The following is a 57671-nucleotide window of genomic DNA, read 5'->3' as shown; positions in this document are numbered from 1 at the left end:
TCCGTGACATTGAGAAAAGATACAAGATCAAAATACCCCAAAACCGGGTTTACTATTCGCCTCATGGACTGGAAGACTGGGCTGCAGGCATGCCGCCCTCGGACCGGAATGATGAAGCTTTCCGTCTGCTTTTCGTCGGACGACTGGAATCCCGAAAAGGTATAGACGTTCTCCTGAAAATTGCGCCTGAAATACTACATGATTTCCCTAAGGCGATCTTGGACATCGTTGGTGACGATACTATCCTTCGGCCAGACATGATGACGTATAAAGAGGAATTTCTTGCCCTTGAGCTTCCGGTGGATATCAGGGACAGGGTTATTTTCCATGGGCGCGTTGAAGAAGATGAACTGAAAAAATTTTATCGGGATTGTGACGTATTCATAGCGCCCTCGCGGTATGAATCCTTTGGTCTAGTTTTTCTTGAAGCGATGATGTTCGGCAAACCTGTCATCGGTTGCGATGCAGGTGGCGGACCTGAAGTTATAACAGACGGTGTAAGCGGTTTCCTGATAAAGCCAGGAGATTCGGAAGGCTTACGATCTACGCTGGAATATCTCCTACGCAACCCTGACGCCTGCAAAAAAATGGGAACACAAGCACGTAAAGATTATGTGGATCGTTTCACTGATCAGGTTATGGTAAGTGACCTGATTAAAATTCTGGACAATTATGTCCCAATATCTTCACCTGATAAATAGTCAATGCATCCATAATATTATTCCATCAGAGCCTTAATCAATGAGTAAGAAATTTCTGTTTCTGGCATCGGAAGTGCGGAGTGGAAGCACGTTCTTTGCGAAACTTATTTCTTACTCATTCCATAAATCTTATGGAGAGGAATTCTGGGATCTATCACGGGAGTTATTGAGCACTCTCAAAGACTCCTCTACACATGACGAGATGCTTTCGATAACAAGAAATCTATATCTAAACAAATCTGGATATAGATCATGCAAGATTATGTGCGCACAGTCATCAATCATCAGTCGCGAAGCACGTAAAGACCAAGAAATTAAGGACATTTTCTTCGGAGACAATACATACTGGATTGTCTTCCGCAGAAAAAACAAGATAAAGCAGGCCATAAGTCTTGCTATGGCACGAAAGAGCAATATCTACCATTCATACGATGCGGATATGAAAGTCTCAAAAGCAGACACCGTATCCATGGAGGATATTGATCGTGCCCTGAAAGCAAATAGCCATATCCGATGAATATCTGAAGTGTTTTCCAAAAATTTGATATTGTTTGGAAACAAACCATTGATAAAAAAACAAGAAAAGTTTTTGGGTGCCGCCTTTTTTCAAAAGGTGGCGTCTTCTGAAGCTTCTTAGAAAAAGATTCACCAAAAACCTTGATAATTTCAGAATGTTATTGATCCTGACTTTTCAAACAGTCTCTTTGAAAATCATATTGAAATTTTTCATGAGGATGCCCTTAAGGCACAAAAAAAATCTGTGACCGACGTAATTACCAAACTTGATATACCGTTTGATATCTCCAGACTACAGATCGAAGAACCAAAATTGAAACCATATGAAAGCCTCAAGAAGACCGAGCTTGAAAACAGATTTATAGAGTGGTTTTCCATAAATTATCATTCCACTCAATGATATTATCCTCCTGAATTCCGACATCCGAATATTCAGATGCCTGTATGGACATTCATAAAATAGCTGATGTAGCCTGCCAGATAGAAACATCTGTAGTTTCACAACCACATCAAGTCTCAAGACAAAATAGCATGTCCTGAGACTCAAAGTATTATCCCGCACCTTCCATAAAACATGAGGCGCTACGACGGAATATTCATCCCCCAACATTTCACATCTGGAAATGAATATTGTTTCAGAAATGACGGGGGATGATGTTTTGTCCCATAATCCTGATGGGAAGCGGATCACCCTTATTAAGTCTGACCGTCATCCTGCCTCCATCCATCCATCTCTCATCAACCGTCATGGACCATGTCGAGATCCGCGAACCGCGTGAACTCACCTTCGAAGAACAGATGCACCGTGCCTGTCGGGCCATGACGCTGTTTTTCAAGGATCAGTTCCGCGCGGTTATGGGCAAGGTCCATCTTGCGCTGCCATTCCTCAAGCGCAGTCTGGTACTTATCCTGTGAGTCGAAGGACGTTTCCTTAGGCTGACGCTGCTGCAGGTAATACTGATCGCGATAGACAAACATGACGGCATCGGCGTCCTGCTCGATGGAGCCGGATTCACGCAGGTCCGACAGCATCGGCCGCTTGTCCTCACGGCTTTCAACCTGACGCGACAACTGTGACAGGGCAATGACCGGCACCGACAGTTCCTTTGCCAGCGCCTTGAGCCCCTGCGTAATCATGGAGATTTCCAACACACGGCTTTCCGGGCGCGTACCGACTGACGGCCGCATCAGTTGCAGATAGTCAACCACCACCAGGCTCAGCCCCTTGGTACGCGCCAGGCGGCGACAGCGTGTACGCATGGCCGACAGAGAAATGGCTGGCGTATCGTCGATATGCAGCGGCAATTGCGACAATTCGCGGCTGACCTGCACGAAACGATCGAACTCTTTCTGTCCGATCTCGCCGCGGCGGATGCGCTCGCCCGACACGCTGGCCTGTTCGGACAGGATACGGGTAGCAAGCTGTTCGGCTGACATTTCAAGCGAGAAAATCGCAACCGAGCCTTTGGGCTGTGTACCCGGCGGACCTTCCTGCGCCTCGCGCATCAGGGCACGCGCGGCGCTGAATGCGATCTTGGTCGCCAGCGCCGTCTTGCCCATGGCGGGACGTCCGGCCAGGATCAGCAGGTCCGACGGATGCAGGCCACCCGTCTTCTTGTCGAGGTCACGCAGGCCCGTGGTCAGACCCACGACATCACCTGCCCGGCTGAAAGCCTGCTGCGCTACGTCAAGTGCTTCGGCCAGAGCTTTGTCAAAGGCAAGGAACCCACCATCCTGCCCCTTTTCTGTGGCCAGGCGGAACAGTGCTTCTTCCCCTGCCGCAATCTGGTCCACACCGGTCATGCCGGTAGTGGAACCGAATGCGGTATTGACGACATCCTCGCCAATATCGATCAACTGACGGCGCACCCACGCGTCATGGATGGCACGACCATAATCGGCGGCATTGATGATGCCGACCATCGCGCCCGCCAGCTTCAGCAGATAGCCTGTCCCCCCAACAGCGCCCAGCGCGTCGGAATTCTCGAACTCCGCGCGCAGCGTCACCGGGTCGGCCAGCAACCCGGCCTCAATCCGCCGGGAAATGGTGTCATAGACAACACCATTCACTTCATTGGCAAAATGGGCACCTGTCAGGAAGTCGGAGACACGGTCATAAGCGCGGTTATTCGTCAGGATGGCACCAAGCAACGCCTGTTCTGCCTGGAGGTTGGCAGGAGGCGTACGCTGGGAAATCCCGATCAGGGAACCTGATGCAGGGGACTCGTCGGGGGTGGGATTGATCGTATTCACGGGGTCCATTCTATCCGACATCGCGGCAAAGCAGGAGGGGGACGGACGGGCAAAATGACCTCAGACCCCGAAACCCGCAACAAGGTCCGCCAGCCCGAACTGCCGATGGCGTTCCAGCCGGGCCGCCATCAGGATGGCACGCGCCTGCGCGATAGCGGTATCCAGATCGGCATTGACGATCACATGGTCGAACTCGTTCCAGTGCGAAATTTCGTCCCGGGCCGCCTGCATGCGACGTTCGATCTCCTCCTTCTCGTCAGAACCGCGGCCATGCAACCTGCGCTCCAGCTCCTTGATGGAAGGTGGCAGCACGAACAGGCCGATCACGTCATCGGGCAACGCCTTGCGGATCTGGCGATGCCCCTGCCAGTCGATGTCGAACACCATGTCGCGTCCCTCCGCCAGGGCCTGCTCCACTGGCGCACGCGGCGTGCCATAGCCCCGGCCGAACACTGTCGCCCATTCCAGAAGTTCACCCGCTTCGGCCATTTGCGTGAAACGTTCCATGGTGCGAAAGTGATAATGGACGCCATCCGTCTCCCCCGGACGGGGCTGGCGGGTGGTGACGGACACGGAATGCAGCAATTGGGGTTCTGATGCACGCAACGCATTGGCGATGGTAGATTTCCCCGCCCCCGATGGGGCGGAAATGACAAGGCAGACCCCACGACGCGACACCGGGGGACAGGATGAAGGCACAGGCGCGCGCGTCGTGGTCATTGGCTTGAATCCTTGCTTGGTGGTCCATGGTCTGCCCCGGCGGGGCGCCGGGTTTTCGATGTTTTATCAGGCGAAGAGTATTCTGCGAATATGAAACCCACCCCCATGCGACGCGGGACAGGCTGTCCGCCGGTCGGTCACCCCCCTGATCATTCCAGTTCCATAATGGGCGTTGCATGAACCTGTGCCGAATCTTCATCCTGCGCCCGGTGGCCACGACACTGGTTTCGCTTGCGCTGCTGCTGGCGGGGGTGTTCGCCTATCGCATCCTGCCGGTGGGCGACCTGCCCAACATCTCTGTGCCCATCATCTATGTGGAGGCGACCCAACCCGGTGCTTCTCCGCAACAGATGGCAAGTTCGGTCACAACGCCGCTGGAACGCAGATTGGGGCAGATCGCAGGCATCAGTACGATCGAATCGGATTCCAGCCAGGATTCCGCCTTCATCTTGCTGACATTCAATGATTCAGTGAACATCGACTCTGCTGCCAATGACGTGGAGGCCGCACTTCAGGCCGCACGCGGCGACATGCCCGCCACCTTGCGCACCCCACCCGAATACTGGAAGGCGAACCCGTCGGATAACCCGATCATCATCCTTGCACTGACATCGGATACGCAACCGGTCTCCCACCTGTATGATATCGCCAAGACGCGCCTGCAGCCACTGCTGTCACAGATCCAGGGGGTCGGCTGGATCGATATCGTCGGCAGTTCCGCCCCCGCCGTACGCGTGGACATCAATCCCTTTCCACTGTTCAAGTACGGGCTGGGGTTCGAGGATATCCGCTCTGCCCTGGCCTCGGCAAATGCCAACACGCCCAAGGGATTCATCCAGGAAGGGCCGATCCGTTACACGCTGGCCACCAATGACCAGGCGCGTGACGCGGCGCAATACCGCAACCTTGTCATTGGCTATCGCAACGGGCGGCCCGTGCGCCTGTCGGATGTGGCCAAGGTGCATGACGGGGTGGAAAATGACCACAAGGCAGGCTTTTTCAACGGCCATCCCGCCGTCATGGCCATTGTGCGGCCAAAGGCAGGGGCAAACGTCATCCATGTGATCGACCAGATCAAGGAACGCGTTCCCACCCTGCGTGCCGCCCTTCCGCAGGGTATCACGCTGACACCCGCGATGGACCGTTCGGTGACGATCCGCGCATCGCTGGCGGATACACAATGGACATTGGTGATTTCCGTGGCGCTCGTGGTGCTGGTGGTGCTGTTTTTCCTGCGCACGCCCCGCTCCACCCTGATCCCGGCGATCACGGTGCCCATCTCGCTCGCGGGGACGCTGGCGGTGATGTATCTGTTCGGCTTTTCGCTCGATATCCTGTCGCTGATGGCGCTGACGATCGCCACCGGGTTTGTGGTGGATGATGCGATTGTCGTGCTGGAAAACATCGCACGCCACATGGAAGCAGGCATGGGCCGTATGGAAGCCACCTTGCTGGGCTCGCGCGAGATCTCCTTTACGGTTCTGTCGATCACCATCTCGCTGGTCGCGGTGTTCCTGCCGCTGCTGCTGATGGGGGGCACGGCGGGGAAGATATTTTTCGAATTTTCCATGACCCTGGCAATCACGGTCATCGTCTCGCTATTCCTGTCACTCAGTCTGACGCCGATGATGTGCAGCCTGATGCTGGAGGTGAACCACGACGCACCCCTGCCTGCGACCGCACCATTATGGCAGCGCGCCATGCGGGCCTGTTCAGACGGGTTCGAAACCCTGTTCGCCATGGTGCTGCGGATCTATGGGCGCTCGCTTGAATGGGCATTGCGCCATCATGTGATCACGGCCCTGACGCTTCCGGCCAGTTTCCTCCTGATGATCGGCGTTCTGGTCATCATGCCCAAGGGAATCCTGCCCAAGGAAGATGTCGCCCTGGTCATGAGCTTCTTCCGCGCTGACCAGACCACGTCCTTTCCTGTCATGACCAGCAAGATCCGCCAGATCAGCCAGGCCATGATGGCAGACAAGGATACGCAGGACGTCCTTGCATTTTCCGGGGATTCAACCATCGAGGGGCAGGCCTTCGCACAGATGATCGACCGGACGCAACGTCGTGACGGCCCCGATGCCATGATCGCCCGTATCCATGACCGCCTGCATGATGTGACGGGACTGGACCTGTCGATGTTCTCCGCAGGCGACATCAGTGGCGGTGGCGGGCGGCAGAAGGAAGGGGCCTATCGCTATATCCTGACCAGCGACAATGCCGATGACATCTATACATGGGTGCCGCGCCTGACGGCGGCGCTGCATGATGATCCGGTGCTGAAGGATGTCACGACCGATGTCATGAACAATGGTGCCGCCGTGCATGCCAACATCGTACGCGACGCGGCCGCCCGTTACCTGATTACGCCACAACTGGTCAGCAACACGCTCTATGATGCATTCGGGCAGCGCTCGGCCTCCAACATCTCGACTTCGCTTACGACCTACCATGTCGTCATGCAGGTGGAAGACCGGTTCCGCACGACGCCGGACATCCTGTCCGCCTTTCGCCTGTCCACGGCGGGCGGTTCGGCAGGTGGCGGGACAGTGTCGAACACAGTGCGCGTCACGGACCCGAGCGGCACCGCCAGCAAGGAAACGCAGTTGAGCCAGCAGTCCTTCCGCAACTCCGTCGCCAACAGGCTTGCGGGGGGGAATGGGGCGTCGAACGGTTCCGCCGTGTCATCAAGCAGCGAAACGATGGTGCCCCTGTCGGTGGTCGCCAGGCTGGAACGCCATCCCACCGCGATCACGGTGTCGCACCGTGACGGATTCGTCTCCGCCGCGATTTCCTTCAACCTCGCCCCAGGAAAGGCACTTAGTGACGCCACGGACGAAATCCGCACGACCATGGTCAAGCTGCGTGTCCCGTCCTCCATCCAGGGTGGATTTTCAGGACAGGCGGCAGAGTTCCAGAAAGCCATCGTCAATGAAATTCTGGTGTTCATCGCGGCGTTGATGACCATGTATGTCACGCTGGGTATCCTGTATGAAAGCTACATCCACCCTCTGACGATCCTGTCCACCCTGCCCTCCGCCGCGGTGGGGGCGGTGCTGGCGCTGTGGCTGACGGGACAGGAATTCTCCCTGATCGCGATGATCGGCATGATCCTGCTGGTGGGGATCGTGAAGAAGAACGCCATCCTGATGGTGGATTTCGCCCTGCATGCCGAACGCGATGGCGGCATGCAGCCGGAAGCAGCCATCCGGGAAGCCTGCGTCAAACGCTTCCGCCCCATCGTCATGACAACGCTGGCGGCGGCCTTCGGGGCTGTCCCGCTGATCATCAGCGATGGCTACGGCATCGAACTGCGCCGCCCATTGGGGATTGCCGTGGTGGGGGGGCTGGCGATGAGCCAGCTACTCACACTCTACACCACGCCGGTCATCTATATCTATCTCGACCGGCTGCGGGCCTGGAGCAAGCGTATGGTCCTGCGGCTGCGCAGAAAAAATAATGCGATCAAGGCGTAAAAAATGAAAAAAGGGGCTTGCGGCCCCCAGGAGGTCAGGTTAAAAGCCGCCTCACAGCGCACCCGTAGCTCAACTGGATAGAGCACCAGACTACGAATCTGGGGGTTAGAGGTTCGAGTCCTTTCGGGTGCGCCACTTTCCTTAAAATGCAGCTTGCTTCATATGCCCATGGCATGGATGTGATGCTGACCGTTCGATTGCCGCACCAAGGCTGCGATGACACCGGGCGTCACCGGTTACGCAGCGCCCTGCGCCAGTCGGCCCGAACATGACACACGCCGCCAGATGCCCGCGCGATGCGTTTCGTCATGATGGCCCCCGTTTCCGCCCTTATTGTTTCCCCGTGATTTTGGCCTATGCTACAGCGGCATATCTCCACAGGCGGGTTTGAAGGAATAATGAGCTCTGCCGTTTCCCTGAATCGTAACGGCATCATCAATATGCACGGGGGAAAGCCCCGTCACGTTGGGGGCCTGTGATTCATGCATGACATCACAAACACTGCGCCCCCCACACCGCATAGCCAGCAACGCCATATAAGCGGTCATACATACAGGGAACCCACTGCGGTGCCCCCATGCTACAACGACCTGCTTCCTTTCCCCAATCCATGGACATGCGACGTGGAATGATTGAGAATTTTAAATTTGGCCGCCTGTGCATCATCGGGGACCTGCTGGTGGACAAATATGTCTTCGGCACGGTCAACCGTATTTCGCCCGAAGCCCCCGTGCCGGTCCTCCTTCATTCCCATCAGGTCGCGGTTCCCGGCGGCGCGGCCAATGTTGCCGCCAATGCGGCCGCACTGGGCTGTACGGTGGACCTGATCGGCGTGGTGGGACAGGATCGTACGGCCGATACACTGCGCGACATCATGGCGCCCTGGCCCGGCGTGAACCTGCGCCATTTCGTCACAGACCCCGCATGGACGACCATTACCAAGACACGCATCATCAGCGGCCGCCAGCAGATCGTCCGCATTGATGAAGAACATGTCGGCACCCTGTCCCCCACGACCCCCCAACATCTGATTGCCGCCACGCTTGATGCGCTGACGGAAGCCGACGCGCTGGTCTGTTCCGATTACGCCAAGGGCGTGCTGTCGGATGAAGTCCTGGATGCCGTGATCCGGGCAGGCCGCAAAAGGGGTATTCCCGTCATCGTGGACCCCAAGCGCCCCACCTTCGCGGCCTATCGCGGTGCAGACCTGATCACGCCCAACCGGTCGGAACTGACGCGCGCCACCGGCCTGCCGCTGGTGACGGAACAGCAGATAGAAAAGGCCGCACAGGCCGCATCACGACAGTTCGGCGGGGATGTCCTGCTCACCCGGTCCGAAGAGGGCATGACCCTGTGGCGGCGGGATCGCGAATGCCTGCATGTGACCGGTCGCCGTTCAGAGGTCAGCGATGTCTCCGGCGCAGGAGATACCGTCGTTGCAACCATCGCCAGCACCCTGTCCGCGGGGCAATCCATGGAAACGGCGGTCGTGATCGCGGCGGCAGCGGCGGCGGTTTCCGTCAGCAAGCTGGGCACGGCCACAGTCTCACGCGCGGAACTGAGCGCCGAACTGCATAGTGAAATGAATGATGCGGGCGCTTTGGTACCCGTCGAACAGGCCCGTCACATCGTCACCAACTGGCGCCGCCATGGGGCGCAGGTGGTCTTTACCAATGGCTGTTTTGACCTGATCCACCCCGGCCATATCGAATTGATCCGTGCGGCGGCAAAGGAAGGTGACAAGCTGATTGTCGCACTGAACACCGACAGTTCCATAAGACGTCTTAAGGGAGAAAGTCGCCCGATCCAGGACGAAATCGCACGCGCAACGGTCATGGGCGCCCTGCGTGATGTGGATCTGGTGATCCTGTTTGATGAGGACACTCCCCTTGACCTTATCCAGGAGTTGCGCCCCGACGTACTGGTCAAGGGTGCGGATTATACCGAAGATCAGGTGATCGGCGGTGATTTCGTCAAACAGCATGGCGGCCGTGTGGCACTGGTGAACATCGTACAGGGGCGCTCGACCTCATCGCTTGTCAAAAAGGCGCAGGGAGACGAGGCCACCACGCCCCAAAGCGCCACCGCGACATGAGCGTGGCCCTGCATTTGTGTAAACTGCCCAATAATAAATAAGATAAAGGGTATTGAATTGTCACACGATACGTGGCGCCGCTGGCTATCGGAAAGCGCACTTCCCCTATGGTCGGAAAACGGGTTCGATACTGATCGGTCCCTGTTCCATGAACGCCTGACCTTTGACCATCAGCCCATTGCCCTGCCGGAATTGCGCCTGATGGTACAGGCACGTCAGGTATCCACCTACTGCCGCGCGGAACTTGATGGTTTTGGCAACACGGCGGCCCGATCCCTGCGCTGCCTGCATGAAGTGAAGCGCCGTTACTGGCGCAGTGATGATGCGCCGGGATGGATATTCTCCCTCGGGCCGGATGGGCGTCCGGCGGACAGGCGGCGCGACCTGTATGCCCATGCCTTTATCCTGCTGGCCCATGGCTGGGCCTATCACGTATCGCAGGATCGTCAGTACCTTGCCGTCGCGCAGGAAACTTCGTTGGAAATCGACCGGATTTTCCTGATGGAACATGGCGGGTATCGCGATACCCTCCCCCCTGCCGACAGTATCCACCGGCAGAACCCGCATATGCACCTGCTGGAAGCCTATCTGGCGCTTTTTGATGTCTCGGGCGACAGTTTCTATCTGGACCACGCACGCCGCGTCGCCTCTCTGGCGCTGGATCATTTCATCCTGCCCGGCACCGGCATGCTGCTCGAATTCCTTGATAGGACATGGGCCCCCCTGCAGGCGACGGGACATAACCGGGTTGAGCCGGGACACCTGCTGGAATGGTCATGGCTCTTTTGCGAATTCGCCCGCCTTGCCCCCGATGACCCCAATATTGACCGGGTGCTGGATGCGAAAGACAGGCTGGCGGAAACCGCCATGGCATATGGGGTAAATACCCGCACCCTGGTGGTTTGTGACGCGATAACCGAAAATGGTACGCAACTTGAAACCTCCACCCGCATCTGGCCACAGACCGAATTCCTGCGCATCCTGGCCTTGCGCGCACGGGGGGGGGACACGCAGGCCGCTGGTTTCATTGAACGGCAGAGCGCATTTTTCTTCGAACATTATGCCCCGTCGCGCCTGCGGGGGGGATGGATTGACCGCCTTGATGTACATGGCGTGGCCCTGACCGACCATATGCCTGCCAGTTCGCTGTATCACATCTATGGGGGCGCCATGGAGCTCCTTGCATCACGCTGACAGACCCTCCTGGTCGGGGCAGTCTGCAGGGCAGCGACACAGGCACCTTGCCACAGGTGCCTGTGTGATCGCGGCATGTCTTGCAGCACCTGTTTTTCCAACCATTCCTTATCCAGACAGATATTTGCATTATGGTCGCATGAAGACCCGATCTGCGCCTACGCCAAGCAGGCTGTTTGAGCAGGGCGGAGCAGTAACCTTCTGGAATAATAAAGTTTTTTGGTAAATATTTTCAAAACGTCTTTAAATATCTTCATATTTCCAAAAACATAAGATAACGCATTAAATGTTCGTACTTTTTATCAATCGGCCGTTTTTGAACGGCCCCTAAAAAGTAACGATATATTATGAATTACGGGATAAAAAACATTCATATCCCCTGTGCTTTCCCTGCTTAGTTGAAAGCATATTTATCAGAAATATTTTAACAGTATATGCATACATGCAGGATTATACATGCGAATTCTCCTGACTGGTGGATGTGGCTTTATCGGATCGGCGGTTGTGCGCCACGTCATCCGACATACCACACATGAAATCATCAACGTGGACTGCATGACCTATGCCGCAAGCAGTGAAGCACTGGAGGATTCGGCCACGAACCCACGCTATCGCTTTGAACGGCACGACATTACCGATCCTGCCGCCATGGCATGCCTGTTTGCACATTACCAGCCGGATGCGGTCATGCACCTGGCCGCAGAAAGCCATGTAGACCGCTCCATCGACGGGCCGGACACCTTTGTCCGCACCAACGTGATGGGCACGTCGGTCCTGCTGGATGCGGCACGACACTACTGGCAGGCACTGGACCGGGCGGCGCAGGCACGCTTTCGCTTCCACCATATCTCCACCGACGAAGTATTCGGCGCACTTGGCGCGCAGGACGCGCCCTTTACGGAAACAACCCCGTATGACCCGCGCAGCCCCTATTCCGCCAGCAAGGCGGCATCGGACCATATGGTACGGGCATGGCATCACACCTATGGCCTGCCGACATTTGTAACGAACACGACAAATAATTATGGCATCTGGCATTTCCCGGAAAAGCTGATCCCCCTGATGATCATCAACGCCGTGGAGGGCAAACCCCTGCCGGTCTATGGCGCGGGACAGAACATCCGCGACTGGCTGTTTGTGGAGGACCATGCCGAGGCCCTGGTGCTGGCGGTGGAACAGGGGCGACCCGGCGAAACCTATGCCATCGGCGCACGGCAGGAACGTACCAACATGGAGGTGGTACAGGCCCTGTGCACCATCCTTGATGAACTCCATCCCGATCCGACAGGTCCACATGCACGCCTGATCCATCACGTACAGGACCGGCCGGGACATGATTTCCGTTATGCAATCGACCCATCCCATGCGGAAAACATGCTGGGATGGCGGGCACGGCACAGTTTCGAGCAGGGATTGCGTAAAACGATCCAATGGTACCTGGACAATGCCGCATGGTGGCGGGGTCTGCGCGCACAACGTTACGCGGGACAACGCCTGGGCCGCGCGCCCATCATGGAGGTGACATGACCATTTCCCAGCCAATGAAGGGCATCCTGCTGGCCGGTGGGTCGGGCACCCGGTTGCATCCCATGACACTGGCATCAAGCAAACAGATGCTGCCGGTTTATGACAAACCCATGATCTATTACCCGCTATCGACCCTGATGCTTGCGGGTATCCGTGACATCATGGTCATTTCCACGCCGCTGGACCTGCCACAGTTCCAACGCCTGCTGGGGGATGGATCACAATATGGCGTCTCCTTTTCCTATCGCGAGCAGCCCTCCCCCGATGGGATTGCCCAGGCCTTCGTGATTGCCGAAGACTGGATCAACAATGCGCCATGTGCCCTGATCCTTGGCGATAACCTGATCTTTGCCGATCACCTGTCGCAGATCCTGCAAAAATCCGCCCAACAGGAACATGGGGCCACGGTCTTTGCCTATCAGGTACGTGATCCTGAACGCTATGGCGTTGTATCCTTTGCCCCGGATGGAACAGCCGTTGATATCGTTGAAAAACCCCCCATCCCCCATTCCAACTGGGCCGTGACGGGGCTTTACTTCTATGATGCACGGGTCAGTGAATTTGCCCGCCGCCTCCGGCCCTCGCCACGCGGGGAACTGGAAATCACTGACCTGAACAAAATCTATCTGCAGGAACATTCGCTGCGGGTGGAGCCGCTGGGTCGCGGCTGTGCCTGGCTGGATGCGGGCATGCCCGACAGCCTGATGCAGGCCGGCACCTTTGTACAGACGATACAGTCACGTCAGGGAATGCTGGTCGGCTCCCCTGCGGAAGTCGCATTCAGGATGGGATACATCAATGCACAGCAACTCCGCCACTGGGCGGGGCGTATGATCAAGACCGAACTGGGGCGCACTTTGCATGCTATTGCCGATGGACAGCAGGGACTTTGCATCGCGCCCTGAAACCACGTCCTATATCTGCAATATCGTCGTAAAATCAAACTCCTGCCCATCAGGATTCGCCCCGATCCGAATGGTTGTGGGCGTCGGCATGGAATAAGGCGGGACAGGCAGGTTGTAAGGTGCGGGCGCGCCCTTGAATACACGCCCTGCAAGATCAAACATCGACCCATGGCAGGGACAGGCATAACCACCGGGCCAGTCATGCCCCCCCGTTCCCTCCGGCAGGGGACGATAGGCCGGGATGCAGCCCAGATGCGTACAGATCCCCACTACAACCCCATATTCAGGCACAAGGGAACGATGCCAGTTGGTGGCATAGGCGGGCTGCTGCCGGTCGGTGGAATGTTCATCGCGCAGGCGCCGCGCCATGTCGGGCTGCTGCATCCGCGCAAGTGCCTGGGGTGTACGATGGGTAATGAAGACGGGTCGCCCCTGCCATGTCACGACGATCTGCTGCCCCGCCTGCAGGTGCGAGATATCGACATTGACCGGCATATGCGCCGCCGCACTGTCACGCGGCGCCAGACTTTGCAGGAACGGCCACAGGCACGCACCCGCACCGGTGATGGCGGTCGCGGCTGTCACCATGCCCAGAAAGTCACGTCGCCCACCGCCTGACGCAGGCGTTGCGCTGTCGTCGGTATTGTCTGTCATGAGGATTTCATATCCGCAGATGGCGGCGACGGAAAGGGCATATCGCATTACCGGTGGGCGACAGGGGAAAGGCAAGGACTCTGCCCTTGACCCGCCAAAGATCACAGACCTTTGGAAACCATAACTTTTAACAGATCAGGGTGCAGGGATCGCAATCCCTGCCGGGTCCGGGCAGCGCCCGGATATCACACGCCTGGCAGAAGATGGAAACAAGGCAAAGGCTCCGCCCTTGACTCCGCCAGTTCTAAAAGATTATTTGAAAACAACTCATTGATAAAAAATAAGAAAAGTTTTTGGGTGCCGCCTTTTTTCAAAAAAGCGGCGTCTTCTGAAGCTTTTTAGAAAAAGCTTCACCAAAAACCTTTATAATTTCAGTATGTTATCGAGGATGACTTTTCAAACAGTCTTTAATAGATCACAGGAAACATAATTCCTGCCGCCTCAGGAAAGGAAGGACGGCAGCGGCCGCGTCTTCTCGAAACGTGGCGCGAATGGCAGCAGCACAAGGAAATAGCCAAAATAATACAACGTGGCGCATCGTCCCGCGATCATCCACGCACCTGCCGCATGATGCCGTCCGACCAGCCCCAGCACCACGAACGCCACCACCAACCCAAACAGGCCGATGCGGCACACCGGGCGAAACCGGGCAGAACGCACGGGTGAAGGGTCCAGCCACGGCACAGCGAACAGGACCAGCACCGCCCCGGCAGAGGCAAGCAGTCCCCCGAACTTCGACGGCACGGATTGCAGGATTCCATAGAAGGGAAGGAAGTACCACTCCGGCTCGATATCCGTGGGTGTATGCAATGGATTGGCCGGGCGATAATTGGCCGGTTCCGACAGAAGGTCCGGCCACAGGAAAGCCAGCGCGGCAAACACGATGCCAAACAGCATAAGGCCCACCATGTCCTTGCTGCTGTAATATGGGTGAAAGGGCACCGTATCGGAAGGTTGAGATGGCTCCACCCCCTGTGGATTATTCGAACCCGAAATATGCAACGCCGCCACATGCAGCCCCACGATCGCCACGATCGCAAACGCCATCACGAAATGCAGCACAAAGAATCGGTGGATAAACACATCCCCCAACGCGTCACTGCCTTCCATCACATGTTCCAGTCCGGGACCAATACCCGGAATGGCCCCGACCGCCTTGCCCACCACGTCCGCGCCCCAGTACGACATCTGCCCCCATGGCAGGACATACCCGGCAAAGGCCGTCACCATCGTCATGACCAGCAGCACAAGGCCCGTCAGCCACAGGATCTCGCGCGGGGCCTTGTATGACCCGTAATATAATCCCCGATACAGGTGTATATACAGCGCCCCCATGAACAGGCTGGCCCCCGTCATATGCAGCGCCCGCAACAGCCAGCCGGCGGGCACCTGACGTTCGATCACCTCGATCGACGCAAAGGCCCCAGCAGCGGCAGGGGTATAATTCATGGCAAGGAAGATGCCCGTCGCCAGCATCAGGACGAGAACAACACACAGGATCGCACCGAAATTCCACAACCCGTTCAGGTTGCGCGGCATGCGATAATCCACATATTCGGCCCGGAACCATCGGACCACATGCAGGCGACGGTCGATCCACGCAATGACGCCCGTCCCTGCTACGGACTGCTGGTCCGCCTCCTGCATGGTCTCTGGACCGCCCATCCCCTGCTCTCCCTTCCCATTGTGCAAATGGTGCTGCGGTCAGTCTTCTACCCGCTTTCAGGCACCTTTAACAGAAGGGATACCCTGCCTTGCACGACAGGGCGTAAAGATCGCTTGGGAACAACACATTGATAACAAACAAAAGTTTTTGGGTGCCGGTTTTTTCAAAAAAGCGGCGTCTTTCGAAGACGTTTGAAAAAAGCTTCACCAAAAACTTTTACAATTCATAATGTTACCCGAGATCAGAACAGCAGGATGGCACCGCCCGAGGCCGTGTTGTCGGTGGCGCGTGCCGGGCCATGTGCCTTGGATTCCGTATGGGCATATTCACCCACGATGTTAAGCCAGTCGGTCAGGCTGTAGAACAGGGCGCCCACTTCGGACTCGTTGCGCGCGACAAGACTGGGATCGTTTTCCCCCCGCGCTTCATAAAGGTTACTGACACCATAGCTTCCGACCAGCTTGATCTTCTTGGTGACGTTATACATCCCCTGCAGGTAGTAGCCTTCGGACGCACGCTTATGCCCGTTCGACGCCACACCGTCGAAGAACAGGCCCGTCGTGCCAAGCCCGCTACCGCGATAGTAGTATGCCACGCCCTGGAACGGGCCATAGGTCAGCTTGGTGCCGATTTCGCCCGCTTCGGCCATCACGCCGCGCTTTTCGCCTTCGGAAACCGGCACGGTGGAGGTCGAGGTCTGGACCATGTTGTAGATTCCACCATCCATGCCGCCGGTCGTCACCTCACGCAGGGCGGTGGTGACGGTCGTCGTTTGACTGCGGGTCAGGTCCTGCTGATGCTGTACAAGGAAGCTGGCCCAGATACGGGCACTCAGGCCACCGACCTTGAAGTCATAGGTAACCTTGCCCTGCACCATGGGGGAACTGTGCTGGGTCGATCCGGCGGACAGGTTGTCGCCTGCAAAATTGTACTCGTCCAGCGGCTGCAGGATACCGATATTGCCCTGGAAGCCACCGACCTTGGGCGACAGGTAGGAAATCTGCGGGATCCAGTCGGCATACACGTAACCAACACCGATACGGCCCAGCGACGTATTGCCCGGTGCTGTGTTGCTGCCGGTGGAACCGACACTCAGCAGGGTCGCGTCATTGAGGATCGCATCCCCGCCAAAGATGCCAAGGTCACGCCCGATCTTGATCGTGCCGAAGGATTTCGTGCCCGCCGTCACGAACACCTGACGAAAATCGATTCCCGCGGTGCCAAGGCCCACCGGACTGCCGCCGGAATTGGCGTTCATCGCGCCGGGCTTGTTATTATCAATGCCCGGATACATCCCCATGACGGCGGACATGTCAATGCCAGCCTGCGTCGTGGACAGTTTCAGGATCAGGCCCGCAGGCAACAGGCCGTTACGCAGGGCGGAGGAATCAAACCCGTTCGCCCCGGTGGATACCCCACCATTGACGATGCCACCACGGCCCGGGCTGTTAAAGGTATAGAACCCGTTGACGAAACCCGACAGGTTGATCTTGACCGGCCCGGCGTCAAAGGTCAGGCCCTTGCCCGGCACGTATTTTTCCATGCGGACAAATCCCTCGCCATAAGCGGGGCCACCGGGCTGCATTGACAGCATGGCCGTGCGCGCGGCCTCTGCACTTTGCGCGGCGGAAGCTGCCGCCGCGCGGGCCTGCGTCACCATGTCCGCCGTCTCGTCCGCGCCACCGATGCCAACCTCGCCAGGAAGCACGGTATGGATGGGATTATCCGGCGTTCCCGGGGCCGCCGGGCGTGCGGACGAGACATGGCGGGTCGTCGCGGCCATGCGGCTGCCACGGGTGGTGGTCGCCTCAGCGCGCGCATGGCTCAGATGCTTGGCAAGCAGGCCCTTATATTCACTGGACGTCAGGCTGCCTTTGGCACGCAGGATATCGAGCAGGTCGCTATAATCATCGGCCCGTGCCTCACGCGGTTCCATCAGGTGCCCGGCACTGGCGGTCAGAACGACAACGGCTCCTATTCTGGCCAACCTTTTCGCCGACATCTGATCGTTCCTTCCGTGTAATTCGCCTGACTATCCGGGCCTGAAACTTGGGGGTGAGCGCTTCAGGGCATTTCTGTTGGATATGATCCGACGGGTCAATGGCGTCCCCTCCCTGCGCGATGACCATGCCATGCACCCTGCGCGAAGAATTCTGTTCCGACTGAATCGTAAAAGTTCCCACCACCACACCAGATGTTGATGACACGAATCAGGGATATCAACTGTCTGTGCGCACCTGGGCACAGCAACAGGTGCGATATATGCAGATGACAAAGAACTTCCATATAAAAACTATTGTTTTCACGTTTTGTCATGTGACGTTAAATCAGTACGTTATGGAAAAATCTGGAAAATACCCCCTGACTTCAGGGGGCCTGAAATGACACCAGAAACGTTAAAATCAGCATCATGAAAATGTGATCGTAACGTTGATTTTAACTTGGACAGTTGCAGTGAAACTACATATTCAATAAATCTGTTCAAACAATCGTGTGTACAAACAATCGTGTGATTTGTATTTCCTGCACCTGTCGTGCATCTTCATGCGTCATGCCGGGCATAATAATCCCGGTACCAGGCCACGAAGCGCGCCACCCCCACACGTAGAGATGTCTTTGGGCGAAACCCCGTCAGGTGTTCCAGCAGGGATGCGTCAGCCCATGTCCGTTGCATATCCCCCGGTTGCATTGGCATGAAGTTGGTCCGGGCGGTACGGCCAAGGCACGTTTCGATCGCATGGACAAAATCCATCAGCGGCACAGGTTGCCCGTTACCCACATTGACCACACGATACGGTGCAACAGGGCTGCATCCCGTCGCTTTATCCCCACGCACCGGTATGCAGGGCAGCACGCGCAGGACGGATTCCACCACGTCATCAATATAGGTAAAATCACGCTCCATCTGTCCGTTGCCGTACACGTCAATCGCATGCCCCCGCAGGATTGCATCCACAAACAGGAACAACGCCATGTCGGGCCGCCCCCATGTACCGTACACGGTAAAAAAACGCAGTGCCGTCACGGGCGTACCCGACAGATGGGAGAAGGAGTGGGCCAGCCCTTCAGTTGCCTTCTTGGTCGCGGCATAGAGGCTGAGGGGATAATCACAGCGTTCAGTCTCGATAAAGGGCAGATCCGTTGCTGGCCCATAAACGGATGAGGTGGAGGCCAACACGAAATGATCCAGCGCCATACCCCGTGCCAGATCAATCAGGTTGGATGTGCCAACGACATTACTGTCGATATAGGTATCAGGCCGATGTGCGCCGTACCGCACCCCCGCCTGTGCCGCCAGGTGAATGATGACACTGATCCGCGCGCCCTCCACCACACGGGCCAGTGCCGCACGATCCTCCAGCATGATTTCATGGGCGACAAAGCGGGGATAAGCGCGCAAGAGCGCATGCCGACGTCGCTTTAGCGCAACATCATAATAAGGCGTCATGCCATCTATACCGATGACTTCGTGCCCTTCCGTCAGCAGGCGACGCGCCACATGGAATCCGATAAAACCTGCGCTTCCGGTGACCAGCACCCGCACTCTGTCCTCCTGCGTGCCGTGACATGGCACTGTCTGTTATTGTGGCGTTCGCCGAAACGGCAGATACCCCATATCCGCGCATATGCCGATCCCTGATCGCATGACCGTGGCATGCGTCGTCAATCGATGGGGCATCTGAAAATAACGGATTGATAAAAAAGAAAGTTTTGGGATGTCGCTTTTTTAAAAGAACCTCACCAAAAACCTCTCTCCTGTCAGGCAGATTTCTGGACCGCCCATCATTGCTGCTGGCGCGCATGTCGCCATGCTGCCTCCAGCGCATCGACCATCGTGGGATACCCGGTGCACCATTCACTTTCCTGCGCACCCCGCTGCGGGGCGACAGCCGCACGCCACGACATTGTATCCCCATCCGCCCCACACCGTTCGACCCGGATGGACCAATCGGCAGGAATGCGCAACAGGACACGCGCCAGACGTTTTTCCGGCGTCATGGGCGTGGCATAATTATGTGACATGGCGTCCTTTCCCGTGGCAGGCGATATGCAGGCCCCTTCCATACCAGAAGAGCGCCCATTTTATCAGCAGCACGCATGTTTCGGCCTATCAGGCTGGGAAAATGGCCTTTTTTGGCAGAAATCGGACCAAAAACGAAACATTTCCCCCTTGACGATACGCGCCATAGCCACACAATCCGACCCTTCGTGATATTGTTCCCCAAGCCAAGACTGGAGTACCCCCCGTTCGTGACCCTTCTTCCCGGCCTTTTACCTGATGAGTCCATTGACGGCGCCACCCACCTGATCCAGACCGCATTGACGCCGGTTTTCATGCTGTCGGGCATTGGCACGCTGCTCGGCCTGTTCAACACGCGCCTTGCCCGTGTCAGCGACCATATCGAAAACATACGCGATAAACTTGATGCCGCCGATCAGGATGACGCAGGCCGCCGCATGCTGATGCGACGGTTGCGCCACCTGCATTACCGCACATTACTGCTTGACGCATCCATCCTGTTCGCCGGTGTCGGCGGCGCATCCGCATGCGGATCGGCCTTCGCCCTGTTTGTCGGCAGCGTGCGTGATTCCGCAAGTGCATGGTGGCTGGTGCTGATGTTCGGCAATGCCCTGATGTGTACGGCCGGCGCACTGGCGATGTTCCTTGGTGACAGTATCGTCGCATGGCATGGCCTGCGGGTGACAACTTTCCTGCCACATAAATACACGCAGGTGGATTAGTGAGCGTTCCTTTGCGGGAACCTCCCTTAATATCCCACGCATAAGAAGTAACCAGACATCCCCAGACGTTGCTTGTTCAAAAGCAACGTCTCTTGAAACTATCTGCAAAAAAGCCTGCCGAGACACCTTAAACTTAGAAGCTGTTTGAAAAGTCAGGCTCAACAGCATCCTGAAATCATAAAGTTTTTTGGTGAAGCTTTTCCTAAAAAGCTTCAGAAGACGCCGCCTTTTTGAAAAAAGACGGCACCCAAAAAACTTGTCTTATGTTTTATCAATGATTTGTTTTCAAACAGTCTCTTATGCTTGCACGGTCTTTTTTCGGACAGACTTTGCAGACAGCCTCCTGTTTCATTTCCCCAGACGCCTGCTTCCGTTCAGGAGGCTTCGTCGCGCCACGCACTGACCGCACCAAGCCCGGTCTGTAGCAGGTTGCCAGCACGTTCCGGGCTGTCGGCTTCTACATAAACACGCAGTTCCGGGGCGTTGCCTGACGGACGAAGGTGAATGATCTCCCCATTGGCAAAGGTCATACGCAGCCCGTCCGTTCGATCCACATGCGACAACTCCCCGCATGTGGCGACAAACCCCAATGCCGCCGCCCCTGCCGATGGGCTGTCGCCCAACGCGGCAATACGCGCCCTGCTCTTTTCCGTGGGCATGGCCACCAGGCGATCACTCAGCGTGAAACGTGGCGGCAGCGTTGCGACCAGGCCAGCCAGATCCGTGCCAACCCGGCGTGCCGCAACCAGCGCACAGATCATGGGCAGCACGGAATCACGTGTTGGCAACGCCACAAGCGTGCGGTTTTCATGATGCACATCACTTGCCAGCAGGAACCCGCCATTTGCCTCATACCCGACGGAGGGGACAAGCCCGGCTGCCGCCGCCTCGGTCATGGCCGCCACGACAAAGGGGGACCCGATGCGCGTGCGACGGATATCGCGGGCAAATCCGGCCTGCTCCAACGCGGTATTGCTGCTGACGGGGGTTGTCACCGCCGCTGCGTTGAGAAAACGCGCAGCCAGAATGCCCAGCACATCGCCACGCAGCCAGTTTCCATGCCGGTCAGCAAGGAGTGGGCGGTCGGAATCCCCATCCGTTGTCAGGATGGCGTCCAGCGTACCGTCCGACGCCCATTCACGCGCCAGTTCAGCATCCTCGGGGCGCACGGCTTCGGTATCGACGGGCATGAACGTATCCGAACGTCCCAACGGGACCGCCTTCGCGCCCAGCGCCTCTACCACCAGCATCAGCACATCGCGTCCCACGGCAGAGTGCTGATAAATCCCCAACGTCAGGCCCGACAGGGCATCAGGGCCGAAAAAATCCCGATACCGCGCGACATAATCCGGCACCACATCCGTGATCGCAGGCAGTTCGAGCATTTTTACAAGCTCACCATCGGCATTGAACCAGCCTGCGGGCAGTACGGCGTCCTGTTCACGCATCGCGGCCTCGTCAGTCTTGAGGAATTCGCCCCGCGCCCGGTTGAACTTGATACCGTTACGATCAGCAGGAATATGGCTGCCGGTCACCATCAGAGAGGGAATCCCCCGCGCAAAGGCATGCAGGCATAGCGCCGGGGTCGGCACGAACCCGCAAAATACCGGTACGCCATGCAGGCATTCAATCGCCGCGGCACAGGCGCGCAGGATACGCGGCGTGCTGGGGCGCAGGTCCCCCGCCACCGCGACCTGTGTCCCCGGCGCGAATTCACCCAATGTCGCCAGATGTTTCAGGTATCCCACGGTATAGGCGAAACAGACGGCATCCGTCATCGCGGTAACAAGACCGCGCGCCCCGCTGGTCCCGAATGCCACACCTGACTGTTCCATCCACTGGGCTATTTTCATGAGATACGTTCTCTTGCGACTATGTTGAATACAGGCCGGGACATGCTCGTGCCCCATCCCCTTCATGTTAGGGGGTTTTTCCTCTGATTGCATGGATATTCAGGCAGATGTCCCATGAAAGCGCATCGCCATGGCCGACTGACTGGCAGGTTGCAGGAAAATTGATGGCAACAACGCGCATTTGAGTGGGACAGCGCTTTTTTCTCAACACGCGCCCTCTTTTGAAGAGTTTGCACAAATATTCAAAAAAATAACTATATCCCAATATGTTATACGTATTTTTCCATTCAGGAGATCTCTTTTTATTCTTGTGCCCGCGACGTTACATCCGCAACCAATGCAAAGGGATCAACGGCGTAGGTTTCCAGTGCCGCCTCATGATTGATCACACCATGACTATGCTGGAACGCCATGAACGCACGATATCGCCGCGCATTGAGCAGCGCGGGCTGCTTTGCCAGTCGTGGCAGGGTTTCGCGCCATGCCGCCCGGTTCAATGGCGTATCGAGTTCTGGATGATCGGCAATCGCCTTCGACAGGATTTCGTCGGAATGGTTGAGCAACGTATTCGTCCCCTCCTCCAGCGCCGCCATGAACGCGCGCACCCATGGATCACGTATGTGATCGCGCGCGGCAAGGAACACCAGTTCATCATTCAAGGGCACCCCATGCTCCTCAGGGAAGAAGGCAGTAACGGTCATCCCTTTCTGTTTCAGGTCAAGGAGTTCATAGGTCCGCACGGCCCCCATCACCGCATCAACGGCATGCGACATCAATGCCTGTTCAAGCTGGAAATTGACATTGACCTGATGGATGTCCCCCATCCCCACCCCGACAGTGGACAACATGGTCGCCAGCATCGCATCATCCGCGCCCGAGAGGGAAACACCAATCACCTTGCCCTTCAGGTCAGCCAGAGAATGGATATCCCCTGCCGCGATCAGGGTATTGAGCGGCGTGTCGATCAACGTGCCCACCCGCACCAGTGGAATCCCCTGTTCCAAAAGCATGCCAAGCTGCGTCTGATAGGAAACAGCCAGGTCTGCCTGCCCCGCTGCGACAAGGCGGGGCGCAGCACCCGGATCGGCTGGCGCAATCAGATGGACATCAAGACCATGCCGTGCGAACGCCCCGCCATATTGTGCGGCAAGGAGTGCCGCATGATCGGCATTGAGAAACCAATCCAGAATCACGTTGACACGACGTGGCGCATCGGCGGCATGCGCAGTGCCGATGCCACCCATCATGATAAGGAGACATGCAAGTCGTAACAGTATGGCCTTCATCATCGCCCGCCCTTCACGCACCCGCCCCGGGAAAAAACCAGGCAGGGACCGCATGGGGAAGCCAGCATGGAGGGCTCAGCCCCGGCATGCCGTTTTTCTCCCTACGCTGGCATGACCCAGGTCAGGTTCAACGGGTGTGATCTCAGCCCGCATCGCGGACACCCCGGTTGATGCAGATGATGGGAAATCTGGTGACGCGTCAACCATGCCTGATGGCACATAGGTGTGACCGGTCCATTGGCCGCCCAGTCCTTTGGCAAAAAAGAACCAGAACGCCTGTCTTCATAAAAACCGGCCATTTCATAACGTTCAGAAATTAGCAAAGGAGTATTGGACAAAGGTTTTCACAAAAAACCTTCAAAAAACGATGTGTTTTTCAGAAGCTGTTTAAAAAGTCAGGCGCGATAACAGATTGAAATTATAAAGGTTTTTGGTGCAGCTTTTTCTAAAAAGCTTCAGAAGGCGCCGCCTTTTTCGATCAAAAGGCGGCACCCAAAAATTTTTCTTGTTTTTTATCAATGAGTTGTTTTCAAACAGTCTCTCAGAAATACAGCCAAATACTTTCATCCATAAAAAGCATATCCTTACGGCTGCATCCCATACAATCCGATCTCCAGATGCTTCCCCGTGGAATAATTCAGCCCGCTGGCCATCCCCAACCGTCGGACATGCAGGCCATCATGTTCCAGTCCACCTTCAAACGCGGGTAGATCCTTTGACCCCACCAGCACCAGCGCACATTTCCCATGCTGGCGCAGGAAACCCGCCGCCAGTTCCGGTCGCATCAGCTTCGTATCCTGCCCCAAAAGGAAGACAAGACTTGGCTCTGAATCCGAAACCGACGCCACCATCGTGGTGGGACAGGGACGGTGCGCCGCCACCAGTGTCGCCAGACGGGGGCTCAACCAGATCGTCTCCAGCCGGGGAATGACGGCAAGGAACAGGCCCACATGGATGATGACAGCCGCCGCCACCGACGCCATGGCCGCCTGAAGCACCGCGCCACGCACCAGCAGCAACGCCGCCGCCATCAACAACGGCAGCGCCCCTGCCGTGATCGTCATGGCGGCAGGCGACATGATGCCCTCCATCCGCCACAACAGGACCGGTCCCGCCAGCGCAAGGACAGAACCCACACCCAGCCAAACCACGCCATAGGCCAGTAACAGCCCCCGCCCCCACAGGGAATGCGGCCACCGCCAGCCCTGGGGCATGGTCACGATCGCCGCCGCCGTCAGGATGGCGATGGCGGGATAGGTCGGCAGTACATAATGCGGCAGCTTGGTCGCAATCGCCTCGAACACCAGCCAGTGCGGCACGATCCAGCAGATCAGGAACCGCACCGGTGGCTGGTGCCGCTGCTGCCACACGAAGGGAAGCGCCATCGCTGCGAACAAAGAGCCGGGCCAGAACGCAATAGCAAATGCCAACAAGTGATAGCCGGGCGGCAAGCCATGGGATTCCTGCCCGCTGGCAACCTTGCCAAGGAAATTATGTCCCACCGCGCGACTGTAGAAATCGCCATGACTGACCACGCCAATCGCCACGCACCACGGCACGACAATCACCAGCATCACCCCCCATCCCCACGCCGGACGCAGGCGACGCCACCAGTCAGTACGCCGCTCAATCAGGGCAAGGGCGATCGGTGTGCCAAACCCCGGGATCAGCACCACTGGCCCCTTGAGCATTAACCCGCATCCCAGTGCCGTCCAGTACAGCAACGCCGCAGCAAGAGGCGTCGGCACGTCACGCTCCCGATCCAGATAGGCACGCAGTAACCCACATTGCGCCAGCAGGATTGACAGCAGCAGCGTCGTATCGATGGTCGCCATACGCCCTTCGGCCGTCATCAACACCGACACCGCCAGCAGCGCCGCCGCCAGCAGGCCACAGATGGGACCAAACAGGGTCGCCCCCATCCATGCCGTCAACACACCAGCCGCCGTTACCGCCAAAAGGGAGGGAATACGGTACGGCCACGTTGCATGGGCATCGCGCATGCCCGTCAGGCTGACAGCCGCAGCCTCCAGCCAATAGATCCCGGCCGGTTGCAGATAGCGCGGCTGATCCAGAAAGCGCACATCGACGTAATCGCCGCTGTGGAGCATCTGGGCCGTTGCTTCCATATAACGGGGTTCATCACGATCCAGTGGCGGCAGTGACGCGCGACCAGGCAGGAACAGGACAAAGATCGAGACAGCGACAATAATATAATGGCGCAGCGTCAGGCGTGTCATCGCACCGCCCTCTCAGAGAGTGTTTGAAAACAAATCATTGATAAACAACAAGAAAAGTTTTTGGGTGCCGCCTTTTTTCAAAAAGGCAGCGTCTTCTGAAGCTTTTTAGAAAAAGCTTCAGCAAAAACCTTTATAATTTCAGTCTGTTATCGCGCCTGACTTTTCAAACAACCTCTCAGCGTTCGGTAATATGATCCGGGATCCTGGCGCGGTTGTTCAGCCACATGACACCAAGAACGTCACGAATCCCGACCAGCGCCCGATTGAGGTTCGTGTATTTCGACTGCCCATGCAATCTGCCGCGATGCCCGACCGGCGTGCAGACCAGCGGCACGCCATGACGGCCCATCAGGGACGGCAGGAAACGATGCAATCCCTCAAACTGTGGCAGGCGCAGGAAATCCTGCCGTAGGAACAGTTTCAGAGGCGCCCCCGTATCGGGACACCCGTCATCCAGAAGGCGGCTGCGCAATCCATTGGCAAAGCGTGTTGCCACCCGTCGCGACAGGCGATCCTGCCGCTTGGCACGCACGCCAACCACCAGCGGCGCCCGCCCGGGGGCCTGCTGCGCCAATTCAAACATACGAATGAATTCGAAGGGGTTATCCTGCCCATCACCGTCAAGTGTGGCGATCCATGTCCCGCGCGCGGCCTCGATCCCCGTCCGCAATCCTGCGGATTTGCCCAGGCGGCGATCATGGGAAAGAATCCTGAGTTGGGGCAGGATGCCTTCAGCCCGGACAGCCATCAGAAGGGCAAGGGTATCATCCGTGCTGCCATCATCTACAAAAATGACTTCAGCAGGGGGCAGTTGTGCCAAAGCGTCGGCCAGTTCAAGACAGACGGGACGAATATTCGCCGCTTCGTCAAGAACAACCGACACAATGGACAGGACGGGCGTATCGTCCTTATGGGGGGTCGGAGAACTCAGCGTTCCGCCACCCGGTTCAGGCTGCGCGATGGGACAGGGCCGAAGGAAGCCCCGAAATGGCACTGTCAATCAGGCTTTTGTCCCCATCGGCAGACAACGACGCCGCCAATGTTTCCCGCGTGGCCTGCATCGCGATGTCGATGGCGGCTTCACGCACTTCACGGATTGCCCCACGCTCGGCTGCGGCAATGCGGTCGCGGGCCATCTGTTCGCGACGACGTGCAATATCATCGGCATCCTGGCTGGCCTGTGCCGCGATACGGGCGGCTTCCTGCAGGGAATGTTCGACCATTGCACGGGCTTCCGCCAGCGCGGCTTCACGCTCCCGCGTGGCATCCTCAAGCATCTGCTCCGCTTCGCGGCGCAGGCGCGCGGCTTCATCAAGGTCAGCACGAATCTTCTGCGCGCGTGCATCAAGCGCAGCGCTCAGTGGACGCCACAACTTTGCGCCGAACAGGATGAAGAACAGGAAGAAGGCAACAGCCGACCAGAAACGGGGCTCATGCAACATGACTACGGACCTGTCTGTAGAGGGGGCCCATTAAAAACCACGGGCCGTCGCGACACCGTCAACCTTGGACGTCACCACGTCCAGAGGGGCCGAAATGCCGGATATCTGATGGATCAGGGCTTCTGCCGTATCGGTGGAAATCTGCCGCAGCGACCCCAGCGCCGTTTCACGGGCAAGGGCAACGCGGGCTTCCGCCTCACGGATTTCGGCACCCAGTCGCGTATTCATTTCCTGCGCCTGCTTTTCAGCAGCGGCACGGGCTTCTTCCACGACCTTGTCAACATTGGCCTGCGCCTCTGCCATGGCGTCCTTGCGGGCCTGGCGAAGCTCCGCCACCGCATCATCGGCACGGGACTTGGCCTTATGCGCGATCTCAAGGTCATTCTCGATCGTCTGGCGACGAAGGCTCAGGACCTTTTCGACCTTCGGCAGGGCCGAACGGCTCAGCAACAGGTAAAGGATGAGGAAGATGCCCGCCCCCCACACCACCTGACCGATGACGTAGGGATTGCCGAAATCAAGCTGGGGCATACCCTCGGCGCGTGCGCCAGGTGCAACCATGGCCATCAATGGCAGGGCCAGCACGGGTGCCGCCGCGCGCGACGCCACCCTGCGGATGTTTTTATACACCGTGGAACGCACCACGCACCCCTCCTGTATCAGACGAACAGGATCAGGAACGCAATCAGCAGCGCATACAGGGCGACGGCTTCCGTCAGGGCAAAGCCCAGCATGCCGAGGCCGAACACGTGCGGACGTGCGGACGGGTTGCGCGCGATGCTGCTGACCAGCGTGGAGAAGATGTTACCCAGGCCAATGCCCACGCCAGCGAGGGCGATAACGGCGATACCGGCACCAATTTCACGGGCGGCTGCGATATCCATGTCAGTTTTTCCTTGTTTCAGACGTTCTGGATGAAATGACGGAAGATGGTGGCCCTCAGTGGGCCACGGCCTCCCGCAGATAGATGCAGGTGAGGATGGCAAACACATAGGCCTGCAGTGCGCCCACCAGCAATTCGAGAGCCATCAGCGCGACATTGATGACGATCGGTCCCACGGCGATGACATCGCCAAACAGGCCCAGACCAGCCAGCATGATCGTGAAGGCGGCAAACATGTCGAACATCACGTGACCGGCGACCATGTTGGCAAACAGACGGATCGACAGGCTCACGGGACGGGAAAGGAAAGAAAGGATCTCGATCGGGATCAGCAGCGGCGCCAGCGCCTTGGGCGCACCGGCGGGCATGAAATGGGCGAAGAACTTCGCCCCCTGCACCTTCAGCGACACGATGATCGAGAGACAGAACACCATCAGCGCCAGCGCCAGGGTCACGGCGATATGGCTGGTGAAGGCAAAAGAGAAAGGCAGCAGGCCGAGATAGTTACCCGCGAGGATGAAGAAGAACAGGGTGAACACGAACGGGAAGAACGCGCGTCCCTCCGAACCGATCGTGTCAACGGCCATGTTGTAGATGAAGTCATAGCAGATCTCGGCCGCGGCCTGCAGGCGACCGGGCACCACGGCTGCGGGGCGCATCCCGACATACAGGAACGCCAGCACGATGACGGATGCCACAATCATCATCAGCGGCGACTGGCTGAATCTGAGGGACTCCCCAAGAGCGCCCAGAACAGGATGGAGCTCGAACTGACCGAGCGCGTCGATGGATGATCCGGCCGCCAACTTCGTTCTTCCCTAAAATATCTCTGCCCGGTTCCCAATCAGGAACCCGAATCGCCATCCGTTATGGCATCGGGCCTGACAAGACGCCAGACATTAAGCACACCTGCCGCACCGCCGAGAAGCGAGAACAGAACAAGAAACACCGCCCGCAGGTGCAACCAGTGATCCAGCCCCCAGCCAATGCCTACCCCCACAATAAGGGCCGACACCAGTTCGGTTCCCGCACGGAGCATAAGCCCCAGTTCCGAAAACCCCCGTCCCGTGTCCTTCGCCTGCGCTGCATTTTCCGGCTTTTCCAGCCGGGTCCGTGCCGCGTGCAGGCGTTGGTCAAAGGACGTACCGGATGGATCTTTGTCCGTGTCCATTTTCGCACCTCCCGATGGGTGCAGGCGCTAGCTAACGATGCTGCAATAACCTGTCAAGCAAGCGTCGTCCAGCAAAGCATGACAATATTGGGTCAGTGCATGAAAACATGGCATTTTCGCCTGTCCAAAACAGGAGAAAACCAAAACTTATTCCGCGGACGTGTCGCTGCCAGGAATCCGGTCATAGGCGGCACTTCCGGGGAAAGCACCTGGCGGCGGTGCATCGGCTGGCACAATGTGGATCGCCTGATTGACATCCGGCCCGATCTCACGCGCGTTGATCGCCGTGCCGCGCCCGCCATTCACGCCGGTACCAATCGCATGCAGCGTGGCCCCCGGACGCAGCCAGTTGGCAAGGCGCACAGCATTGGCGCGCCCCACGTAAACGAGCGAATGGTCACGCATCACCACACCCTGCACCGCGCCGGTGATATCATAAAGCTGCGCCAGAACAGTCCCGTCCACCGCCACGTCGGGCCCGATGTTGGAGGGCGGCAGGGCTGTTTCCGACCCCGGTTCGTCCGCAATCCGGCGGCCACGCGGCCCGCTGATGGCATAGGCGCGCACGATCGGGTGGACACGCCCCTTCAGGCCGCTGACGCTGACCTGTTCACCAGGACGCACAACCTGCGTCGCGGCGTCGCCCAGACGATGCGGGCACAGCACCTGCGTCCCGTCGGACAGCAGCAGTCCCGCCACGTCGCCGGTGCTGGTCAGCAGGTACTGCGCCACCGTCCCCGTCACAACCGGCAGGGGGGAATAATCGAATGCCGAGGTCGCCTGCACCTGCGAAGGCTGAGTGGCAGGGGCGGCGGGTGTCGCCGCCGGGGCATGCTGAGCCTCCGCCGCGGGCTTGGACGCGGCGATGGCCGGTGCGCCCGCGAGGCTGGCCACAAGGCCGAGCGCCGCTGTCACATAAAGGGGGGAACGCCGATGAATATGCATGCCGGATCTCGTCTTTCGTCTGCATCCACCGGCCTGTCGCGATGCCGGGGCGGTGTCTAGTGATATCCCTCGCCCCGCGACAGGCAAGTCCCCGTGATGTGGGATCAGTGCCGGAAATGGCGCATACCTGTGAAGACCATCGCAATCCCCGCCTTGTCAGCGGCAGCGATGACCTCATCATCACGGATGGACCCGCCCGGCTGGATCACCGCGACGGCGCCCGCCGCGATCGCGGCCTCAAGCCCGTCCGCGAACGGGAAGAACGCGTCCGAGGCCACCACGCTGCCCTGTGTCAGGGGCTGTGCCTCGCCCGCCGCCTTCGCCGCGTCAGCACTCTTGCTCGCCGCGATGCGGGCCGAGTCGACACGGCTCATCTGGCCTGCGCCGATGCCCACTGTCGCCTGATCCTTGACGTAGACGATGGCATTCGACTTCACGTGCTTTGCTACACGGAATGCGAATATCAGGTCTGCCATTTCCGCATCTGTCGGGGCGCGCTTGGTCACGACCTTCAGGTCCGCACGGTCCACACGTCCATTGTCGCGTGTCTGCGCCAGGAAGCCACCGGCCACCGAACGTACGACAATGCCGGCCGCCGTGGGATCAGGCAGCGCACCCGTCAGCAGCAGCCGCAGGTTCTTCTTCTTCGCGAGGATGGCGCGTGCTTCCTCCGTCGCGTCGGGGGCGACGATGACCTCCGTGAAGATGGTGGCGATCTTTGCCGCCGCTTCGGCCTCCAGCGGACGGTTCAGCGCGACGATGCCGCCGAATGCCGAAACCGGATCACATTTCAGGGCCTTGTCCCAGGCCTCGGCCTGCGTCGCGGCGACGGCGATGCCGCACGGGTTGGCATGTTTGACGATGACGATGGCGGGGTCGGTGAACTCGGCCACCGCCTCGAACGCGGCGTCAGTGTCGTTGATGTTGTTGTACGACAGCGCCTTGCCCTGGATCTGGCGCGCGGTCGCAACGCCCGGACGGTTGGTGCCGTCGGTGTAGAACGCCGCCTTCTGGTGCGGGTTCTCGCCATAGCGCAGGCTTTCGCGACGCACACCCGCCACCGTCATGCGCGCGGGCAGCAGGTCGTCGCGCTGTCCGGCGAACCACTGCGCGATCGCGGCGTCATAGGCAGCCGTGCGGGCATAGGCCGCACCTGCCAGCCCCCGGCGCTGCGACAGCGTGGTGCCACCTTCGCCAAGGGCGGTGATGATATCGGCATATTGCGCCGGATCGGTTAGGACCGCGACATGGTCATGGTTCTTTGCCGCAGCGCGGATCAGGGCCGGACCGCCGATATCGATGTTTTCGATGCAGTCTTCGGCACCCGCGCCGGACGCCACGGTGGCCTCGAACGGATACAGGTTGACCGCCACAAGGTCGATCGGCGCGATCTTGTGCTCTTCCATCTGGCGCAGATGTTCGGGCAGGTCGCGACGGCCGAGGATACCGCCATGGACCTGTGGCACCAGCGTCTTCACCCGGCCGTCAAGGATTTCAGGGAATCCCGTATGTTCGGACACGTCCTTGACCGGGATACCTGCTTCGCGCAGCGCACGGGCTGATCCACCGGTGGACAGGATCTCCGCCCCATGGGCGACAAGCGCGCGACCAAGATCGAGCAGGCCGGTCTTGTCCGAAACGGAAATCAGGGCGCGCCGCACCGGCACAGGCGTCTGGGGGGCCATCACAGTGACCTTTCACTTTAAACCGCGGGACGATCCGAACATGGATCTGATGGGGGTGATTAATCCAACCCCGCCTTTTTGAGCAATAACCGAAATGACGGAACCGGTGGCCTTATGACATCAGGGCCGCACGGATCCGCGCAACCGTGGCGGCCTCCCGTGATAGCGGCGCAGCATCGAGCGACACAGCCGCGCGCACCGACATGCTGTTGACCAGCACAACCGCCTCCGCCGCCAGCAGGTCCGCACGTGTCAGGGCCCGTTCACGCGCAAGGCGCATGTCCAGCAGCACGGAACGTGCAATGCCGGGCAAAGCACCTTCGGCCACGGGCGGAGTCAGCAGCATGCCATCGCGCTGGATCAGCAGGTTACTGGCGCTTGCCTCGGCCACGCGCCCCGCCATATTGAGCAATACGGCCTCAGTCCCGCCGCGCTGGCGTGCTTCCATCAATGCGAGGATATTGGGTAGGTAATTCAGGGTTTTGGCCCGCGACAGGGGGCTGGTTTCATCACGACGCATACGGCTGATGACCAGATGCGCATCAGGCATGGGGACAGCGGCAGGCGGAAACGGCACGATCATGATGGTCGGGGCCGCACCTTCGGGTGGCAACAGGCCACGCGGGCCGCATCCGCGCGTGATGGTCAGACGCAGCGACCCCGCCTGCATCGCGTTATCGGTGATGACACATACCAACGCCGCCTCGACCTGTTCCCGCTCAGGTGACGGGATCATCAAGGTTTCCAACCCTGCATAAAGGCGCGCCATGTGCCGTTCCAGATGGACGATGCGGCCTGCCTGCACACGCATGGTCTCGAACACACCATCACCGAGCAGAAGCCCACGATCAGCGGGATCAATCCGCACCGCATCCCGATCCTGCATGGCCCCGTTAAACCACAGGCGCTCAGTCATGCTCTTTTTCCCCGGATGACGTATTGCCAAACACCGACAGAAGGGCGGAAACCTTCAGGCACATTTCCTCATATTCCTTCTGTGGATCTGAAAGTATCGTAATCCCGCCACCCGCGGCCGCACATATTCCCGCCCGTGTCATGACAAGGGTGCGGATGATGACCGAACTATCCATCGCCCCATCCCCACCGATACGGAAGACTACCCCACAATAGGGTCCCCGCGCCGAACCCTCCAGTTCATCAATGATCTGCATGGCGCGATGCTTGGGCGCGCCAGTTACGGAACCGGGCGGCAGCGTCGCACGCAGCAGGTCGATGGCATCATGACCGGGCAGCAGGGTTGCCTGCACCTCCGACACCAGATGGTGGACATGGGTGAAATGTTCCACGTTAAACAATTCCGGTACGCTGACACTGCCGATCCGTGCGAGTTGCCCAAGGTCATTGCGCATCAGGTCCACGATCATCAGGTTTTCGGCGCATTCCTTCTCATCCAGACGCAGGTCCTGCGCACGTTGCCGGTCACGCACGGGATCTGGATCTCGTGGCGCCGTCCCCTTGATCGGACGGGTGCGCATGACACCATGCACGTCGAGGGCGACAAACCGTTCCGGTGATGCCGACAGAAGGGCAAAGTCCGAACCACATGACAAGAACGCCCCGAATGGCGCCGCAGAGGTGACGCGCAACGCGCGATAGGCCGCAATGGGAGATAATCCGGGCGGCCTTGCCCCCCACATGCGCGCGGTGATGTTCACCTGAAAGATATCACCTGCCGCAATATAATCACACGCTTGCGCCACCGCCCGGCGGTATCCCCTGGCCGAACGCTCCATGGTAAACTGGATATCGGGCATTTTTGGAAGAGGTACGTGGGCGACAACCCGCCCCCACAGGTCCATGACCTCCCGTCGGCGTCGCGCCATGACATCGGGCGTCCCATACCCGGTCAGCCATACCCGCCGTTCAAGGCGATCCATGATAATGGCATGGTCATAGATACCGGCCGCGAATTCAGGCTGCTGCGGGTCAGGATCGTGCCGCGTGGACAGGCCATGCGTCCTCTGCCCGAACCGATAATCCGCAAACCCGATGGCCCCACCGACAAACGGCATTCCATCAGGGCATGCAAAGGCGGGAATCAGGCCACGCAATATCTCCAGCGCATCCCCCGCCTGTTCGCGCCTGTCCACGAAACATCGTCCCGCATGAGCCTCCACCACATGTACGGGATCACGGCATAGGATTGTCCAGCGCCCACGCGGCATGATCTCGCTGCCACTGTCCAGACAGGCCAACCATGGCTCCCCCTCCAGCACGGCCAGAACATCGCCCATATCATGCCATGGCAGTTGATGGACATGAACGGACAAGACGGAAGATGGATCAGATTGTGTCACGGACGGAGGGAAAATCCTGCCTGCGGCCTTAGGATGCAGGGGTATCGTCTGGTTGCGTCTGGCTGCTGCCCAGACGGTTTGCAGGACGATTGGCCCAGCGCCAGCTGCTGCGCCCCTGCCGGGCCAGTTCACGGTGCATGACCACCACAGGCCATTGTCCGCGCGCGAAACTGGCGGAGGGGGTATCATGCCGCTGTCCGCCCTGCGTCGGCTGCGCCCCAAGGCGCTGGGCCAATGCCTCCACCAAGGTCACGGAACGATGCCGCCCCCCCGAGCAGCCAATCGCAATCGTGGCATATTTCTTCCCTTCCTGCACGAAGCGCGGCAGCACGAGGTCCAGAAGACCGTCGATCCGGTCAAGAAAGGCCGCATAATCCGGGTCCACCTGCACATAGGCCGCGACCTGCGGATCAAGCCCCGTCAGGGCGGACAGCGAAGGATCGTAATAGGGGTTACGCAGGAAACGCGCATCGAACACCATGTCCGCTTCGCGCGGCAGGCCGGCAGGAAAGGCGAACGACATCAGGGCAACCGTCAGGCCCTCGCCACGTCCATCCTCCCACTGTCCAAAGCGCGCCTCCACAAGCTGGCGCAATTCGGGCGGTGGCAGGTCCGTGGTGTCAATCACAACGTCGGCAGCTTCCCGCAGGGGAGCCGTCAGACGGAGTTCCGCCTCGATCCCTTCCTTGACAGTGCCATGGCTGGCCTGTGGGTGCCGCCGTCGCGTGGCGGTATAACGGCGCAGCAGCACGCTTTCCTCTGCCGTGGCGTAGATCAGTTGCGCATGCAGGTGCGGATTGATCCGCAGGCGCGACAGGGCGGCAAGGACCAGGGTGGCGTCAAACCCACGTGTGCGGGAGTCCACCCCGATGGCCACCGGCTTTTCCGCGCGGGCCACAATCTCGTCCAGCATGCCAAGCGGCGGGTTGTCGATGACTTCATGCCCCAGATCCTCCAGAATTCGCAGGATCGACGATTTCCCGGCACCAGACAGCCCGGTTACAAGAAGGATGCTGCGCGGTAATGGTGAATCTTCATGCATGGGTTATGGCAGTCACATGAAATCCTGGGGAACCATCGTGCCAGCAGGGGCTGGCGTCGGATGACAGGGGTTACGATGGTGGTGCAGCGACAGCCTCCGACACAAGGATTTTCCTCTTTTTCACCACAGATGAAAAGTGGTGTCATTATCACATCTGCATTTCGTCAGGCACGTGGATGGAACCATCTTACAATATCCGGCCTTTCCATGTCACATCGAAAGGAGCGAGCGTTTAGGGCTGAAATTTATCATGGACAAAATATGACTATTTTGTGATTTTCTTCCTGATGAAAGAAACCACGCGACCAAACGAGGATATCCACATCCGCCATCTGACCGGGCAGGATCTGGCCACGGGGCAGTTTGCCCCCACAATGCTGGGCCAGTTCCGTCATGCGCTGGCACAGGGTGCGGACATCCTTGAACAGCATGGCAACAGCCTGCATGATGTCACGCGTATGGTTGTTACCCTGACAAAAACCGATGAATTCGCGTCGTGCTTTACAACACTGAACGAAGCGTTTGGCCGCACCTGTCCTGCGATGACATTCCGTCTGGTCAAAAAGCACCAGCATGCCCCCCAGTTGATCGAACTTGACCTTCTGGTTGCGATACCGGACGCCTCCCTCTGCGGTATCTGAGCCAGACTGACGCGGAACAGGGCGGATGGGACAAACAGGCATCTTTCCCTACCTCCACGCGCTATGGCCGGTTTAAGAGGAAAGATCATATTTGCGCCTTAAATAATACATATTCATTATGCAAACACTCCATCAGGCGTTTGCTGAATTTGGCGCAATTACCAGAATCCCAATAATCATAGCATCTCAATATCGCTATAATTATTTTTTAAAATACAATAAAGTGGGGATTTTGTTTTTATAGATTTGCCTCAAATGCCACGCATTTTTAAAATGCACACCGTGTACTTGCAGAATACATATAAAATTACATTTTATGATTTTATTGCATGGCTTGCCTGCATGGCAGAAGCATCCTAGCGCATACTGCGCAATACAAAGCCGCATACCACAATCAGTCGGTGAAGAATAGGAGTTTTTGATGCGACTTCTATAGACTAATGCCCGTTTAAACCTTATAAATCCCTTGGGAGAATTCCGTTTATCATCAGGTAATATCCATTACCCTTGTAAATCCATTGGGAGCATGACCTAGTGAAATTGGCAATTTTGGCTCTAAATATGTCTGAAAGGAATGATTCCGTATGTAATGACGTTGCTCATCATTACAGAATGCTGTCATCCCAGAATCCTGCCATAAACATTGTTCGTGTATTCTCCAATAATCATGACCCCCTGGCATTCCCTGATATCCCAGTGGAAAGTGCTGACGCCTTTCACGAGTGGTTGAAGCAGGACCGGTCCATTACCGTTCTTTTCCATTATTGCGACAGCCTTACCCCTTTTGATAAATTCCTGCGGGAAAAATGTCGGCATGTGATTATCCGGTGGCACAATGCCACGCCTCCCTGGTTTACCTTTGGATTACAGAACCAGAATGCGACGCATGCCCTGCTCGGTTATGAAAACATCATTGATTTCATTAATTGCAGCCATATCCAGTTCTGGTCAAATTCGGAATTTACAAGCGATCAGCTCATCGCATTGGGGGCCGCGCCGGAACGATGCCATGTCGTTTACCCGGCCAGTCGTTACCTGAACCTTCCTGTTCCCTTTCTGCCCCATGCGGTCGAAACAGGGACAGACGATGTAAGTAACACCGCCAATGACGCGACAATAGATCTCCTCTTCGTCAGCCGTGTTGTCGCGCATAAGGGGCATATCAACGCAATTGCCGTTGCAGATCGGGTTCAGGAACTTACCGATGCCCGTGTCAGACTGAACATTGTTGGAAAGGGTCTCGACGATCCCAATCCTTTTTCCATCCGCCTGCGCAAAATCATCAGTCAGGCAAAGTCGGAAGTCATCGTTCATGGACTTGTCTCCGATGATGCCCTGATCAATCTTTACCAGACTTCTGATGTTTTTATCTGTCTTTCAGAGCATGAAGGGTTTGGTCTTCCCGTTTTCGAGGCCATGAGGTACCGCCTTCCTGTGGTCGCCTGGGCAACAACAGCCTTTCGGGAATTACTTGCAAGGCATCCCCTTGCTTTCCCCAATTTCGATCTGGATCTTTTTGCCGCTGCGATTAACGCCCTTGCGACCCCAGGCGTAAAAAATCGTTTGCTGGAGATCCAATATGCCATTCTCCAGACCTATTCTGCTGAAATCATTGAAACCCAGGTGCGTGATGCACTGGCGGCACAGGATAAAAACAGATGGCCGCAACCAGTTCCTGATGATCTGGCGCGCCCTGCGATCCGCTACTTGCCACGTGTCGCCCATGCAATCAATACCGCGCGTAACTCTCTTTACGAATACTGTCATCAGGGCTTTGATAACAGTCTGGTCTTCGATTCCCACATCAATATTACGTCTCTTTACGATGTGCGAATGTTCAAGAATTACCTGATCCAAGATAAGGAACTCCTGAACGCCCTGACCATGCCTGTGGACGAGCCTTCCATTACCTTTGATCCCAGTGAATTTTCCATGCGTAAGGGGGGCTGGTCAGCCGCTGCCCTTATCGAAGGGGATAGCGTATCGCTACCTTCCGTTGATATTGCAGCCACACACCTGATTTTTGGGCCTTACGCGCAGATGCCTGCCGGGCGTTATCGCGCCATCATGCATGCATGTATCAAGAATGATACGCCGCAGGATGTACGGTTTGAAATCGATGTAAACTCCAATAACAAACAATTAACAAGCCGTGTCCTTACCCTGTCCAACGGAACCCATGACATTAATGAACAGGTGACGTTTGAATTGACTGGCGAAGCCCCGATGGTCGAGATCAGGTTGGGTGCGTTGGCAACATTCACGGGAAATATCGTTTTTTCAGGCGCAACACTCATACAGATTGATGCCAAAAAGCAACGGCTCTCCCTATCAAAGATGAATGTCATATCCCTTACTTTTGGTCGACTATGGCGGATTGGCCCTTTTGCAAAACGTCTTCGCAAACGTTTGGTCAAAACCATTTTACGTGGAATTGGCAAGGGGTGAAACACAGGTGCCCAAATTGGAGCATATGTTTTCATGCGATGGAATTTCGTCTTTGACAGGATCGTTTGTGTCCCTGATTACCAGACGATACGGATTGATGCCTGAAAATAACTTATTTTTTCAAGAATGCAGAGATCCCGATCATGCCACACAGGAAATACAGCCCAAGGCTCTCGACACCTAAATCCCAGTTCTACCGCTACAGACGCAGATGACGAACTCCGCTCTTATCGCAGTTCTAAAGGCACGAGGTTCTAGATCGACATGAAGATTGCATTTCTTGTACAGGGTCTGTTTGAAAAGAGCGACTCCATAGGCTTTGACTGCATTTATGAATATGAACGCACCAAGGCGCTTTTTCCAAAATTTTCCAACCAGATCCGTATTTTTGCCGAACGTTTCGATACCGCGCGCCATCCTGACGTGCCTATTGAAAATCTGGATACATTTTATGAATGGTGCGACGTTAACCCGGAAGGGACCGTTATCTATCATTATTGTGGCGCTTGGGAAAAAATGGATAGTTTCCTGGCAAACCGCCCTACACCCTCTGTTGTGCGTTGGCACAATAATACGTCACCATGGTTTTTCTTTTCAAAGAAGCGTTATCTTGCACATACGATTGAAGGCTTTGAAAATATCATCCGGATTTCGACAAAGCCCAATCTGTTTTTCTGGGTAAACTCACTATTTACACGGGATCAGTTCGTAGCTCTTGGTGGCGAAGCCTCACGCTCTGCCGTTGTATTCCCTGCCAGTCGTTACCTGAAGAAAACCACCAATGTTCACGTATCCGAACGGCGTTTTGCACCCAACGGCATTATCAATATGCTTTTTGTGGGACGTGTCGTGCCGCATAAAGGGCATAAATCCATTATCTCTTTGGCGGATCGCGTTCGTATGGCAACGGGAAAACCCGTTATAGTACACTTTGCCGGGCGTGAAGATGACGTCAAAGCGGAAATCGAAGTACATGCCACCAGATATCCTGAAATCGAAGTAAATTTCTATGGCGAGGTTTCTAACGCCGAACTTGATGAACTTTACAAAATCTCCGATGTATTTCTCTGTCTTTCAGAACATGAAGGATTTGGTTTACCCGTTTTCGAAGCCATGCGCTGTGGACTTCCGACCATTGTCTGGTCAACAACAGCCCTTCGGGAACTGATGGTCGATCATCCTTTGGGTTTTCAATATTACGACCTAAACATGTTTGCGGCGGCTATTGTCGCGCTGCAGGATGCAGACGTCTATCATCAGGTACTTGCTGCACAGCAGCATGTCCTGAAATCCTATACCGCAGAAATTCTTGATAACCAGATTCTGGAAGCCCTTGCCGCCGTTAAGGGGGAGACCAACACCCAGCTACATACGGCCCTTCCCCGGGCGCTTCAGGCGCAACCAGAAATTGCCCTTGCAATAATGGAGCAGATGCACAAAGCACAGGCTTTTCCTCAAAAAGCTCCATTGGTTGATCGTGATAGTGGTTACAACCTCTTTTCACGTTACGATATTCAAACTTTCCGCAAATTTTTTGATCGCTCAGAGCGCCTTCGCTTTGCTGCGTTCGAGAATTTCAGAACCAATGGGCAATATCATATTGAAGCTAATGAGTTTCATCATAGAGAAGGCAAATTGGAAGGAGATGTACTCCACTTCAAGCAAGGTCATTATTCTGGTGGGCACCTTATTTTTGGGCCTTACAGGGATCTGCCCATCGGGACCTATACCGTAATGTTTGATTTGTCGGTTACAAGCACGGATCTCAAATCGGTTGTCGTTGACGTCGCTTCCCAAAAACATGGCGAGTTGGATTATATAAAGACGCCTCTGGCAAAACTTTCTACCAATCAACCAACGCTTAAATTTCGCTGTGATGATGCAAATGACATGTTTGAATTTCGTGTTAAATTTGAAAATGATTTCACAGGCGAAATTTCTTTTCGCGGGGTGATCTTAAGCCAGGTTTAAGCGCGACCAACTGGCTTCATCGAATGAAGCTGCCTGATTTGTGAGTATCTGGTTAAAAGCCTGCACTCCCCTTTGCATCATTCCATAAATCACGATGATGGAATGTATTGCTAAAGGGGAGCACAGTCCTTGGTAATGTTGAGGATGTGCCCATAAAGCATCTCTTTAGATTCATTTGGGCCATTACGCGGTTTTATGAAGATGCCTTTAAAAACGATTTTCTATCATTCAGGTATTTATGAAATATTTCTGCCTGTAGACGATTCTGATTTTGATACTATCCTGGTCTCAGAAATTACGCGTGCAATACATTCTGACACCCATTTATGAGCACTGGTAATATCGTTGAATTCATCGCTATCCGGTCCGATCTGGTGCGCGATCTGCTGTTCATCACGTTCTTTGATGCGATACTGCTCATATTGTAGCATTTCAACCTGCTGTTCATGCGTCAGCAGACGCAATGCCCTCTGAAGGGCCGCCTCAAGGCATCCGACATGCGCTTCAAGCAACGCGATTTCGCCAGCGATCCCAGACATATTGTCATTCATTGTGCCCATCTTCCTTTGCTTTTTAAGATACAGGATGCTGCGTTCGTTCCAGATGCTTACCATTCCTGACCTGTTCCTGCATTACACACTTGATAATCCTGATTCTGCAGAAAATATTCAATCAAGTCGTGATATCGCCTCTACTCCCGCAGGCATGATACAGGCGGTGTCACGGGAAGCCGGACATACAGTTTAAGACAATCATTTTTATCTGTAATAAGTGAAAAATACTTTTAAATCCGTTTCTAATTATCCCTATTATTGTGAATAATAAATAAATTTCCTGAGTAGGGCTATTGTTTTAAAATGAAAATAACTTGGAATATTAAAATAATTACAATGGTTTTATATTTCTATCTTCTCAAACAGTCTCTAAACATTCCTTTAAAAACGTTCATAAAATGCTTTCAGTCGTGTGCCATAGGCCATCCGTGAAAAGAATTCTGCCCTGACATATCCCCGCTGGACAAGATCGCCACACAGACCCGCATGCTTATCCATGGAATCCAGTACAGCGATCGCATCGCCAATGGCCTTCACGTCAAAAGGATCGACAAGATATGCTGCATTATCAGCAATTTCCCCGGTCGCCCCACCACAGGAGGTAATCACTGGTGTGCCTAATGCCATGGCTTCTATAATCGGCAGGCCAAATCCCTCTCCCAAAGAGGGAAAGACAAGCATATGCGCCTCGGCCAGTCCACGTAGTAAGGAAAAACGCTCAATCCATGGAATGCGTATGATCTGCCCCGGCCCTTCAGGAAGGGACATATCCGGACGGTCATCCCCATCGGGACCGACCAGCACAAGTGGTCGATGCGACCTGCTGCGGGCATAACCTGCGATCAGGCGCTCTATATTCTTTCGGGTTTCGACACGTCCGATATGAATGATACTGTCAGATGGAATGATACGTTCACTCTTCATCACAGCTTCCCTATCAATATCGACCATCTGATAAAGATTGGTAATACGTGACGGAGAAATATTCAGTATTTCAATCAACTGTTGCCGGACAGTTTCTGAAACCGTCACAATTGCATCCATGCGTGGCAGGAGTTCACGTAGCAGACGGGCAAAATGTGTGGGATCAATTCCTGTCAGATTGGGATTGAGGATGGGCACCAGATCGTGAATGGTGACTATATTCCTGCATCCCTGCATGACCATCGGCAGGGGATAGGTCCAGTGCATAAGCGCAGGCGACATAGCAGTATCAAAGGATGTCAGTCGGCCAAAGGTCTTGAACCTGACATGGGCAGTTCGATAAAGGTCAGGGCAATAGGGCACATCATGAACTTCCCCGACATGTCGCCAGGGAAGGGTTGCGCGTAGCAGACGCTGTAATGCATCCAGTTTTCCGCCTGATAACGATTTTCCATCTGGCGTGGCCCCTTGCACAAAGGCCGTCGAGATCCCCAGATCACCCAGGCAGGTAGCAAGATCCTGCGTATATCTTGCTACACCGGTTCCCCCATTGATTCCGATATTACGGCTGTCCAGCCAGACCGGTCCTGTGGTGGAAATTACTGACACATGTACCTGCCCCTTCAATCCTGTTAGGACAGTATTACTTCGCCAGCCATGCCGCCGTGATGCCAGGACTGATAATCGTACTCAACAGGTTAAAAAACTTATTGAAATCATTGATTTTAGCATTCGCAACATAAATCAGGTCGCGATTTTTCATCGGGATTTTCTGCGCAAGGAAATAATCCTGAGTATTCATCAGGTCCAGATGATAAACAACGGGAATGTTTTCCTGCCCTGCATCCATCTGCAGACCCAGTTTAGTTGCAATATTCCGGTCCTCAAACCGGAACAGATAAACGGCATTCGGATCACCTTGCCCGTCAGAAACGCCACCCACCCGTGACAGGGCCTCCGCCAGCGAAACCTGTGGCGTTCCGAACGCAACTTCCGTGACCTTGGAGCTTGCGCCAAAGACCGTAAATGTACGGGGTTCAGACAAGAGTTCCATCCGGTCTCCGGGCTGGAGAGGGATATCCTGTTCAGGCGTCTGTTCGATAAGTTTCAGCGGTGCCTGCACCACGCGATCACCACGCGTCAACTGGACAAGCGTATCTTCCGAAAGCTGTTTTGGCCCACCTGCCAGCGCGACAACATCAAGCACCCGTTCCTGGTTGGGGGTCAGTGGGATACGCCCACTCTTGAGGACATTTCCATAAACCATCACCACATTCGTCTCGTCCAGGACAGGACGCACGATAACAGCGGGCCGCGTGGAAATGTGTTTCAGGCTATTATTGATACGCTGGGAAATTTCGGAGATCGTAAGCCCTGCGACATGGACCTGGCCTGCATAAGGAATGAGGATATTGCCATCGTCATTGACCTCCACCACGGGCAGGTTTGTTTGAACGGCCCCAATCGGCGGCGCGCCCCCGACCCCGTTCAGGGTCGTCAATGTTCCAGGTTCCGTGGCCGATGCCGTCGCCACACCACCAGTAAAGACACCATTACCGATTTCATAGACAGAAATCGCCAGATGATCCCCCGGACCCAGCCGGTCATTATGCGTTGGCGTATAACTCGTGGTATTGAGCGTCGAAAGCAAAGGCGGCTTTTCTTCGCTTAGCCAGGATGCCACCTGGTCAGTCACAGGCTCGATCTTGAACCCAAGGCTGTTCTTATGCCGGTCTGCCTGCTGCGAAACGATATCCGCCTGTGCGGGACCACTGCTTGGAAGTGTATTGCACCCTGTCAGAAGACATCCCACCATGGACACTATGGCAACAGCCCGACTGCTGCGACAGGACAATCCCCCCATAAGGCGGAAGCGGCGATCCACACCTGACGATGTCGTCATTCCAACGGAATGTCCATCTTCATGACGCGTCATCAAGGTAATGGGATGTTCTGACATGCTGGTTTAATATTTTCTCTTTGCTAGGAACGATAGGACATCCCCGTCACACGACCTGGATGTCACCGGAAAGAAAAGTCGGCTATCTCTACTCTGCCCACGCTGAACGATCAACCGCAACCTGCCATAAGGCAATATGACGCATCATGGACGTCATGAAACCCATGAATTACAATTTTCAACATTTGGGGATTATGTGAAACGTGGTGGAGCTGAGGGGAATCGAACCCCTGACCTCCTCATTGCGAACGAGGCGCTCTCCCATCTGAGCTACAGCCCCACGTTTCATGCGAAAGCGATTAATCATATACCCTTTGTCATGTCAAGGCGTCCAGTATCGCGAAGATGGTTTTTTACGATACACCCTCCGACATGATATTGTGACCCACGTTCCAGAACGCTAGTTTGAGCGGTCAAACCCCTGTTTTGAAAGTTGGCCCATTGGTTACAATCGTGTTCCAACTGCTGTTCGAACTGATACAGCTCTATACCTGGGTCGTCCTGTCGGCCTGCCTGTTCAGTTTCCTCCTGGGCTTCGGGATTCTGGACCCGCGCCAGCCAGTTGTATGGAAAATCTATAATTTCCTGTCGCGCATGACAGAGCCATTGTTGCAGCCCATCCGCAATATCCTGCCCACTGTTGCGAATATCGACCTCAGCCCCCTCGCACTGCTGCTGCTGATCCAGTACGTGCTGTATCCGGTCCTGGGCAAGATATATGCCATGTTGATGGTGGGGATTGCATAACCGCCCATGAGGCGGAATGTTAAGGACTGTGGCGCATATCATGGCAGAAGCTGGTTCTGCCGCGTCCTGTGCGCCCGGCCCCATGGTTCAGGAGTTCCGATGTCCATCTTCAAAAAACTTTCGGCGACATGCCTTGCCCTTCCCCTCCTTGGCGCAATGGCGGCATCCCCCGTTCATGCACAGGGAATTCCCGGCTTTTCGGGTGGGAACTCGTCCGGTTCTTCACTGTTGGGCAATGCTGCGTCCGGCGCACTGTCAGGCAGCGGCCTGAGCATTCCCTCAGTCTCCTCACTTGCGCCGTCGAACGTGACGGGCCTGCTGAGCTATTGCGTGGAAAACAACTATCTGGGCGGAAATTCCCCTTCGACGGTCCTGTCCTCGCTAAAGAGCAAGAGCGGCCTTGATACATCCAGCCCGCTTTATTCCAACGGACAGAAAGGAATCCTCGATACCGGTAACGGCAACACCTTCTCGCTGTCCTCGCTTGAAGGTAACATGAAGCAGAAAGTGACCAAGAAAGTTTGCAGCGCAGTGCTGAAGCAGGGCAAGTCGCTTCTGTAAGCCATAAGTTTCCGGATGCCGCCTTTTTTGAAAAAGGCGGCGTTCTTTTGATACTTTCAGTAAAAAAACTTCACCAGAAACTTTTATCTTCTGAAATATAAATCAGAAGGGCCGCACGACAATCATGATGACGACAATCATCATCAGGACCGTGGGAACCTCATTCGCCATGCGATAAAAACGTTCGGGGTGCGTATTACAATCCTCGGCAAAGGCACGGCGCCATTTGGCACAGGCCCCGTGGAACCCGGCAAGGCCGAATACCGCAATAAGCTTCGTCCACCACCACCCACTATGCCAGTCGATCAGGCCCGGTAACATCGCAAGCAGCCCACCGAACAGAAACGTGCTGCACATCGCAGGCAGCATGATGAAGCGCAACAGCTTGTATTCCATGACCTTGAAACGTTCGGATTCCGCCGATCCGACCGCCACCTGGCAGTGATAGACGAACAGGCGTGGCAGGTAGAACATGCCCGCCATCCACGCGACCATGGACATGATGTGGAATGCCTTGAACCACAGCATCCATGGCCAAAATACTGCCATCACGCGGCCTGCCCCTGAGAACGCAGGATACGCTTCACCAATGCGGTGAATTCCGTCAGGTGCCCAACCCGCAACAGGCCCGGCCAGCTTGTCGCCGGCAGGTCAAGCGGGCGCAGCAATACACAGGCCATGCCGGCGGCACGCGCGGCACCTGCCCCGGTTTCCGTATCCTCCAGCACCAGACAGTTTTCCGGCGCAACCCCTTCGGCATGGGCGGCAGACAGATAGACAGCAGGGTCCGGCTTGGGCTTGCCCATGTCACGTGCGGAATGGATACAATCCGGGGAAATCAGTGTCTCCAGACCCGTGCGGCCGAATTTTGCATCCATTTCCATTTTGGAGGAATTGGATCCAATCCGATAAGGAATACGCAGTTCGCGGATCTCACGCAGCATGGCGGCCGATCCCTCGATCGTTTCCGCCTCGGACCGCATGAGTTCAACCAGCGCATGCTGCATCTGCGTGGGCCAGTCCTGATCAAGTTCCAGTCCGGCCTGATCTTGCAATTCTTCCTTCAGGGCTGTCAGCGCCTTGCCCGCGAAACGGCCCACCGCGTCCTCGTCACTGATTTCCAGCCCGACCTTGCGCAGTTCACGCGCAAGCATGCGGCACGAAGGTCCTTCACTGTCGATCAGGACGCCATCGCAATCGAAGATGATCAGGCGCAGTTGTCCGTCGGGCCGGATGGAAGCAGGTAACATTCGTCAGATATCCCTGATGGTCGCGATAAGGTCGCCCACATGTTCGGGCGGCGTTGCAGGCACGACCCCATGGCCAAGGTTGAAGATATGCGGCCGTCCCTTCATCGCATCCCTGATGGCACGTGCCTCCGCCCGCATGCCCTCGCCCCCGGCAAGAACGCGTAACGGATCAAGATTCCCCTGTAATGTCAGTGTATTGGGAAGCTGTTCTGCAATCGCCTTCATGTCCGCACTGGTATCAAGCGCCATCGCATTGACCCCGGTTTCACGGCCATATTCCACCGCCATGAGGCCGGCAAGGCGCGGGAAACCGATGATTGGCACACCCGGATGGCGTTCGTTGATGATCTTTACGATCCGCTGCGCCGGGGCGATGACATGCCTCCGGAATTCGGATGGGGGCAGCAGACCGGCCCAACTGTCGAACAGCATCACGGCCTCGGCCCCGGCAACGATCTGGTTGCACAGCATGTCCGCCGTCGCAGTGGTCAGAATATCGATCAGGCGGTCGAAGAATTCCGGATCGGAATAGGCCAGGCCGCGTGTTACGTCGAATTCGCGCGAGCCGTGGCCTTCCACCATGTAACAGGCGACGGTAAATGGCGCGCCCGCAAACCCGATCAATGTCACCTGTCCTGGTTTGGCCACCCCGATCGGGTCCGGCCCATCGACAATGGTCCGCAACCGTTGCAGGGTTTCCATCACCGGCATGGTCGCCGCTTCCACGCGTTTTACGTCAAGCCGTTCAAGGTCATGCAGGCTGCGCACCGGTTCCAGCACAGGGCCGCGACCATGGATGAACTCCAACGATTGTCCCATTGCCCAGGGCAGGATCAGGATATCGGAAAACAGGATTGCCCCATCCATGCCAAAGCGTCGAATCGGCTGCAGGGTGATTTCCGTTGCCATGTCGGGCGTCATGCAGCGTGTGATAAAGTCCGCCTTTTCCCGCAGCGCCCGGAATTCAGGCAGAAACCGTCCCGCCTGTCGCATCAGCCATACCGGAGGGGGCCAGATCGCTTCTCCCGCAAGGGCACGCAGAAGGGGTTTGCCTGTTTCGGTCATCGGTCCGTCGTTCAGTTTCATTGCAGCGGGACTATCTCGTACTTTTTGCCGAGCGAACAGCGTCGATGCGCCCAAGCCGTGTTTCCACGTCATTCGCGGTTCCCATTCCTAAACAATAAAAGAAAAGAGAAAGAAATTCTTGAAGGGGTTAATAGGGGCTGTGAGTGATGGGGTACCCATGTTTCCGAAAATGTACCCCGTTTTTCCCACAGTGTGTACAACCCGCCGTTACGCAGTTTTCAGCCATCAGGGAAAGTTATTCAGATTTTCCCGACAGGGGGCTGTGTACAACTCACGATGCAGGGGGGTGTTCAGCTTATCCACGGTACTCGGTACGGTGCAGAATCATGCGAAGTACCATCCCCATGTACCACAGTACTCCCGGAGTACTCCCCGGCCCGAATTTAATGTTTCACTTTGGCAGTACGGAGCGCCAGATGTCCGACGACTCGAATTTAGTACTAAAGGTCGATTCATTACAGGTCGAGTCGCCCCCGATAGTACTCGCCAGCCAGTCCCACGCACGGCGCAGCCTGCTGGAATCGGCAGGGATCATGGTGTCCTGTCGCCCTGCCCATGTGGATGAGGCCGCGATCAAGCGCGCCTGTCGCGATCATGGCCATGATGTCGATACCACTGCCCTGACGCTCGCCCGGGCCAAGGCGGCGCATATAAAGGCCGCGGGGGCGATCGTGATTGGTGCGGACCAGATGCTGTCATGTAACGGGGAATGGTTTGACAAACCCGCCGACATGCCCTGTGCGCGCGAACATCTGATGCGCCTGCGCGGGCAGGCGCATGTACTGCATACAGCGGTCGTGGTGCTGCGTGAGGGGGAGGAAATCTGGCGTCACGTCGCGCGCCCCCGCCTGTGGATGCGCACATTCAGTGAAGACTTCCTTGACAGTTACCTGCGTCTGGAGGGGGATGCCATCCTGTCCTGTGTGGGCGCTTACCGGCTGGAGGGGCCGGGCCTGCACCTGTTCTCCCGGATCGAGGGCGAACATGATGCGATCCTTGGGCTGCCGCTGTTGGCGTTGCTGGAATTCCTGCGTGGATATGGTGTCATACGGGGCTGAAAATAGGGGGTTGCAAAGCTGAAAGGCACTCGCTATACCCCGGCAGGCAAGCGGATCGTTCCCATGCGATCCGGTTTATGATGTGGGGCCATAGCTCAGTTGGGAGAGCGCCTGAATGGCATTCAGGAGGTCGTGAGTTCGATTCTCATTGGCTCCACCATTTTTTCCCGATCATAAATAATAGTATCCCCGACAGGATATATCGTCGGGTGTACCGGATTTTCCCTGCTGAAAAGAAGTTTTGGTGAAGCTTTTCCCAAAGCCTTCGAAAGGCGCCGCCTTTTTTGAAAAAGGCGGCATTCAGGAACTTTTAAAAGTTTTTCAATTGGTTATCCGGGAATGCGTTCTTATTTATACAGTTCGGCAGAAGCATCAATCGCCGCGTCAATCGTGTCATAGAATGTCAGCCTGCCATTTTGCAGCACCGCGCCCTGATCACAATATTCCCGCAGGGTATTGGGATCATGCGACACCATGATCAATGTCCCATGTTCGCGCCGTTCCAGCAGGGCTTCGCGGCATTGCAGGCGAAAGGAATGGTCCCCCACCGCCGTGACTTCGTCCACAAGATAGCATTCAAAGCGGATCGCCAGGGAAACGGCAAAGGCAAGGCGCGCCTGCATACCTGACGAGTATGTCTTGACCGGGGCGTCGAAGTAATGCCCAAGACGGGCAAAGCTGTTGACGTAATCAAGGATTTCATTGATCGGCCGACGATAGATGCGGGCGATGAAACGTGTATTGTCAGCACCCGTCAGGCTTCCCTGGAATGCCCCCCCAAACCCCAGGGGCCAGGAAATGGACATGGTGCGCGTGATGCGGCCACTGGTGGGGTATTCGATCCCTGCGATCATGCGTGTCAGGGTCGATTTCCCTGCGCCATTGACGCCCACGATCCCGATCGACATGCCCCTTTCGATCACGAATGACTGGTGGTCCAGCACACACTTGTTCACACCGCGCGCATGATAGACTTTTGTAACATTTTCAAACTGGATCATGATCTTGTATTCATGGCCTCGGAAAGAGCAGGGTCAGGTCGCATCATGGACCGGGCATATCACCCATACCATGTTTCGTGGTTTCAGCCAGCATAACCGCCAAGTGTATTGCGCAAAATCAGGTGGTGCAGTTGTGCGGGTGTCAGGTCCTGCTTCATCGGCGCAGCAGGTGTTCCCGTGCCAACCGGTATGACAACATAAGGGGTTCCACGCTGTGGCGTAGGGATGATCATGCCGGGGATGGAGGGGCGATGGTCGCCAAAAAAGACCAGAAGTCCCTTTTTTCCCATCTGCGAAAGCATGTCTGTCAGCGTGCCAAGCATCCGGTCGCTGTTCCGCAGATGCCGCAGGTAATGGTCGAATGCCGTTTGTGGGCCATTGGGGCCTGTTGCCGGCCATGGGCCATGGTTTTCCATGGTTACGGCATAAATGAAGGCGGGGCCTTTCGCCTTTGCCGCCACCGCGCCGATTTCCTGCGCAAGTGCCATGTCTTCCACATAGGGCATGCCGGGGCGGGCGGTATGGGGAAATGCCTCCTCTCCGACAATGTGGCTGAACCCGCATGCGGGCATCAGTTGCGCCCGGGCATAGAAGCGCAGGTCATGGGGATGGACGAAGGTGCAGTCATATCCTGCCTTTCCCATGATGGCGGGAAGCGAGAGGGCCGTATCCCTGCCTGCCGTCAGGAACGGGTCATAGGCCCTGAACCCCAGCATGCTTTCTTCCTGCCCGAACAGGACGCCATATTCCGTGCGCATGGTATAGGCGCCAAAGCCACTGACGTGGAGCGTGCCCCAGTGACTGGCCATGGTTTCGGCCCGGGTCAGGGCAGGCAGCACAGGGATCCGTGCAGGATCATGCGCCTGTTGCGCCATCAGGTCGCCAGGGCGGGCAAAGGATTCACATTGGATGACGATGACGATGTCGTATGCGGGCTTTCCTGAAGGAGTGACAGGGGGGGCAGCTTCTGGTTGCATTGCGATTTCATGCCGCCAGCACCGCCAGTAAAGGAACAGGGAACCAGGCAGTCCCAATCGCCCGATATCATGCTGCGCATCGGGGGTGGGAACCCATCGTGTGGCGGGAATGGCCCATAGCCCGAGCATGCCTGCAATCAGGAGGCAGCCCCCAGCAACATGAGGCAGGAGCGCAGGCGTAAAGAACACGACCAGCATCACGGGAAGGGCAATCATCCCCCCCACGACGGCGATGCGTCCGCTCAGCGGAATGGAAAACAGGTAGAATTTGGGATGCTGGAGGAAACTGCGGGCGGCCACGACGTCACAGAACAGCATCGGTTCGCCAAGAATCGACAGCTTGATATTAGACCCGATGACCAGGCACAGGGTCAGGGCCGTCGTCAGGACCGCCGCCAGGACCGGTGTCCCGCACAGGGCCAGCCATGCCCCATACTGCGCACCCGTCAGCAGGGCGTTGAGGAGGCATCGCCGGAGTGGGGGAAATCCTGATATGCACGGTCGCGCCATGCTTTCGACCAGAAAGCTGGATATGACGGTCGCGCCAAGAGTGACAAAAGGAAACCATAATTGCATGAAATCAGGACTGCATTCTATTCAGGCGACATGAAGCGGGCAGGGCATCTTCCCTTCTTGCCGATGGCGTGTGGAAGGGCAAGTGCATGTATCAGGCAATCATGCGGAAGTTGCGCCATGGCAGGCATCCATTGCCCGGCCATGGCTTTATCATCGCATTGGGCATGAGGTGGCAGGGCATGAGACTGTTGGCATGACTAGGATTCCGGACGATGCGCTCTTGTTGCATGCGCCGCCCCTGCGGCGGCACATGCCTGTGCTGGCGGCGCGCGGGGCGGGGCTGGTGGATCACGCGGGTGTGGCGCGGATGCTGCGCGCGCGCGTGGGCGGACAGTTCTGGGCCCCTGCGCCAGATGTTGTCCGGCCTGTCATCGTCACGGCTTCCACGGTGGAGCAGCGCAGGCATGGACAGGCGCGGCTTGCCGTATTGCTCGACCGTATACTGACGTGCGTCCGGCCTGACGAGGTGCTGCTGGTTGCGCATGACCGGCATGGCGCGGCAGCCCGTATGGCCCGCCGTCGCGGGATTGCCGCCATATACGGGCCGGTTGACCCGCATGCGCTGCTTGATGGCGCGCGGGAGGTCCATGGCCTGGGCCTGGGCGATCTTGTCCGCCTCGCCGCGTTGCGTGGTCTTCGCGCAGTGCGATATGCCACCGCCCGTGATGAGGCCCCCCAGCCGGTGACGTATGACGCGTGCGCGCATGACCTGACGGTGCGCACAACCTATACGGATCCCTTTGACGGTGCGGTCGTGCCGTTGGGGCGGATCGTCGATATCCTGTCACTATGGCGTGCACGGATAGTGTCGGGACGCGAGATTTCGGCGTGCGTGGGCATGGCGTTGTGGAAACGCGAGCGTATCGGGGAATTCCTGGCCCATGCGCCCGGCCATCCGGCCTTTTGCCGCAGTGCCGCTGCCGCCCTGCGCCTTGCCGGACGTGTGCAGGGCGGGGGCGCGATTGCAGGATGGGCCACCCGTCTGCCCGAAGGGATCGTCCGTGATGCGCAGGCGGCGGGGGTCGCGTTATGGCGGGTTGAGGACGGGTTTGTCCGTTCCGTCGGATTGGGCAGCGACCTGTGTGTGCCCTGTTCCATCTTCGTCGATCGGCGCGGGATCTATTATGATCCCTCCGAACCAAGCGACCTTGAACATATCCTTGCCACAACCGATTTCGACGCGGGGATACTGGCGCGGGCTGAACGCCTTATCACCCGGATGGTCGATGGCGGGGTTTCCAAATACGGGCGGGCGGATACCACAGTGCCGCCCCCCACATGGGATGCAGGCGGCCGCAGGGTACTGCTGGTGCCCGGACAGGTGGCCGATGACCTGTCCGTGCGGGCGGGTGGCGGCGCCATACAGGGGAACGAGGAACTGTTGCGTGCGGTGCGCAAACATAACCCGGATGCCTTCGTCATCTATCGCCCCCATCCCGATGTGGATGCGGGACATCGCGCGGGACATCTGCAGGATGCGCAGATCATGCGATATGCGGATATGGTCAGTCGGGGTGGGTCGATTACCACCCTGATGATGCAGGTGGATGAAATCCATACCCTGACATCCCTGGCCGGGTTCGAGGGACTGTTGCGGGGGCGGAGCGTTGTCACCTATGGCGTGCCCTTCTACGCAGGCTGGGGATTGACAACGGATCTGGGCGATGTGCCGTGCGTACGGCGTAACCGTTCTCTGTCTATAAAGGCCCTTGTTGCGGGTACCCTATTGCTTTATCCCCTCTACATAGATCCTTTGACGCGATTGCCCTGTGAAGTGGAAACGCTATTGGGACGGTTTGGGGACAGGACCGTCTGGCGTGTGAGCATGTTGACCAGGCTGCGACAATTGCAGGGAAAGCTGGCCCACCTGTGCGGAAGAAGAAACAATAAATGAACAGTCTTGATGGAAGAAGCGTTGTGGGCGAGCGCAGGTTTCTTTTTCTGCAGGGATTGATGGGGCCGTTTTTCCGGGAGCTGGGCAAGGCGTTCCGCAAGACGGGGTACGGCGTCTACAAGATCAATTTCAACGGGGGCGACCGCCTGTTCTGGGGATTGCCGCACGGGATTGACTTTACAGGTGGCGCCGAAGAATGGCCCGCTTTTTTCAATGATGTAATAAAGCGTTACTGTATTACAGACGTACTTCTGTTTGGTGACTGCCGTCCCCTGCATCGTGTCGCGATCGCGGCATGTGCGCAGATGCATATTCCCGTGCATGTGTTCGAAGAAGGCTATATCCGGCCTGACTGGGTGACGCTGGAACTTGGTGGGGTCAATGGTCATTCCGCCCTGCCGCGCGATCCCGACTGGTATCGCAAGGAGGCGGCGCTGCTGCCGCCGATGCCGCCGCACTATCCTGTCCCGTCCTCCTTCCGGCGCCGCGCGCTGGAGGCCGTGGCCTATAACACTGCCGATCTGCTGAGCCGCTGGCATTATAAGCACTGGTCCGACTATCGCCCGTGGCACCCGCTCAAGGAAGGTGTGGGCTGGGTCAAGCGTCTGCGCCGGCGCGAGGCGGCTGGTGACGAAGCCATGCGGATCATGCAGTCGATTGAGGCGCGGCATGTTCCCTATATGCTGTTCCCGCTGCAGCTTGATGCGGATGCGCAGGTGCGGCTGCATTCCCCGTTTGATGGGGTGGAGCCCGCATTGCGCAAGGTCATCAAATCCTTTGCGGCGCATGCGCCAAAGGATCTTGTCCTGCTGGTCAAGGAACATCCGCTTGATAACGGTGTGCGCAACTGGCGTGAACTGACGCGCCAGATCGCCCGGGCGGAGAATGTCGCAGACCGGGTGGATTTCCTGGAGGCGGGGGACATTGCCCTGATCGTACGTGCGGCACGTGGTGTCGTCACGATCAACAGTACCACCGGCACCCTTGCCCTGTCATCGGACGTGCCGGTCATTACCTTGGGGGAAGCGGTTTACGACATTCCCGATATTACCGACCAGAACGGGCTGGACAATTTCTGGGTCCATCCGACCCCGCCGGACAAGGCGACGTTCGATGCGTTCTATCGCGTGCTGGTGGACCGTTGCCTGATTGCAGGTGGTTTCTTCTCGCCCGAAGGGCTGTCCAGTCTGGTTGACGGGGTTATCCGGCGGGTGTCGCGCGTATTGCCGGCGGGGAACCGCATGGCGCGCGTTCCCGCCCCGATTACCGCAGCCCCTGCCCTGTCGGAGGTGGTGCGTGTGTCACGTGATGCCGTGCTGTCCGACGGGGTGCGCTGACCTTTCGTCATGCACCTGTCTTCTTATATCTATCTTGACATCTCCCGCCTGATTGCGCGAGCGGGGTTTGTTGTTCCCACCGGGATCGACCGGGTCGAATTCGAATATGCGGATTACCTGCTGCGCAACGCCGCGCAACGGTTGACCTTTGTTGCGATCACTCCGTTGGGAAGTATCGTGATCCTGCCGTTTGCTGAGGCCGAGCAGTTTGTGAGGCAGACGGAAAAGATATGGCAGGGTCATCATGGCCTGTGCCGCGATATCAGGCGGGCGGCGCGGCGTATGGTGCAAAAGGCGATGCTGGGGCGCCAGATCACGCCGGTGGCCGCACGTGCCTGTCGGAAATCCGTGTATTTGCTGCTGTCGCATCACCATCTGAACCGTCCGGGCAGCATCATGCGCTTCATGCGTCGCCACGGGGCAGAATTTGTTCCCATGGTGCATGATCTCATCCCCATCGAGTATCCTGAATATGCCCGGCCGCGTGAACCCGCCCGGCATGAAGCACGCATGAACACTGTCCTTGAACTGGCGCGCGGGGTGATTGTTCCTTCCCAGGCGGTGGCGGACTCGCTGGCGCGATATGGCCTGCGCCGGCGTGCGGACCTGCCGGTCCGGGTGGTGCCGCATGGTGTCGTGAAGGCCACGCCCGCAGCGGGGGATTTTTCGGTGCCGGAATGCGCCTATTTCGTCTGTCTGGGCACTATCGAGCCGCGCAAGAATCATCTCCTCTTGCTTAATATGTGGCGGGATATGGTGGAAAATCCCGGTACCGCCCCGGTGCCGCAACTGGTGTTGGTTGGACGCAGGGGGTGGGAAAATGAAAACATTCTTGACATGATCGAACGCTGTCCTGCCCTTCAGGGGACGGTCAGGGAATGCAACAGCCTGTCCGATCCAGAGGTGACGACCCTGCTTCGTGGTGCGCGTGGGTTGCTGTTCCCGTCCTTTACCGAAGGATATGGCCTACCATTGGCAGAGGCGCTGACGTTGGATGTCGCATGTGTCTGCAGCGATATCCCCGTGTTCCATGAGGTTGCCGGGGATGCTGCAACCTTTGTTGATCCGTTGGATGGCCCGGGATGGCGCGGCGCGATCACGAAGCTGATGGTTGGGGAGATCGCAGCCCATCGTCCCGGCGCACGCATTGCGTCGGCAGCCCTGTTCACATGGCCCACACAGGTCGGTGATGGGCTTGCATTCCTTGAGGAACTTTAGGTTCGTGAACGCTATTTAGGCATCATGTCTGATTGCCGCCATCTTTGACGGTTCTTATGGAAATCATGATGTACGGTTTTATTTCGACCCGATCGGATCAGGAATGGGACTCCCGCCTTGGAATGGTCGTTCTGGCGAAATATGCGATGATGGGAAATTCAAGTCGTGTACGTGACGTATGCTGATCGTGTGAATACTTTTCTGTTCAAGTAAATTTTGTATATTTGGAGTCTATGAATGTCTATTTCAAAAAATGACCTGCGCGGGGGAAAAACACAGGCTGACAGCATCGGCACCGTAATTCCCGTCATCCTGTCCGGCGGATCGGGCAGCCGGTTATGGCCGGTTTCGCGTAAAAGCTTTCCCAAGCAGTTCTGGGCCCTTCTGTCGGATCGGACATTGCTTCAGGAAACGGCATTGCGTGGTGCGGCCTGCGGGCTGGGGGCACCGATCGTGGTGTGCAATCAGGAACATCGTTTCATCATTGCAGAGCAACTGCGTGAAGTCGGGATTACCGATGCGCGCATTGTGCTTGAACCGGTCGGCCGCAATTCAGCCCCTGCGATTGCCGCAGTCGCCCTGATTGTTGCGGAAACGGACCCTGACGCCGTGTTGTGGATAATGGCAGCCGATGCCGCCATCAGCAAGCCTGACGCCCTTGGACCTGTGCTGTCACAAGGGGTGGAGGCCGCGCGCGAAGGGCAGATCGTGACATTTGGCATGACGCCCACGCGGCCGGATACCGGATATGGTTATATCCGCCAGGGGGCAGCACTTGCCGGTGTGGACGGGGTCTATCAGGTTTCCTCCTTTATCGAAAAGCCCGATGCGGCCAAGGCGGCCACAATGTTGGACGAAGGTGGATATCTGTGGAACTCCGGTATGTTCCTGTTCCGTGCCAGTACCATTGTGGAGGAACTCGAACGCTATGCCCCTGACGTGCTGAGCGCCGTCAGGGCGGCGGTCAAGGGCCGGACACGGGATATGGACTTCATCCGTCTTGATCCTGCGACCTTTGAGAAGGCGCCCGATATCTCTATTGACTATGCCGTGGCTGAACATACACGCCATGCCGCCGTCATCCCTGCGGACCTGGGCTGGTCCGATGTGGGAAGTTGGGATGCGTTGTGGGATCTCAGCCCCAAGGATGCAGATGGTAATGTGACAACCGGGGACGTTTTCCTGGCCAACAGCCGTAACTGCTACGTGCGTTCCGATGGGATTGTGGCAGCCGTCAGCGGGGTGGACGACCTGATTGTTGTCGTGACGCAGGACGCCGTCCTTGTATCGCATCGCGATCATGCACAGGACGTCAAGAAGGTCGTGGCACGACTGGAAGCTGCGGGGCGGACGGAAGCGAAAATGCATAATCGTAACTATCGCCCATGGGGCTTTTATGAAGGCCTGACAAAAGGCGACCGTTTTCAGGTCAAGCGGATCGTGGTGGACCCGGGTCGCAAGCTTTCGCTGCAAAAGCATTTCCATCGTGCCGAACACTGGGTCGTGGTCGAAGGTACCGCCATCGTCACACGGGACAATGAAGAGCATATGGTGCGTGAAAACGAGAGCATCTACCTGCCACTTGGGGCCGTCCATCGCCTGCTGAATCCCGGCCGTATTCCCCTGACACTGATTGAGGTGCAGTCAGGCCCGTATCTTGGGGAAGATGATATCGTCAGGATCGAAGACGATTATGCACGTAGCTGAGTAATTCAGCGCAATGGGGCGGAGAGTATCCTATCCGCCCCGTTGGGGCTTTCCCATGGGGTTTGATACATTCAGTTGTGCGGTGATTTTGTAAAAATAAGTAACGACATATATGTCATGCAAATAAACCGCATGGGATGTATGTTGTTACCTTCTGATTCATTAAAAAATATATCAATGAAGAATATGAATTTCTGTAGGTGATGTTTTAGTTTCTGGTTTCAAGGTTTCTAAAAGCATTTTTATATTGCTTTTTGTTAGTATGGTTGCTGCCCACTTCCATCTCGACAATCTTTGTCAGGTGCGGTATTGGAAGTCCCTGTTTATTCTTCCGGTGCCTTAATATGACTGAAGAATGCATATATGGAGATCAGTCAGGGTGCCGGGGTGGTTTTTTCCGCCCGATGGCGTGTCTCTTCTGATGGTATGTTGGCAATATGACGCAG

General features: G+C 56.8%; 47 protein-coding genes, 3 tRNA genes and 1 riboswitch (2 of these 51 cut by a window edge). Of the genes, 20 read left to right on the top strand and 30 right to left on the bottom strand.

Translation table 11 applies throughout. The annotated features are described in order from the left end of the window. Positions 1-701: the end of a glycosyltransferase gene (locus tag IFJ82_RS01225; RefSeq protein WP_192265320.1), read on the top strand. 1615 nt of this gene lie to the left of the window's left edge; the window shows 701 of its 2316 coding nt (coding positions 1616-2316); the start codon falls outside the window, past its left edge; it ends in the stop codon at positions 699-701. A gap of 1254 nt (positions 702-1955) precedes the next feature. On the opposite strand, the gene IFJ82_RS01215 is transcribed toward IFJ82_RS01225, so the two are convergent. Both IFJ82_RS01215 and gmk read right to left on the bottom strand, forming a co-directional pair. Further along, a complete protein-coding gene (locus IFJ82_RS01215; protein ID WP_110550141.1) occupies positions 1956-3479 on the bottom strand; it encodes a replicative DNA helicase in 1524 nt (507 codons plus the stop codon). 51 nt (positions 3480-3530) lie between these two features. After that, positions 3531-4190, bottom strand: coding sequence for a guanylate kinase (gene gmk, locus IFJ82_RS01210; protein ID WP_003616672.1), 660 nt, complete (start codon positions 4188-4190; stop codon positions 3531-3533). A gap of 176 nt (positions 4191-4366) precedes the next feature. Between gmk and IFJ82_RS01205 the strand changes: the two genes are divergently transcribed. The 6 genes from IFJ82_RS01205 (at position 4367) to rfbA (ending at position 13387) form a co-directional block, all read left to right on the top strand. Next, the gene (locus IFJ82_RS01205; protein ID WP_003616674.1) at positions 4367-7666 is read left to right on the top strand and encodes an efflux RND transporter permease subunit; all 3300 of its coding nucleotides are present in this window, start codon (positions 4367-4369) and stop codon (positions 7664-7666) included. 58 nt (positions 7667-7724) lie between these two features. Beyond that, a tRNA-Arg gene (locus tag IFJ82_RS01200) sits at positions 7725-7801 on the top strand. A 493-nt stretch (positions 7802-8294) separates the two neighbouring features. Beyond that, positions 8295-9761 (top strand): D-glycero-beta-D-manno-heptose 1-phosphate adenylyltransferase, encoded by a 1467-nt coding sequence (rfaE2, locus tag IFJ82_RS01195; RefSeq protein ID WP_003616677.1) that lies wholly within the window; start codon positions 8295-8297, stop codon positions 9759-9761. 57 nt (positions 9762-9818) lie between these two features. Further along, positions 9819-10955: an AGE family epimerase/isomerase gene (locus IFJ82_RS01190; RefSeq protein WP_075624931.1), complete on the top strand. Its 1137-nt coding sequence runs from the start codon at positions 9819-9821 to the stop codon at positions 10953-10955. 456 nt (positions 10956-11411) lie between these two features. Next, entirely contained in the window at positions 11412-12482 is a 1071-nt protein-coding gene (gene rfbB, locus IFJ82_RS01185) for a dTDP-glucose 4,6-dehydratase (protein ID WP_192265317.1), read from the top strand. Next, complete coding sequence (gene rfbA, locus IFJ82_RS01180) at positions 12479-13387, top strand: glucose-1-phosphate thymidylyltransferase RfbA (protein ID WP_040510293.1); 909 nt, start codon at positions 12479-12481, stop codon at positions 13385-13387. The genes rfbB and rfbA overlap by 4 nt, the downstream gene beginning before the upstream one ends. Positions 13388-13396: 9 nt before the next feature. Here the strand turns inward: rfbA and petA are convergent, their stop codons facing one another. The 5 genes from petA to IFJ82_RS01155 all read right to left on the bottom strand — a co-directional run bounded on the left by petA (position 13397) and on the right by IFJ82_RS01155 (position 19730). Continuing rightward, positions 13397-14041, bottom strand: coding sequence for a ubiquinol-cytochrome c reductase iron-sulfur subunit (petA, locus tag IFJ82_RS01175; protein WP_192265315.1), 645 nt, complete (start codon positions 14039-14041; stop codon positions 13397-13399). A gap of 441 nt (positions 14042-14482) precedes the next feature. Further along, the gene (locus tag IFJ82_RS01170; protein WP_062809718.1) at positions 14483-15706 is read right to left on the bottom strand and encodes a cytochrome b; all 1224 of its coding nucleotides are present in this window, start codon (positions 15704-15706) and stop codon (positions 14483-14485) included. Positions 15707-15948: 242 nt separating this feature from the next. Beyond that, on the bottom strand, positions 15949-17709 hold the full coding sequence (locus IFJ82_RS01165) for a porin family protein (RefSeq protein ID WP_192265313.1): 1761 nt from the start codon (positions 17707-17709) through the stop codon (positions 15949-15951). Between the two features lie 540 nt (positions 17710-18249). Continuing rightward, positions 18250-19251 (bottom strand): NAD-dependent epimerase/dehydratase family protein, encoded by a 1002-nt coding sequence (locus IFJ82_RS01160; RefSeq protein ID WP_003616689.1) that lies wholly within the window; start codon positions 19249-19251, stop codon positions 18250-18252. Positions 19252-19490: 239 nt separating this feature from the next. Then, positions 19491-19730, bottom strand: a complete 240-nt coding sequence (locus IFJ82_RS01155; protein ID WP_040511205.1) for a hypothetical protein — start codon at positions 19728-19730, stop codon at positions 19491-19493. A 228-nt stretch (positions 19731-19958) separates the two neighbouring features. On the opposite strand from IFJ82_RS01155, the gene IFJ82_RS01150 reads away from it, so the two are divergent. Beyond that, on the top strand, positions 19959-20450 hold the full coding sequence (locus IFJ82_RS01150) for a DUF2721 domain-containing protein (protein ID WP_003616693.1): 492 nt from the start codon (positions 19959-19961) through the stop codon (positions 20448-20450). A gap of 374 nt (positions 20451-20824) precedes the next feature. Here IFJ82_RS01150 and IFJ82_RS01145 read toward each other — a convergent pair whose 3' ends face one another. The 14 genes from IFJ82_RS01145 to rapZ form a co-directional block, all read right to left on the bottom strand. Continuing rightward, on the bottom strand, positions 20825-22285 hold the full coding sequence (locus tag IFJ82_RS01145) for a phosphomannomutase (protein WP_003616696.1): 1461 nt from the start codon (positions 22283-22285) through the stop codon (positions 20825-20827). A 320-nt stretch (positions 22286-22605) separates the two neighbouring features. Next, complete coding sequence (locus IFJ82_RS01140; RefSeq protein ID WP_048859202.1) at positions 22606-23589, bottom strand: ABC transporter substrate-binding protein; 984 nt, start codon at positions 23587-23589, stop codon at positions 22606-22608. A gap of 81 nt (positions 23590-23670) precedes the next feature. Further along, positions 23671-23765, bottom strand: a riboswitch (TPP riboswitch). Between the two features lie 408 nt (positions 23766-24173). Continuing rightward, positions 24174-25829, bottom strand: a complete 1656-nt coding sequence (locus IFJ82_RS01135; protein ID WP_192265311.1) for an ArnT family glycosyltransferase — start codon at positions 25827-25829, stop codon at positions 24174-24176. A gap of 175 nt (positions 25830-26004) precedes the next feature. Further along, entirely contained in the window at positions 26005-26760 is a 756-nt protein-coding gene (locus IFJ82_RS01130; RefSeq protein ID WP_075595524.1) for a glycosyltransferase family 2 protein, read from the bottom strand. 16 nt (positions 26761-26776) lie between these two features. Next, entirely contained in the window at positions 26777-27271 is a 495-nt protein-coding gene (locus IFJ82_RS01125; RefSeq protein ID WP_003616705.1) for a F0F1 ATP synthase subunit B family protein, read from the bottom strand. Between the two features lie 30 nt (positions 27272-27301). Beyond that, a complete protein-coding gene (locus IFJ82_RS01120; protein WP_003616707.1) occupies positions 27302-27916 on the bottom strand; it encodes a F0F1 ATP synthase subunit B family protein in 615 nt (204 codons plus the stop codon). Positions 27917-27930: 14 nt separating this feature from the next. Further along, positions 27931-28155: an ATP synthase subunit C family protein gene (locus IFJ82_RS01115; protein ID WP_003616715.1), complete on the bottom strand. Its 225-nt coding sequence runs from the start codon at positions 28153-28155 to the stop codon at positions 27931-27933. A gap of 55 nt (positions 28156-28210) precedes the next feature. Further along, positions 28211-28960 carry a F0F1 ATP synthase subunit A gene (locus tag IFJ82_RS01110; protein WP_040510302.1) on the bottom strand — a complete coding sequence of 250 codons (750 nt, stop codon included), beginning with the start codon at positions 28958-28960 and terminating at the stop codon, positions 28211-28213. Positions 28961-28998: 38 nt separating this feature from the next. Further along, the gene (locus tag IFJ82_RS01105) at positions 28999-29325 is read right to left on the bottom strand and encodes an AtpZ/AtpI family protein (protein ID WP_003616720.1); all 327 of its coding nucleotides are present in this window, start codon (positions 29323-29325) and stop codon (positions 28999-29001) included. A 147-nt stretch (positions 29326-29472) separates the two neighbouring features. Next, on the bottom strand, positions 29473-30270 hold the full coding sequence (locus tag IFJ82_RS01100; RefSeq protein ID WP_075595470.1) for a hypothetical protein: 798 nt from the start codon (positions 30268-30270) through the stop codon (positions 29473-29475). Positions 30271-30374: 104 nt separating this feature from the next. Further along, positions 30375-31955, bottom strand: coding sequence for a bifunctional phosphoribosylaminoimidazolecarboxamide formyltransferase/IMP cyclohydrolase (purH, locus tag IFJ82_RS01095; protein WP_003616723.1), 1581 nt, complete (start codon positions 31953-31955; stop codon positions 30375-30377). 112 nt (positions 31956-32067) lie between these two features. Next, the gene (locus tag IFJ82_RS01090; protein WP_003616724.1) at positions 32068-32871 is read right to left on the bottom strand and encodes an aminotransferase class IV; all 804 of its coding nucleotides are present in this window, start codon (positions 32869-32871) and stop codon (positions 32068-32070) included. Beyond that, positions 32864-34273, bottom strand: a complete 1410-nt coding sequence (locus IFJ82_RS01085; RefSeq protein ID WP_003616725.1) for an anthranilate synthase component I family protein — start codon at positions 34271-34273, stop codon at positions 32864-32866. The genes IFJ82_RS01090 and IFJ82_RS01085 overlap by 8 nt, the downstream gene beginning before the upstream one ends. 28 nt (positions 34274-34301) lie before the next feature. After that, a complete protein-coding gene (rapZ, locus tag IFJ82_RS01080; protein ID WP_064305457.1) occupies positions 34302-35315 on the bottom strand; it encodes an RNase adapter RapZ in 1014 nt (337 codons plus the stop codon). A 287-nt stretch (positions 35316-35602) separates the two neighbouring features. Between rapZ and IFJ82_RS01075 the strand changes: the two genes are divergently transcribed. The 3 genes from IFJ82_RS01075 to IFJ82_RS01065 all read left to right on the top strand — a co-directional run bounded on the left by IFJ82_RS01075 (position 35603) and on the right by IFJ82_RS01065 (position 40375). Beyond that, on the top strand, positions 35603-35956 hold the full coding sequence (locus IFJ82_RS01075; RefSeq protein WP_192265309.1) for a RidA family protein: 354 nt from the start codon (positions 35603-35605) through the stop codon (positions 35954-35956). A gap of 534 nt (positions 35957-36490) precedes the next feature. Then, on the top strand, positions 36491-38404 hold the full coding sequence (locus IFJ82_RS01070; protein ID WP_192265307.1) for a glycosyltransferase family 4 protein: 1914 nt from the start codon (positions 36491-36493) through the stop codon (positions 38402-38404). Between the two features lie 264 nt (positions 38405-38668). Next, entirely contained in the window at positions 38669-40375 is a 1707-nt protein-coding gene (locus tag IFJ82_RS01065) for a glycosyltransferase family 4 protein (RefSeq protein WP_048859220.1), read from the top strand. Positions 40376-40611: 236 nt separating this feature from the next. On the opposite strand, the gene IFJ82_RS01060 is transcribed toward IFJ82_RS01065, so the two are convergent. The 4 genes from IFJ82_RS01060 to IFJ82_RS01045 all read right to left on the bottom strand — a co-directional run bounded on the left by IFJ82_RS01060 (position 40612) and on the right by IFJ82_RS01045 (position 44093). Continuing rightward, complete coding sequence (locus tag IFJ82_RS01060; RefSeq protein ID WP_062809726.1) at positions 40612-40926, bottom strand: hypothetical protein; 315 nt, start codon at positions 40924-40926, stop codon at positions 40612-40614. Positions 40927-41310: 384 nt separating this feature from the next. Continuing rightward, entirely contained in the window at positions 41311-42462 is a 1152-nt protein-coding gene (locus IFJ82_RS01055; RefSeq protein ID WP_192265306.1) for a glycosyltransferase family 4 protein, read from the bottom strand. A 34-nt stretch (positions 42463-42496) separates the two neighbouring features. After that, positions 42497-43756, bottom strand: a complete 1260-nt coding sequence (locus IFJ82_RS01050; RefSeq protein ID WP_225578726.1) for a polysaccharide biosynthesis/export family protein — start codon at positions 43754-43756, stop codon at positions 42497-42499. A gap of 261 nt (positions 43757-44017) precedes the next feature. Further along, positions 44018-44093: transfer RNA gene (locus tag IFJ82_RS01045), tRNA-Ala, on the bottom strand. A gap of 161 nt (positions 44094-44254) precedes the next feature. Between IFJ82_RS01045 and IFJ82_RS01040 the strand changes: the two genes are divergently transcribed. Further along, positions 44255-44560, top strand: a complete 306-nt coding sequence (locus IFJ82_RS01040) for a YggT family protein (RefSeq protein WP_003616747.1) — start codon at positions 44255-44257, stop codon at positions 44558-44560. A gap of 99 nt (positions 44561-44659) precedes the next feature. After that, entirely contained in the window at positions 44660-45121 is a 462-nt protein-coding gene (locus IFJ82_RS01035; protein WP_003616749.1) for a YjjA family protein, read from the top strand. 102 nt (positions 45122-45223) lie between these two features. Here IFJ82_RS01035 and hemJ read toward each other — a convergent pair whose 3' ends face one another. The 3 genes from hemJ to hemE are packed head-to-tail and all read right to left on the bottom strand — an operon-like array spanning position 45224 to position 47436. Then, positions 45224-45670, bottom strand: coding sequence for a protoporphyrinogen oxidase HemJ (gene hemJ / locus IFJ82_RS01030; RefSeq protein ID WP_003616751.1), 447 nt, complete (start codon positions 45668-45670; stop codon positions 45224-45226). Then, entirely contained in the window at positions 45670-46371 is a 702-nt protein-coding gene (locus tag IFJ82_RS01025; RefSeq protein WP_192265304.1) for an HAD family hydrolase, read from the bottom strand. Before IFJ82_RS01025 ends, hemJ begins: the two co-directional genes overlap by 1 nt. Positions 46372-46374: 3 nt before the next feature. Next, positions 46375-47436: a uroporphyrinogen decarboxylase gene (gene hemE / locus IFJ82_RS01020; RefSeq protein ID WP_075595521.1), complete on the bottom strand. Its 1062-nt coding sequence runs from the start codon at positions 47434-47436 to the stop codon at positions 46375-46377. A gap of 437 nt (positions 47437-47873) precedes the next feature. Here hemE and IFJ82_RS01015 point away from each other — a divergent pair, with 437 nt between their 5' ends. Next, complete coding sequence (locus IFJ82_RS01015) at positions 47874-48515, top strand: Maf family protein (RefSeq protein WP_192265303.1); 642 nt, start codon at positions 47874-47876, stop codon at positions 48513-48515. A gap of 84 nt (positions 48516-48599) precedes the next feature. Continuing rightward, positions 48600-48675, top strand: a tRNA-Ala gene (locus IFJ82_RS01010). 187 nt (positions 48676-48862) lie between these two features. On the opposite strand, the gene IFJ82_RS01005 is transcribed toward IFJ82_RS01010, so the two are convergent. Further along, a complete protein-coding gene (locus IFJ82_RS01005) occupies positions 48863-49516 on the bottom strand; it encodes an ABC transporter ATP-binding protein (protein ID WP_003616759.1) in 654 nt (217 codons plus the stop codon). Positions 49517-49599: 83 nt separating this feature from the next. Beyond that, on the bottom strand, positions 49600-51069 hold the full coding sequence (locus IFJ82_RS01000; protein ID WP_192265302.1) for an LTA synthase family protein: 1470 nt from the start codon (positions 51067-51069) through the stop codon (positions 49600-49602). A 193-nt stretch (positions 51070-51262) separates the two neighbouring features. Between IFJ82_RS01000 and IFJ82_RS00995 the strand changes: the two genes are divergently transcribed. From IFJ82_RS00995 to IFJ82_RS00975, 5 genes are all read left to right on the top strand, one after another. Next, positions 51263-52963, top strand: coding sequence for a capsular polysaccharide export protein, LipB/KpsS family (locus IFJ82_RS00995; protein WP_225578725.1), 1701 nt, complete (start codon positions 51263-51265; stop codon positions 52961-52963). Next, complete coding sequence (locus IFJ82_RS00990; protein WP_003616765.1) at positions 52960-54300, top strand: capsule biosynthesis protein; 1341 nt, start codon at positions 52960-52962, stop codon at positions 54298-54300. Before IFJ82_RS00995 ends, IFJ82_RS00990 begins: the two co-directional genes overlap by 4 nt. Positions 54301-54309: 9 nt before the next feature. After that, entirely contained in the window at positions 54310-55518 is a 1209-nt protein-coding gene (locus tag IFJ82_RS00985) for a glycosyltransferase family 4 protein (protein ID WP_192265300.1), read from the top strand. A 237-nt stretch (positions 55519-55755) separates the two neighbouring features. After that, a complete protein-coding gene (locus IFJ82_RS00980) occupies positions 55756-57225 on the top strand; it encodes a mannose-1-phosphate guanylyltransferase/mannose-6-phosphate isomerase (protein ID WP_003616768.1) in 1470 nt (489 codons plus the stop codon). A gap of 437 nt (positions 57226-57662) precedes the next feature. After that, a protein-coding gene (locus IFJ82_RS00975; RefSeq protein ID WP_075595460.1) for an ABC transporter permease crosses the window boundary here: on the top strand, positions 57663-57671 show its beginning. Its footprint extends 804 nt past the window's final position; 9 of the gene's 813 nt are visible here — the first part of the coding sequence; it begins with the start codon at positions 57663-57665; the stop codon falls past the right edge of the window.

Origin of the sequence: Novacetimonas hansenii, from assembly GCF_014843995.1 — a bacterium.
GTDB lineage: Bacteria > Pseudomonadota > Alphaproteobacteria > Acetobacterales > Acetobacteraceae > Novacetimonas > Novacetimonas hansenii.
This window is presented reverse-complemented; position numbering and strand designations above follow the sequence as displayed.

Coding starts and splice junctions, on each gene's coding strand:
- IFJ82_RS01125 (WP_003616705.1), bottom strand. CDS start 27,271: ATGTTGCATGAGCCCCGTTTCTGGTCGGCTGTTGCCTTCTTCCTGTTC.
- IFJ82_RS01015 (WP_192265303.1), top strand. CDS start 47,874: ATGTCCGACGACTCGAATTTAGTACTAAAGGTCGATTCATTACAGGTC.
- IFJ82_RS01005 (WP_003616759.1), bottom strand. CDS start 49,516: ATGATCCAGTTTGAAAATGTTACAAAAGTCTATCATGCGCGCGGTGTG.
- IFJ82_RS00980 (WP_003616768.1), top strand. CDS start 55,756: ATGTCTATTTCAAAAAATGACCTGCGCGGGGGAAAAACACAGGCTGAC.
- IFJ82_RS01050 (WP_225578726.1), bottom strand. CDS start 43,756: ATGACGACATCGTCAGGTGTGGATCGCCGCTTCCGCCTTATGGGGGGA.
- IFJ82_RS01205 (WP_003616674.1), top strand. CDS start 4,367: ATGAACCTGTGCCGAATCTTCATCCTGCGCCCGGTGGCCACGACACTG.
- IFJ82_RS00990 (WP_003616765.1), top strand. CDS start 52,960: ATGAACAGTCTTGATGGAAGAAGCGTTGTGGGCGAGCGCAGGTTTCTT.
- IFJ82_RS01090 (WP_003616724.1), bottom strand. CDS start 32,871: ATGACTGAGCGCCTGTGGTTTAACGGGGCCATGCAGGATCGGGATGCG.
- IFJ82_RS01025 (WP_192265304.1), bottom strand. CDS start 46,371: ATGTTACCTGCTTCCATCCGGCCCGACGGACAACTGCGCCTGATCATC.
- IFJ82_RS00995 (WP_225578725.1), top strand. CDS start 51,263: ATGACTAGGATTCCGGACGATGCGCTCTTGTTGCATGCGCCGCCCCTG.
- IFJ82_RS01165 (WP_192265313.1), bottom strand. CDS start 17,709: ATGTCGGCGAAAAGGTTGGCCAGAATAGGAGCCGTTGTCGTTCTGACC.
- IFJ82_RS01135 (WP_192265311.1), bottom strand. CDS start 25,829: ATGACACGCCTGACGCTGCGCCATTATATTATTGTCGCTGTCTCGATC.
- rfbA (WP_040510293.1), top strand. CDS start 12,479: ATGACCATTTCCCAGCCAATGAAGGGCATCCTGCTGGCCGGTGGGTCG.
- IFJ82_RS01000 (WP_192265302.1), bottom strand. CDS start 51,069: ATGCAATTATGGTTTCCTTTTGTCACTCTTGGCGCGACCGTCATATCC.
- IFJ82_RS01155 (WP_040511205.1), bottom strand. CDS start 19,730: ATGTCACATAATTATGCCACGCCCATGACGCCGGAAAAACGTCTGGCG.
- hemJ (WP_003616751.1), bottom strand. CDS start 45,670: ATGGCAGTATTTTGGCCATGGATGCTGTGGTTCAAGGCATTCCACATC.
- rfaE2 (WP_003616677.1), top strand. CDS start 8,295: ATGATTGAGAATTTTAAATTTGGCCGCCTGTGCATCATCGGGGACCTG.
- IFJ82_RS01145 (WP_003616696.1), bottom strand. CDS start 22,285: ATGGAACAGTCAGGTGTGGCATTCGGGACCAGCGGGGCGCGCGGTCTT.
- petA (WP_192265315.1), bottom strand. CDS start 14,041: ATGACAGACAATACCGACGACAGCGCAACGCCTGCGTCAGGCGGTGGG.
- IFJ82_RS01115 (WP_003616715.1), bottom strand. CDS start 28,155: ATGGATATCGCAGCCGCCCGTGAAATTGGTGCCGGTATCGCCGTTATC.
- IFJ82_RS01075 (WP_192265309.1), top strand. CDS start 35,603: ATGAAAGAAACCACGCGACCAAACGAGGATATCCACATCCGCCATCTG.
- IFJ82_RS01105 (WP_003616720.1), bottom strand. CDS start 29,325: ATGGACACGGACAAAGATCCATCCGGTACGTCCTTTGACCAACGCCTG.
- IFJ82_RS01140 (WP_048859202.1), bottom strand. CDS start 23,589: ATGAAGGCCATACTGTTACGACTTGCATGTCTCCTTATCATGATGGGT.
- IFJ82_RS01035 (WP_003616749.1), top strand. CDS start 44,660: ATGTCCATCTTCAAAAAACTTTCGGCGACATGCCTTGCCCTTCCCCTC.
- IFJ82_RS01060 (WP_062809726.1), bottom strand. CDS start 40,926: ATGAATGACAATATGTCTGGGATCGCTGGCGAAATCGCGTTGCTTGAA.
- IFJ82_RS01215 (WP_110550141.1), bottom strand. CDS start 3,479: ATGGACCCCGTGAATACGATCAATCCCACCCCCGACGAGTCCCCTGCA.
- IFJ82_RS01170 (WP_062809718.1), bottom strand. CDS start 15,706: ATGGGCGGTCCAGAGACCATGCAGGAGGCGGACCAGCAGTCCGTAGCA.
- purH (WP_003616723.1), bottom strand. CDS start 31,955: ATGGCCCCCCAGACGCCTGTGCCGGTGCGGCGCGCCCTGATTTCCGTT.
- rapZ (WP_064305457.1), bottom strand. CDS start 35,315: ATGCATGAAGATTCACCATTACCGCGCAGCATCCTTCTTGTAACCGGG.
- IFJ82_RS01065 (WP_048859220.1), top strand. CDS start 38,669: ATGAAGATTGCATTTCTTGTACAGGGTCTGTTTGAAAAGAGCGACTCC.
- rfbB (WP_192265317.1), top strand. CDS start 11,412: ATGCGAATTCTCCTGACTGGTGGATGTGGCTTTATCGGATCGGCGGTT.
- hemE (WP_075595521.1), bottom strand. CDS start 47,436: ATGACCGAAACAGGCAAACCCCTTCTGCGTGCCCTTGCGGGAGAAGCG.
- IFJ82_RS00985 (WP_192265300.1), top strand. CDS start 54,310: ATGCACCTGTCTTCTTATATCTATCTTGACATCTCCCGCCTGATTGCG.
- IFJ82_RS01100 (WP_075595470.1), bottom strand. CDS start 30,270: ATGCATATTCATCGGCGTTCCCCCCTTTATGTGACAGCGGCGCTCGGC.
- gmk (WP_003616672.1), bottom strand. CDS start 4,190: ATGACCACGACGCGCGCGCCTGTGCCTTCATCCTGTCCCCCGGTGTCG.